The organism is uncultured Sphingobacterium sp. (assembly GCF_964277905.1).
In the GTDB taxonomy this organism is placed as follows: domain Bacteria; phylum Bacteroidota; class Bacteroidia; order Sphingobacteriales; family Sphingobacteriaceae; genus Sphingobacterium; species Sphingobacterium siyangense.
Genome location: NZ_CAXYKD010000003.1, coordinates 288,357 through 337,355 on the forward strand (window position 1 = coordinate 288,357; position 48,999 = coordinate 337,355).

Annotated in this window: 49 protein-coding genes, 1 tRNA gene and 1 riboswitch (1 of these 51 cut by a window edge); of the genes, 23 read left to right on the forward strand and 27 right to left on the reverse strand. The window is 38.3% G+C overall.

Translation table 11 applies throughout. The annotated features are described in order from the left end of the window. From murI to ACHWSC_RS03255, 3 genes are all read left to right on the forward strand, one after another. Positions 1 to 399: the final stretch of a glutamate racemase gene (gene murI / locus ACHWSC_RS03245; protein WP_394675769.1), read on the forward strand. Its footprint begins 426 nt before the window's first position; the window shows 399 of its 825 coding nt (coding positions 427–825); the start codon falls outside the window, past its left edge; the stop codon is at positions 397 to 399. 70 nt (positions 400 to 469) lie between these two features. Next, complete coding sequence (locus ACHWSC_RS03250; RefSeq protein ID WP_075993320.1) at positions 470 to 715, forward strand: hypothetical protein; 246 nt, start codon at positions 470 to 472, stop codon at positions 713 to 715. Between the two features lie 154 nt (positions 716 to 869). Further along, positions 870 to 2,123 carry a PQQ-dependent sugar dehydrogenase gene (locus tag ACHWSC_RS03255; protein ID WP_394675770.1) on the forward strand — a complete coding sequence of 418 codons (1,254 nt, stop codon included), beginning with the start codon at positions 870 to 872 and terminating at the stop codon, positions 2,121 to 2,123. 605 nt (positions 2,124 to 2,728) lie between these two features. On the opposite strand, the gene rlmH is transcribed toward ACHWSC_RS03255, so the two are convergent. Then, positions 2,729 to 3,202 (reverse strand): 23S rRNA (pseudouridine(1915)-N(3))-methyltransferase RlmH, encoded by a 474-nt coding sequence (gene rlmH / locus ACHWSC_RS03260; RefSeq protein WP_120332662.1) that lies wholly within the window; start codon positions 3,200 to 3,202, stop codon positions 2,729 to 2,731. A gap of 465 nt (positions 3,203 to 3,667) precedes the next feature. On the opposite strand from rlmH, the gene ACHWSC_RS03265 reads away from it, so the two are divergent. Then, positions 3,668 to 4,561 carry a DUF3078 domain-containing protein gene (locus ACHWSC_RS03265; RefSeq protein WP_394675771.1) on the forward strand — a complete coding sequence of 298 codons (894 nt, stop codon included), beginning with the start codon at positions 3,668 to 3,670 and terminating at the stop codon, positions 4,559 to 4,561. Positions 4,562 to 4,690: 129 nt separating this feature from the next. Here ACHWSC_RS03265 and dnaB read toward each other — a convergent pair whose 3' ends face one another. Further along, positions 4,691 to 6,301, reverse strand: coding sequence for a replicative DNA helicase (dnaB, locus tag ACHWSC_RS03270; protein ID WP_370445164.1), 1,611 nt, complete (start codon positions 6,299 to 6,301; stop codon positions 4,691 to 4,693). A 385-nt stretch (positions 6,302 to 6,686) separates the two neighbouring features. Here dnaB and ubiE point away from each other — a divergent pair, with 385 nt between their 5' ends. From ubiE to ACHWSC_RS03300, 6 genes are all read left to right on the forward strand, one after another. Further along, positions 6,687 to 7,427, forward strand: coding sequence for a bifunctional demethylmenaquinone methyltransferase/2-methoxy-6-polyprenyl-1,4-benzoquinol methylase UbiE (ubiE, locus tag ACHWSC_RS03275; RefSeq protein ID WP_120332660.1), 741 nt, complete (start codon positions 6,687 to 6,689; stop codon positions 7,425 to 7,427). A 64-nt stretch (positions 7,428 to 7,491) separates the two neighbouring features. Next, positions 7,492 to 8,253, forward strand: a complete 762-nt coding sequence (locus tag ACHWSC_RS03280) for an SDR family NAD(P)-dependent oxidoreductase (RefSeq protein ID WP_394675772.1) — start codon at positions 7,492 to 7,494, stop codon at positions 8,251 to 8,253. Positions 8,254 to 8,263: 10 nt separating this feature from the next. Further along, complete coding sequence (locus ACHWSC_RS03285) at positions 8,264 to 8,713, forward strand: GatB/YqeY domain-containing protein (protein WP_120332659.1); 450 nt, start codon at positions 8,264 to 8,266, stop codon at positions 8,711 to 8,713. An 88-nt stretch (positions 8,714 to 8,801) separates the two neighbouring features. Then, entirely contained in the window at positions 8,802 to 9,254 is a 453-nt protein-coding gene (locus ACHWSC_RS03290; protein ID WP_394675773.1) for a GNAT family N-acetyltransferase, read from the forward strand. An 11-nt stretch (positions 9,255 to 9,265) separates the two neighbouring features. Further along, entirely contained in the window at positions 9,266 to 9,640 is a 375-nt protein-coding gene (locus ACHWSC_RS03295) for a DUF423 domain-containing protein (protein ID WP_394675774.1), read from the forward strand. A gap of 6 nt (positions 9,641 to 9,646) precedes the next feature. Further along, positions 9,647 to 9,709, forward strand: a riboswitch (Fluoride riboswitch). A gap of 36 nt (positions 9,710 to 9,745) precedes the next feature. Beyond that, a complete protein-coding gene (locus tag ACHWSC_RS03300) occupies positions 9,746 to 10,984 on the forward strand; it encodes a voltage-gated chloride channel family protein (RefSeq protein WP_394675775.1) in 1,239 nt (412 codons plus the stop codon). A 238-nt stretch (positions 10,985 to 11,222) separates the two neighbouring features. Here ACHWSC_RS03300 and mgtE read toward each other — a convergent pair whose 3' ends face one another. The 4 genes from mgtE to ACHWSC_RS03320 form a co-directional block, all read right to left on the reverse strand. Then, entirely contained in the window at positions 11,223 to 12,539 is a 1,317-nt protein-coding gene (mgtE, locus tag ACHWSC_RS03305) for a magnesium transporter (RefSeq protein WP_088162181.1), read from the reverse strand. 170 nt (positions 12,540 to 12,709) lie between these two features. After that, positions 12,710 to 13,420 (reverse strand): dipeptidase PepE, encoded by a 711-nt coding sequence (gene pepE / locus ACHWSC_RS03310; RefSeq protein ID WP_394675776.1) that lies wholly within the window; start codon positions 13,418 to 13,420, stop codon positions 12,710 to 12,712. An 89-nt stretch (positions 13,421 to 13,509) separates the two neighbouring features. Further along, positions 13,510 to 13,686 carry an Arc family DNA binding domain-containing protein gene (locus tag ACHWSC_RS03315; RefSeq protein ID WP_394675777.1) on the reverse strand — a complete coding sequence of 59 codons (177 nt, stop codon included), beginning with the start codon at positions 13,684 to 13,686 and terminating at the stop codon, positions 13,510 to 13,512. Between the two features lie 10 nt (positions 13,687 to 13,696). Then, positions 13,697 to 14,560 (reverse strand): SPFH domain-containing protein, encoded by an 864-nt coding sequence (locus ACHWSC_RS03320; protein ID WP_394675778.1) that lies wholly within the window; start codon positions 14,558 to 14,560, stop codon positions 13,697 to 13,699. 97 nt (positions 14,561 to 14,657) lie between these two features. Between ACHWSC_RS03320 and ACHWSC_RS03325 the strand changes: the two genes are divergently transcribed. The 5 genes from ACHWSC_RS03325 (at position 14,658) to ACHWSC_RS03345 (ending at position 20,768) form a co-directional block, all read left to right on the forward strand. Further along, entirely contained in the window at positions 14,658 to 15,140 is a 483-nt protein-coding gene (locus ACHWSC_RS03325; RefSeq protein ID WP_394675779.1) for a DNA-deoxyinosine glycosylase, read from the forward strand. 53 nt (positions 15,141 to 15,193) lie between these two features. After that, a complete protein-coding gene (locus ACHWSC_RS03330; RefSeq protein ID WP_394675780.1) occupies positions 15,194 to 16,372 on the forward strand; it encodes an AIR synthase related protein in 1,179 nt (392 codons plus the stop codon). A gap of 62 nt (positions 16,373 to 16,434) precedes the next feature. Next, entirely contained in the window at positions 16,435 to 16,872 is a 438-nt protein-coding gene (locus ACHWSC_RS03335; protein WP_088163625.1) for a RimK/LysX family protein, read from the forward strand. 58 nt (positions 16,873 to 16,930) lie between these two features. After that, positions 16,931 to 17,866 carry a 30S ribosomal protein S6--L-glutamate ligase gene (rimK, locus tag ACHWSC_RS03340; RefSeq protein WP_088162187.1) on the forward strand — a complete coding sequence of 312 codons (936 nt, stop codon included), beginning with the start codon at positions 16,931 to 16,933 and terminating at the stop codon, positions 17,864 to 17,866. A gap of 160 nt (positions 17,867 to 18,026) precedes the next feature. Then, a complete protein-coding gene (locus ACHWSC_RS03345; protein WP_394675781.1) occupies positions 18,027 to 20,768 on the forward strand; it encodes a DUF3857 domain-containing protein in 2,742 nt (913 codons plus the stop codon). A 70-nt stretch (positions 20,769 to 20,838) separates the two neighbouring features. Here the strand turns inward: ACHWSC_RS03345 and ACHWSC_RS03350 are convergent, their stop codons facing one another. From ACHWSC_RS03350 to thrS, 5 genes are all read right to left on the reverse strand, one after another. Continuing rightward, on the reverse strand, positions 20,839 to 21,288 hold the full coding sequence (locus tag ACHWSC_RS03350; protein ID WP_394675782.1) for a DUF3060 domain-containing protein: 450 nt from the start codon (positions 21,286 to 21,288) through the stop codon (positions 20,839 to 20,841). Positions 21,289 to 21,540: 252 nt separating this feature from the next. Continuing rightward, complete coding sequence (gene rplT / locus ACHWSC_RS03355) at positions 21,541 to 21,885, reverse strand: 50S ribosomal protein L20 (RefSeq protein ID WP_046674462.1); 345 nt, start codon at positions 21,883 to 21,885, stop codon at positions 21,541 to 21,543. Between the two features lie 98 nt (positions 21,886 to 21,983). Beyond that, the gene (gene rpmI / locus ACHWSC_RS03360; protein ID WP_002993964.1) at positions 21,984 to 22,184 is read right to left on the reverse strand and encodes a 50S ribosomal protein L35; all 201 of its coding nucleotides are present in this window, start codon (positions 22,182 to 22,184) and stop codon (positions 21,984 to 21,986) included. 39 nt (positions 22,185 to 22,223) lie between these two features. Continuing rightward, positions 22,224 to 22,784 (reverse strand): translation initiation factor IF-3, encoded by a 561-nt coding sequence (gene infC, locus ACHWSC_RS03365; protein ID WP_075993338.1) that lies wholly within the window; start codon positions 22,782 to 22,784, stop codon positions 22,224 to 22,226. Positions 22,785 to 22,795: 11 nt separating this feature from the next. Beyond that, positions 22,796 to 24,721 (reverse strand): threonine--tRNA ligase, encoded by a 1,926-nt coding sequence (thrS, locus tag ACHWSC_RS03370; RefSeq protein WP_070565657.1) that lies wholly within the window; start codon positions 24,719 to 24,721, stop codon positions 22,796 to 22,798. A gap of 647 nt (positions 24,722 to 25,368) precedes the next feature. On the opposite strand from thrS, the gene ACHWSC_RS03375 reads away from it, so the two are divergent. Beyond that, positions 25,369 to 25,992: a 7-carboxy-7-deazaguanine synthase QueE gene (locus ACHWSC_RS03375; protein WP_075993340.1), complete on the forward strand. Its 624-nt coding sequence runs from the start codon at positions 25,369 to 25,371 to the stop codon at positions 25,990 to 25,992. A gap of 103 nt (positions 25,993 to 26,095) precedes the next feature. On the opposite strand, the gene ACHWSC_RS03380 is transcribed toward ACHWSC_RS03375, so the two are convergent. The 3 genes from ACHWSC_RS03380 to ACHWSC_RS03390 all read right to left on the reverse strand — a co-directional run bounded on the left by ACHWSC_RS03380 (position 26,096) and on the right by ACHWSC_RS03390 (position 29,162). After that, positions 26,096 to 27,343, reverse strand: a complete 1,248-nt coding sequence (locus ACHWSC_RS03380; RefSeq protein WP_394675783.1) for a hypothetical protein — start codon at positions 27,341 to 27,343, stop codon at positions 26,096 to 26,098. Positions 27,344 to 27,478: 135 nt separating this feature from the next. Beyond that, on the reverse strand, positions 27,479 to 28,555 hold the full coding sequence (locus ACHWSC_RS03385; protein ID WP_333625575.1) for a Gfo/Idh/MocA family oxidoreductase: 1,077 nt from the start codon (positions 28,553 to 28,555) through the stop codon (positions 27,479 to 27,481). Positions 28,556 to 28,571: 16 nt separating this feature from the next. Next, entirely contained in the window at positions 28,572 to 29,162 is a 591-nt protein-coding gene (locus tag ACHWSC_RS03390) for a phosphatase PAP2 family protein (protein ID WP_075993343.1), read from the reverse strand. 579 nt (positions 29,163 to 29,741) lie between these two features. On the opposite strand from ACHWSC_RS03390, the gene hisG reads away from it, so the two are divergent. Beyond that, entirely contained in the window at positions 29,742 to 30,593 is an 852-nt protein-coding gene (hisG, locus tag ACHWSC_RS03395; protein WP_120332653.1) for an ATP phosphoribosyltransferase, read from the forward strand. 21 nt (positions 30,594 to 30,614) lie between these two features. Continuing rightward, the gene (gene hisD / locus ACHWSC_RS03400) at positions 30,615 to 31,901 is read left to right on the forward strand and encodes a histidinol dehydrogenase (RefSeq protein WP_394675784.1); all 1,287 of its coding nucleotides are present in this window, start codon (positions 30,615 to 30,617) and stop codon (positions 31,899 to 31,901) included. A 98-nt stretch (positions 31,902 to 31,999) separates the two neighbouring features. Here the strand turns inward: hisD and ACHWSC_RS03405 are convergent, their stop codons facing one another. The 3 genes from ACHWSC_RS03405 to ACHWSC_RS03415 all read right to left on the reverse strand — a co-directional run bounded on the left by ACHWSC_RS03405 (position 32,000) and on the right by ACHWSC_RS03415 (position 34,805). Continuing rightward, a complete protein-coding gene (locus ACHWSC_RS03405) occupies positions 32,000 to 32,914 on the reverse strand; it encodes a YARHG domain-containing protein (protein ID WP_075993346.1) in 915 nt (304 codons plus the stop codon). Continuing rightward, on the reverse strand, positions 32,911 to 33,480 hold the full coding sequence (locus ACHWSC_RS03410) for a DUF2306 domain-containing protein (RefSeq protein WP_236590096.1): 570 nt from the start codon (positions 33,478 to 33,480) through the stop codon (positions 32,911 to 32,913). The genes ACHWSC_RS03405 and ACHWSC_RS03410 overlap by 4 nt, the downstream gene beginning before the upstream one ends. A gap of 80 nt (positions 33,481 to 33,560) precedes the next feature. Continuing rightward, positions 33,561 to 34,805 (reverse strand): ABC transporter permease, encoded by a 1,245-nt coding sequence (locus ACHWSC_RS03415; RefSeq protein WP_172840710.1) that lies wholly within the window; start codon positions 34,803 to 34,805, stop codon positions 33,561 to 33,563. 184 nt (positions 34,806 to 34,989) lie between these two features. Between ACHWSC_RS03415 and queA the strand changes: the two genes are divergently transcribed. Both queA and ACHWSC_RS03425 read left to right on the forward strand, forming a co-directional pair. Continuing rightward, positions 34,990 to 36,039, forward strand: coding sequence for a tRNA preQ1(34) S-adenosylmethionine ribosyltransferase-isomerase QueA (gene queA, locus ACHWSC_RS03420; protein WP_075993349.1), 1,050 nt, complete (start codon positions 34,990 to 34,992; stop codon positions 36,037 to 36,039). Positions 36,040 to 36,126: 87 nt separating this feature from the next. Continuing rightward, positions 36,127 to 36,810: a 2-C-methyl-D-erythritol 4-phosphate cytidylyltransferase gene (locus ACHWSC_RS03425; protein WP_394675785.1), complete on the forward strand. Its 684-nt coding sequence runs from the start codon at positions 36,127 to 36,129 to the stop codon at positions 36,808 to 36,810. 4 nt (positions 36,811 to 36,814) lie between these two features. Here the strand turns inward: ACHWSC_RS03425 and ACHWSC_RS03430 are convergent, their stop codons facing one another. The 8 genes from ACHWSC_RS03430 to ACHWSC_RS03465 all read right to left on the reverse strand — a co-directional run bounded on the left by ACHWSC_RS03430 (position 36,815) and on the right by ACHWSC_RS03465 (position 43,697). Next, positions 36,815 to 36,970 (reverse strand): lmo0937 family membrane protein, encoded by a 156-nt coding sequence (locus ACHWSC_RS03430; RefSeq protein ID WP_104382583.1) that lies wholly within the window; start codon positions 36,968 to 36,970, stop codon positions 36,815 to 36,817. A gap of 79 nt (positions 36,971 to 37,049) precedes the next feature. Then, entirely contained in the window at positions 37,050 to 37,817 is a 768-nt protein-coding gene (locus ACHWSC_RS03435; protein WP_394675786.1) for an MBL fold metallo-hydrolase, read from the reverse strand. 356 nt (positions 37,818 to 38,173) lie between these two features. Further along, positions 38,174 to 39,301 (reverse strand): glycosyltransferase, encoded by a 1,128-nt coding sequence (locus ACHWSC_RS03440; protein WP_394675787.1) that lies wholly within the window; start codon positions 39,299 to 39,301, stop codon positions 38,174 to 38,176. Between the two features lie 6 nt (positions 39,302 to 39,307). Then, complete coding sequence (locus ACHWSC_RS03445) at positions 39,308 to 40,258, reverse strand: glycosyltransferase family 2 protein (protein ID WP_075993353.1); 951 nt, start codon at positions 40,256 to 40,258, stop codon at positions 39,308 to 39,310. Between the two features lie 98 nt (positions 40,259 to 40,356). Next, a complete protein-coding gene (locus tag ACHWSC_RS03450; RefSeq protein WP_075993354.1) occupies positions 40,357 to 40,959 on the reverse strand; it encodes a DUF4199 domain-containing protein in 603 nt (200 codons plus the stop codon). Between the two features lie 4 nt (positions 40,960 to 40,963). Next, positions 40,964 to 41,638 (reverse strand): hypothetical protein, encoded by a 675-nt coding sequence (locus ACHWSC_RS03455; RefSeq protein ID WP_075993355.1) that lies wholly within the window; start codon positions 41,636 to 41,638, stop codon positions 40,964 to 40,966. A 5-nt stretch (positions 41,639 to 41,643) separates the two neighbouring features. Further along, on the reverse strand, positions 41,644 to 42,912 hold the full coding sequence (locus ACHWSC_RS03460; RefSeq protein ID WP_394675788.1) for a dihydroorotase family protein: 1,269 nt from the start codon (positions 42,910 to 42,912) through the stop codon (positions 41,644 to 41,646). 215 nt (positions 42,913 to 43,127) lie between these two features. Then, positions 43,128 to 43,697 carry a UbiX family flavin prenyltransferase gene (locus ACHWSC_RS03465; protein WP_394675789.1) on the reverse strand — a complete coding sequence of 190 codons (570 nt, stop codon included), beginning with the start codon at positions 43,695 to 43,697 and terminating at the stop codon, positions 43,128 to 43,130. 349 nt (positions 43,698 to 44,046) lie between these two features. Between ACHWSC_RS03465 and ACHWSC_RS03470 the strand changes: the two genes are divergently transcribed. Then, on the forward strand, positions 44,047 to 44,697 hold the full coding sequence (locus ACHWSC_RS03470; protein WP_075993358.1) for an ankyrin repeat domain-containing protein: 651 nt from the start codon (positions 44,047 to 44,049) through the stop codon (positions 44,695 to 44,697). On the opposite strand, the gene ACHWSC_RS03475 is transcribed toward ACHWSC_RS03470, so the two are convergent. Beyond that, positions 44,694 to 45,977, reverse strand: a complete 1,284-nt coding sequence (locus ACHWSC_RS03475; protein ID WP_394675790.1) for a DUF2851 family protein — start codon at positions 45,975 to 45,977, stop codon at positions 44,694 to 44,696. The two genes, ACHWSC_RS03470 and ACHWSC_RS03475, sit on opposite strands and share 4 nt — an antisense overlap. A gap of 66 nt (positions 45,978 to 46,043) precedes the next feature. Then, positions 46,044 to 47,090 carry a bifunctional diaminohydroxyphosphoribosylaminopyrimidine deaminase/5-amino-6-(5-phosphoribosylamino)uracil reductase RibD gene (gene ribD, locus ACHWSC_RS03480; RefSeq protein ID WP_394675791.1) on the reverse strand — a complete coding sequence of 349 codons (1,047 nt, stop codon included), beginning with the start codon at positions 47,088 to 47,090 and terminating at the stop codon, positions 46,044 to 46,046. 34 nt (positions 47,091 to 47,124) lie between these two features. Between ribD and prmC the strand changes: the two genes are divergently transcribed. Both prmC and ACHWSC_RS03490 read left to right on the forward strand, forming a co-directional pair. Then, positions 47,125 to 47,985, forward strand: coding sequence for a peptide chain release factor N(5)-glutamine methyltransferase (prmC, locus tag ACHWSC_RS03485; protein ID WP_394675792.1), 861 nt, complete (start codon positions 47,125 to 47,127; stop codon positions 47,983 to 47,985). Between the two features lie 115 nt (positions 47,986 to 48,100). Then, a tRNA-Lys gene (locus ACHWSC_RS03490) sits at positions 48,101 to 48,173 on the forward strand. Positions 48,174 to 48,999: the final 826 nt, after the last annotated feature.

The window sequence follows — 48,999 nt, forward strand, 5'->3', positions numbered from 1 at the left end:
GAAATTGAGGTTTTTCAGCACGACTGCCCTTTTTGGGTTCCTTTAGTAGAAAACAATGAAATCAATACAGAAGGCGCACATTACTTTGTAGAAAAAGATTTACGGGAACTTTTACAGCAATCCGATCAAATCGATACCATTGTACTTGCCTGCACCCATTATCCTTTATTGCTACCCGTAATCCAAAAATATACACCAAGTAATATAAAGATCATCTCTCAGGGACCTATTGTTGCCAATAGCTTAAAAGAATATCTTGATAGACACCGGGAAATTGAAACAATTTGTTCTCAAAATGGCCAACTGGCCTTTTATACAACAGATGATCCAAGGGACTTTGAAAACAAAGCAAAAATATTTTTTGGACAGCCGATAGCCGCAAGCCATATCAGTGTTTAGAAAATAAAAGGCAATAATTTTTAAAACTTTTACTTCCCAATTTTCGTTATTCTGATAAAAGGCGAGTAAAATGAAAAAGAACTTTATAACCATTGCTTATAATCAGGATACACAACATTGCGAATCCAAAGAGTTTTCAAACATACAGGAAAGTGCAGATTATTTTAAGACTTTCGAGACCTCTGCACAACCCAACTACGTTCCCGTGTGTATTTACAATTTAAATACAAACACCATTCTAGATATAAGTGATTATTATATAAACAACGATATTGAACTCCACCGAATCGTAAGAAACTGCCTGGCGGGAAAATAACTCCTTTAATACTTAAAAACAAATTAGCTGGCTAGCATTCCCCTTTCTTATTAGCATGAGTTATATATTTATATTATTACATTCTGGAAAATAATATTTCATTAATTTTTAATATCTTCAAGCAGATAATCAGACCAAAAACAAGTCACAGATAATGAAAACCAAACTGACAATAAGCCTCTTAACAGTATCTTTAGGATTAACTGCATGTAATTCAAACCATGCGAATTCAAATTCAAGTTCGGATAGCAGTGCAAATTCTGCAACTGATACAACAAGTTATCCTCCCGTAGAAACACAAAAGGCAAACACGAATTATAAACCTGCATTTGCTGGACAAACCAGAATTAAAGGTGCAAAGACGAGCACACCGTTCGAAGGTAAAGTAATTGCCGAGGGATTAAAATCTCCTTGGGGTATCACTGCGCTACCAGATGGCCGACTATTAATCTCAGAAAAAGAAGGTGATTTTCGCATTGTAACGGCGGACGGTAAATTAAGTGAACCAATTAAAGGTTTACCTCAAGTCAATAGCAGTGGACAAGGTGGGCTTTTGGGATTACGTCTTGATCCAAAATTCGAGTCAAACCGTATGATATATTGGGTTTTCTCTGATAATACCGCTGCTGGAACTTTGACGGCTGTTGCGAAAGGAAAACTGTCCGCAGACGAGAAATCGATAGAAGGTGTTAAGGTTATCTACCAAGCTACTCCTGCTCATAAAGGGAACTTACATTATGGTGGACGAATTATCTTTGATAAAGAAGGTAACATTATTTTGAGTACAGGTGAAAGATCTGATTTGGTCACAAGACCATTGGCACAAGATCTGAATGCAGCATTGGGCAAGATCCTACGTATTACCACTGATGGACAGCCTGCCCCTGGGAATCCATTTATAGGCAAGGCAAATGCACGTCCGGAAATTTACAGTTATGGACATCGTAATCCACAGGGACTTGCCTTACATCCTGAAACTGGCGATCTTTGGGAAACTGAATTTGGTCCACGGGGCGGCGACGAGTTGAACAGAATTGAAGCAGGCAGGAATTATGGATGGCCAACGATTACGTATGGTATAGAATATAAAGGAGATAAGGTTGGTGAGGGCATACAACAAAAAGACGGCCTGGAACAACCCGTCTATTATTGGGATCCTGTTCTCTCGCCTAGTGGAATTACATTCTATACCGGACAGAATATTCCAGAATGGAAGAATAATCTCTTTATTTGCGGTTTGAGCAGTATGCACATTGCCAGAATTATACTAAAGGATAACAAGGTGGTTGGAGAAGAACGCCTACTAGGCAGTGAAGGACAACGATTTAGAGATATCACGCAAGGAAAAGATGGCGCGCTGTACGCTATCACAGATATCGGAAAATTATATAAAATTGATAAGAAATAAATACTTCGATTCGACGCAGCCCCTCTCAAATGGGCTGCGTTTTATTTTGACCTAGCTCTAAAAACACCCTTTCAATTATTTTTTATCGACCTTATTTGCTATATTTCTTTTCGAACATGACAACCACTCTAGTTTGGCTCGATTATTGATCATCTATTAACGAATCAATAAATTATTATATGGTAAAAAAAGAAAAAATGAAAAAACTATTAGAAATTAATCCCTTGTCATTCTATATGACCAACTGGGGATTCGTAAACAACACCGCCCCAAAAAGAACGCGCAAAACCTGCCAACCTTCTCCCAAAAATTAAGCGTTCTTGCTTAAACAATTCAATTAAAATTTATTAAAATCATCTGCTGATATCCTCCATACGGATATTAAGTAAGAGATTTATTTCTTTTACTAGATCCGTATGGAAGGGCATTAAGCTATGCGAAAAAATAGGCTAATGCGATTACGATTATAATACAAGCAATCATAATGTATTTATTCAATTGGCTATTTTTTTCTCCTTCGTCACTTTTATAGTGATAATCTCGTTTGTTGGGCAAATTCATAAGCTTGTTTTTATTCATGATGAAGTTACGGACTTTTTTCCATATTATTCGTGATGATAAGGCTCTCCTTTCATGATAGAAAATGCACGATAAAGCTGCTCTGTAAAAAACAAACGAATCATTTGATGCGAAAATGTCATCTTGGACAACGAAATTTTTGAATTTGCTCGATCATAAATTTTTTGGTCAAATCCATAGGGACCACCAATAATAAATACCATATGCTGAACACTTTGCACCATCATTTTTTCCAGATAAGCAGAAAACTCCAAGGAGCGAAACTCTTTTCCATGTTCATCCAGCAGAACGACTAAATCTTGAGGCTGTAATTGTTTTAGAATCAAAAGAGCCTCCTTATCTTTCTGCTGCTCAGCAGAAAGATTTTTGACATTTTTGATGTCTGGTATCACCATGATATTAAAGTTCACATAAAACTTTAACCGTTTAATATACTTATCAATACCCTCTATCAGGTACTTGTCATCTGTCTTACCTATACAAAGTAGCGTTATCTTCATCTAAACATTTTATAAGTTTTTGTTATGAATAGCACAATAGAAGCCGGCTTTCTCGATCCAAAATAATGGCTTTGTTCTTGTTCCCGGGTATTGTCAAAAGCTGCTCATAAACTTTTATCCAAGAGCTGCTACGCTAATAAATAGCGCATACATACAATTGAGCAAAGTTCTGATTTTATTTAAAATAAACACAATCAAAAGGACAAAAAAACATTAACCTCATTTATTCGTTTTGTTATAAAACATTTATTTTCTCGTACACGCTTAAAACATCAGGCTGAAAAGGGATAATAACCTCGTTTTAAGCGCATCGATCAGATCAAATTGTTGTATATAACAATGATATTTCAACAGCTCCAATACGCAGAAATAAAGCTACTGCGTTCATTGTCTAAAAAGTTGTGAAACTGTACGTGCTCATTTGGATTATAATAACATGGAAATGCAAACAAATTAAGTATACACATGAAAATAATAAAATCAATTATTCTTATTGCTTTTGGCTTATTAGCACATAAAACCTACGCTCAGACAACCGCAGTAGACAGTACGAAAACCTGGATTATCAAAGGAGAAAACACCTTTCTGATCAACCAAAGTTCATTTTCTAATTGGGCTGCAGGTGGGGTAAATTCATTCTCCGGCAACCTAACTCTTAATTACGACTTCAATTACAAGAAAGGCAAATGGTCATGGGACAACAAGGTCCTTGCGGCTTATGGGCTAACCTTTCAAAAAGAGTCGGACTGGCGCAAAAATGATGACCGATTAGTTTTAAATAGCTTGTTGGGACATCAGGCCTCTCAATATTGGCTTTATACCTTCTTTCTAAACTTTAACACACAATTTGCCGATGGTTATGATTACACGGCTTCACCCAAAAAAAGGATATCCAGGTTTTTAGCTCCGGCATACCTGAGCTTCGGTCCGGGTTTTGCGTACAAACGATCGGACAACCTCAGATTTAATCTCTCACCTGCGGCTGTGCGCTTTGTATTCGTAAGTGATACACTCCTTTCCACACGATATGGACTAAATCCGAACAGCAAGTCCCGCACTGAATTCGGTGCATCATTTGATGCTTATTATAAAGTAAATTTAATGGAGAACATTTCATTTGAAAATATACTAAAACTCTATTCAAACTATTTAGATAAGCCTCAAAATGTAGATATTGACTATACGGCCAATCTTTTTATGAAGGTAAACAAGTTTATTACAGTAAACGCAGGTGTACAGATGATCTACGATGACAATACAGCTATTCCGATTATTAAAGATAATATTGAAGTTGGAAAGAGAAATTCCGCCCTACAAATTAGGCAAATTGTCGGTGCTGGCGTGACATACAAATTTTAAAGGCAACAAAAATAGCAGGAACAAGCCCACATAAGCAAGATAAACTACGAAGGCGCCGTAAACGAAAAAACCGAATTTAAATCATTCGGTTTTTTCTATTATTTAGGAATACTTATGTAAAATTAATCACTAAAATGGTGCATCATCAGGCATGTCGTTCATTCGGGATGGCATAGTAATCCCCCCACTGAAGCCCCCAGCACTAAAATCATCAGCAAAGTTTGGTGACGGATTCAATGCCGAAGCAGAAAATGTAGCCGGTGCATCACCGAATCCATCTCCACCACCCATACCCGAAAACTCATCTTCTAAATCCACAAACTTCACAAATTTACCCACAAAGCGAAGTGGAACAATTCCGGTCTCACCATTACGGTGTTTTGCAATAATAACTTCACCGACACCGGCAGTAGGACGTCCCTCTTCATCTTCTGTCAAACCATAATATTCGGGTCTATATAAGAAAAGAACCATATCCGCATCCTGCTCAATAGAACCAGACTCCCGTAAATCGGACAACATAGGGCGCTTACTATTTCCTGGCCTTGACTCTACTGCACGACTCAACTGCGACAATGCGAGCACAGGAATATTTAACTCTTTGGCAACAGATTTCAAAGCACGGGAAATACTACCAATCTCTTGTTCACGGTTCCCCCCTCCTTTACCGTCTGCTTTTCCATGCATTAACTGCAAGTAATCGACGATCACCATTTGGATATCGTATTGTGCCTTTAAGCGCCTACATTTAGCTCTAAATTCGAACACGTTCAACGCCGGCGTATCATCAATAATAATAGGCGCATCGGTTAAACGACCAATTCTCGAATGTAATTGTTGCCATTCATGATCAGCAAGATTTCCTTTTTTTAATTTCTCTTGCTCAATTTCTGTTTCACCAGCGATTAGACGATTGACAAGCTGAACGGATGACATCTCCAGCGAGAATACGGCGACCGCTTTACCGTGTTCCACAGCGGCATTACGTGCAACGGAAAGTACGAATGCCGTCTTTCCCATCGCTGGACGTGCTGCAATAATAACAAGATCGGAAGGCTGCCAACCTGAAGTCATACGATCCAAGGCAGTCAAACCCGAAGGCACACCTGTCAAACCATCCGTGCGGTCACGCAGCATCTCAAGATTAGAAATCGCCTCACGCATAATATCGTCCATCTTCCTTGAATCTCTCCGCAAGTTATTCTGCGCGATATCAAACAAGCTTTTTTCGGCATGATCCAACAGATCGAAGATATCTGACGTTTCATCGTATGAGCTATTAATAATTTCAGTAGAAACTTTAATAAGCTCACGCTGAATATATTTCTGTGAAATAATACGTGCATGATACTCAATATTAGCTGCCGAAACCACGCGATCTGTCAATTGCGTAATATAATAGGCACCACCGACCATTTCAAGAGCCCCCATCCGTCTAAGTTCCGAGGTAACGGTTAATATATCAATTGGAGAAGTCTTTTGAAAAAGGCCAAAAATCGCTTCAAAGATTTTTTGATGTGATTCCTTATAGAACGATTCCGGTTTTAAAATATCAATAATTTCACTCAGCGCATTCTTTTCAAGCATCAAAGCTCCCAAAACAGCCTCCTCAAGATCCACTGCCTGCGGCGGAAGTTTACCCAAACCACTCACCAAATTATTTAATTTGGTACGACGTTCGCCATAATTACCCCGTTTGTTATTATCCGTGTTATTCGCCTCAAAATTACTGTCGTTCATCATGATATTATATCAGAAATATAGCTTTGCTATCCTTATAAATTTTAGATAGGATAACAAATGTATAAAAAATAAAATTCACCACCATGCGGAGTTACACACAGAGAAATTCAACGATCACACCCGAAACCCCAAAAAGCTTTGAAGGACACAGATTTACATAGCGAGTTTTCAACACTTACTGTTGAAAAGATGTTGAAAATAAAAAATTGCCACTTAAAATCAACACATTAAAAAATGTTAATAACTTAAGCCATTGTGAATAAGCAAAATGGTAAAAAGCAAATCAATCCTCTCGACTATCATCAAAACAAACTGACTTTAAGATGAAAACAAATCCCTTTTTTAGCACTAAAAAATATTCATATATTGTATCTTTGTAACTATGACGCACGACTCCTCAACATTAAAACCCTATAAAGATACCAACGATGGGAAGAAGAAACAGGTAGCAGATATGTTTGACAACATCTCTCATTCCTACGATTTTTTAAACCATTTCATGTCTTTGGGTATTGACATTATATGGCGCAAAAAAGCCATCAATGCCTTAAAGTCCATAAAACCGCAACTGATGTTGGATGTAGCGACGGGAACTGGTGATTTTGCATTGGAATCAATTAAAATCTTGAATCCAAAAAAGATTATTGGTGTCGATATTTCCCAAGGAATGCTTGAAGTCGCTAAGAAAAAAATTGCAAGTAAGGGTTTAGCAAATCAATTTGAGGTAGCGCTAGGAGACTCAGAGAGGCTTCAATTTGAAGATAATACTTTCGACGCTGTTACCGTAGCATTTGGTGTCCGTAATTTTGAAAACTTGGAGAAAGGCCTATCAGACATATACCGCGTATTGAAACCTGGTGGGAAAGCTGTTATTTTAGAATTTTCGAATCCGAAGAAATTCCCCATTAAACAGCTTTATAATTTTTATTTCAAGTTTATTACACCAACCATTGGAAAATTCTTTTCAAAAGATTCCAGTGCATATGAATACCTACCAGAATCAGTTGCTCAATTTCCGGACGGCCAAAAGTTCGTTGCCATCAACAAAAAAGCAGGTTTTAACGAAACGATTGTTAGACCGCAAACATTTGGTATCTGTACCATCTATATTGCTACAAAATAGTGCCAGCTAAGATCTGGTTTTGAATCAAATCGGATTCATTTTTAATATCAACGAGTTACATTATATGACTAAAACAGTTTTTATTACAGGAGCAAGTTCAGGAATTGGTCAGGCTTGTGCCGAAGTTTTAGCGAAAGAGGGTTACAATCTTTTACTTTGCGCGCGCAGGTTAAACCGTTTAGAGGCATTAAAAGATGCATTGTTAGCGGCCTACCCTACTATTCAGATCCATATTTTTGAGCTTGATGTTCGCGATGCTGAACAAGTTGCGAATCAAATTGAGGGCCTACCTCTGGCATGGAAAAAAATAAATGTTCTCATCAACAATGCTGGTTTGAGCCAAGGATTGGATCCTATTCAAAATGGTGATATCGGAGATTGGGACAGAATGATTGATACCAATATTAAAGGTTTACTGTATGTGAGTAAATCTGTAATACCACTTATGGATACTGAAAACGGCGCCCATATCGTTAATTTGGGATCTATTGCAGGGAAAGAGGTTTATCCGAATGGAAATGTGTACTGTGCTACCAAACATGCTGTTGATGCTTTGACTAAAGCTATGCGCATAGATTTGTTAACTCAGGGCATTAAAGTAACATCTATCGACCCCGGAATGGTGGAGACGGAGTTTTCGGAAGTTCGTTTCCATGGAGATCGGGAAAGAGCTAAAAATGTCTATAATGGTGTGCAGGCCCTGACAGGGAAAGATATTGCCGAAACGATCCTTTTCGTCATTACCAGACCTGCACATGTTAATATAAACGATCTATTAATAATGCCTACAGCGCAAGCGACAGGCACAATTGTCAATCGAAAATAATTTAAATATCATGTCATTAGAAATACAAATAAATCAAGACATTAAGGCCGCAATGATTGCAAAAGACACAGCAAAATTACGTGGCTTACGTGCAATTAAGGCAGCTATCCTCTTAGCAAAGACAGAAAAAGGTCATGCCGAAGACCTTAACCAAGAGGCAGAGATTAAAGTTTTACAAAAACTTGTAAAACAACGTCGCGAATCTGCTGAAATTTACAAGACTCAGAACCGTGAAGATCTTTATGAAATTGAAGTTGAGGAAGAAAAAGTAATTGAAGCTTATTTGCCAAAACAACTAAGCAAAGAAGAAGTTGAAACGATTGTCAAAGCAATTATCGCCGAAACAGGAGCTTCTTCCATTAAAGATATGGGTAAAGTAATGGGAGCCACAAATCAAAAGCTTGCTGGACAAGCAGATGGAAAAACCATCTCTGAAGTTGTTAAAAGTCTTCTTGCATAAAATGCTTAAATCAATAGAGTCAAATTAAATTGGATATGTCTTTCCAGCCATATCGATTACATAATTTGACTCTATTTTTATTTCAATTATGGCTTTTCAGTGGAATCTTAAGAGTTTTAACGAACTCAACACGAAAGAATTATATCGTATTTTAAAGCTTCGAATGGAAGTGTTTGTTTTGGAGCAGGAGTGTTTATATCCTGAATTGGACGATAAAGATTTTGCCTGTCTACATCTGTGGACAGAACAAGATGATCGTATTATAGCATACACGAGATTGGTTCCTCCGGGCCTTTCCTACCCACAAGCTTCGATTGGTCGGGTTATCGTCGCCGAGGAAGCGCGCGGAACCGGTCTGAGTAAACAATTAATGATTCATTCCATCGAATCTCTCTATAAAGAATTTGGTGAAGGCGAGATACAGATAGGTGCGCAATTTCATTTAAAATCCTTTTATGAAAAATTAGGGTTTAAACAAATCTCTGAGCCCTACCCTGATTATGGAATCCTTCATATTGATATGATTAAACCCGCAATTTAGTAAATTTAGGCATGCAAAACGTTGTCATCATCACAGCCGCCCTATTTGGCGGCGTCGCTATTATCCTAGGTGCATTTGGAGCCCATGCATTCAAAAAAATCCTATCAGCTGAAAAACTGGAATCCTTTGAGGTCGGCGTTCGATATCAAATGTATGCTGCGCTAACCCTATTGATTCTAGGATTCAATTTCCACTTTGAGTTTCAGTCTGAACGAGTCGCATTTTATCTGATCACACTAGGAACTCTTTTATTCTCTGTAAGTATATATTTTCTATCGTTTGCTGAATACTGGAAAAAGAATCTAAAGTTTCTTGGCCCAATTACCCCGCTCGGCGGATTACTTATGATCGCAGGCTGGGTTGCTATTATCATTCGTTTTTTGTAGATTTGATATATATATGGCAATGATGTCTGCCCTGAACCGCCTTAATAAGCTGATGACGTCTACTATTTTAGTATAAAACAACAATTTTATATAAAGTGTAGACTTATGGCTATAACACATTCAAATCAAAGCAATCTTCATTTTTTTCTTAAATGGCTTATCTCCTGTAGTGCGATAGGTTTCACCGTAGGTTCTATTTGTGCGTTTTTTCTCTTTTCCCTCAATTGGGTAACGCAGTACCGAGAAGCTCATCCTTGGATAATTTATGGACTTCCCCTAGCGGGATTTGCCATAGCATTGTCCTATAAGTATTGGGGAAATCCATCAAGCAAAGGAAATAACCTGCTGATTGAAGAATACCTTCATCCCCAACGCCGCATTCCACTTATCATGGCGCCTCTTGTCCTATTCGGAACTTTACTTACACATCTGTTTGGGGGTTCTGCAGGTCGTGAAGGAACTGCTGTACAGATAGGTGGAGCAGTTTCCGATCAGCTTAATCGCTGGTTTGACTTCGATAAAACTGAACGTCGCATCTTAATTTCGATCGGCATCACTGCAGGATTTGCCGCTGTGTTTGGCACCCCGCTCGCCGGAACGATATTCGGCCTGGAAGTACTACTGATTGGCAAAAAAAGATATTTCGGTATCCTGCCCTGTTTATTTACCGCCTATTTTTCGAACTTCAGCTGTCAATTATGGAATATTCCACACACCCATTATCCAATTCATGATGTTATTCCAATGCTGTCCTTGACCAATATTGGATTTAGCCTCGCCGCAGGCATTCTATTCGGTATTACAGCATGGCTTTTTACATTTGCCAGCGATTTCTTTAGCCTTCAATTCAAACGAATTAAAGACCCCCTGCTTAGACCAGTGATTGGCGGTATTATTTTAGTACTTATCATTACGTTATTCCATAGCAGTAACTATATTGGACTTGGTATCCCCATGATTCAGAACGCATTTGTCGATCAGTCGAATTATTATGACTTTATCATCAAATTGCTTTTAACGACTTTCACCCTTTCTGCCGGATTTAAAGGCGGAGAAGTCACCCCGCTGTTTTTTATCGGGGCAACCTTGGGGAGTGCATTAAGCACCGTTATTCCACTTCCCATCAGCCTGCTGGCTGCCATGGGCTTTGTAGCCGTATTTTCAGGCGCTACAAACACCCCGCTCGCCTGTATTGTAATGGGTTATGAATTATTTGGGATTCAGCCTATTTTATTTATAGCAATAGCGTGTATAGTCGCTTTTTTATTTTCCGGAAAAAAAGGAATTTATATTGCGCAAAAAGGCGGTTTAAAGGAAAAATTATACCGCAGACTCAATTTATAAGCAGACTCACTTTATAAACAAGACAATGGGCTTTCAACTTCTCAGTCTATCTCCTTGTATCCCATTATGAACTACTTCAAATAAAAACAAGATAGGGAAAAAAACATGCTAAGAAGAGTGCAGACCACAATGAATGGATAGATGACTTTAATAAAGACACGAGAAAAATTTTTTGATAAAAAAAAAAGCCTAAATCATAAGTATGCTTTAGGCTTTTTTTAAAATCTTATCATCCGAACTATAGTAGTTTTCCATGCAGAAAGAATGCTGCAACAGTAAAATAGATAATCAATCCTGAAACATCCACCAACGTAGCTACAAATGGTGCTGATGCCGTCGCCGGATCCAATCCAAACCGACGTAGAATAAATGGAATAAACGATCCTGACAAAGTCCCCCATAAAACAATAAACAATAAGGAAACAGCAACCGTAAAACCAATTGAAATCCAATAAGGACCATAGTCATACAGACCAAGAAAATGCCAAGCCAATATCCGTAGGAATCCGATCGAACCCAATATTCCACCTAAGATTAAACCAGAAGAAATTTCGCGCTTCATTACGTACCACCAATCTTTCAGCTTTAACTCTCCGAGCGCCATGGCACGAATAATTAAAGATGCCGCCTGCGACCCAGAATTACCCCCACTGGATATAATTAAAGGAACAAATAAAGCAAGTACAACCGCCTTTTCCAATTCCCCTTCAAAAAATCCCATTGCCGAAGCTGTAAGCATTTCGCTAAAAAACAAGATGATCAGCCAGCCGGCTCTTTTTTGAATCAATTGCAACAAAGGAGTTTTAGTATAAGCCAGATCCAATTCTTCCATCCCCCCAAATCGCTGAATATCTTCTGTATCCCGATCTTCAATTCGATCCAACACGTCATCAAATGTCACAATTCCGACCAATACCCCTGCTTCTGTAATAATAGGCAAAGCACTTCGGTCATATTTTTGAAAAATCTCGAATGCCTCTTCCATGGGTGTGGAAGCCTTAATCGCGGCAAAATTGTAATCTATTAAGTCGGAAATCTTGGTAGAAGAATCCGATAGCAGTAATTGACCAATTTTCAAGTCATCGATCAACACATTTTTCTCATCAACTACATAAATAAAATTAAGCGTTTCGGCCTTCCTTCCAAACACCTTGATATGCCGAAAAACATCATCCACGGTATAATAAGGACGAACTTGCACATACATTGGCGTCATAAGCCGAGCAATACTATCCTCTTTATATCCGATCAGCTCCAAAGCCATCTGCTTCTCGCGCTCATTCAATAGATTGATCAGATATTTGATCAGATCATCAGGCAATTCCGACAACAATTCATTACGTGTATCCGGCTTCAAATTATTCAGCAATTCGGACAGTTCATGTTCCGTCATGGATTTGATCAACGTATATTGAACATCCATTTCAAAAAAAGAAAAGATCTCCAATCTATCCTCCAAAGGATAGTCCATAAACTGTTGATGTTGTTCTCCCTTACTTAAACGCGATATTTCTTCCGCGATATCGGCTGGGTGTAATGCTGAATTTTGTTCCATTGGAAGAATATTTTAATGGATTTAGCGCAAAAGTAGCTTATTTTGTATGATTTTCAACAATCTGAAAAACTATTTTTTCCAATGGGAATTGCTGCTAGTCTTTCGTAAAATCCTCTACTACATATTGAAGAGTACATTTGACTTGATATGCCCATGAACTTTACAATATCTTAAAAATTAATTAATCCAGGCGCTAGCTCCTCGGGCTCAAAACCAGCTTTAAATAGCCGGGCTGTTAAATTACCTTTCAGTTCTATATTTCCTTCATCTACATGCAACCAGCTCCCTTCACGCAAGCCTATGACTGGCTGAGGATTAAGCTGATGAAATTCCTGGATTCGCGTTTCCCTTGTCTCTCCTTTATGTGTAGAATTTGGATCCGGATCCAAATAATGTGGATTAATATTAAAAGGTAAGAAACCAAGTGCGTCAAAGCTAGGCGGATAAACAATAGGCATATCATTTGTACTTCCTATTGTTAGTCCAGTCAAATTGGACCCCGCAGATGTACCGACATATGGAATCCCCTTTGCTACTTGTACACGCAATTGCTGTACCAAATCCAGCTCATACAACGTTTTTAAGAGTAGAAATGTATTTCCTCCACCAATAAAAATAGCTTTAGCATCCTGAATAGCCTTCTTCATGTTATGAAACTCATGCAGCCCCCGAACCGTTATACCTCTATCGCTCAGTGCGTCCTGCACCTTAGCCGTATAACCATCAAACGAAATTCCTGATGGTCTCGCAAAAGGGACAAATAACAATTCGTCTGACTGAATAAATTCTACAAAATCTTGCTTAATATAAGCTAAAAACTCACTACCATAGATCGTACTTGTACTTACGACCAATAACTTGTACGCTGGATTAACATTCATCTTTTTTTCGCTAAAACATTAAAATAAAAAGTACCCTTGGCTTTGTCGATTGCGAAGCCAAAGGTACAGTTTTCGTTCCTTACTCTATGCTATTTCTTATCGGTAGTCTTTTTTTCAGCACCGAATCTTTTATTTTCCTGCAGCGCTTTATGTAAAAGATATTCGATCTGTCCATTAACACTCCTAAACTCATCTGCAGCCCATTTTTCCAATGCTTTGTACATCTGGTCGTCTAAGCGCAGCATAAAGTTTTTCTTATCCGCCATTTCATTTCGTTTATTGGTACAAAGTACCTGTATTTACAATTGGTGTCGCCGCCTTCTCTCCACAGAGCACCACCATTAAATTGCTGACCATTGCTGCTTTTTTCTCGTTGTCCAACTCTACAATATCTTTCTCAGACAATTTATGCAAGGCCATTTCCACCATCCCAACAGCACCGTCTACGATCTTTGCCCTTGCTGCCACAATTGCTGCCGCCTGTTGTCTTTGAAGCATAGCACCTGCAATTTCGGAAGCATAAGCCAAATGACTGATTCTGGCCTCTTTAATAATAACCCCGGCTGGAGCCAAACGATCAGACAATTCTTGTTCAAGAATATGATTTACGGTATCCCCACCTTCACGCAAAGTGATCTCCGCGCCTTCATCTTCCAGGTTATCATAAGGAAAGCTTCCGGCCAAATGTCTTACTGCTGCTTCACTCTGCGTGCGTACATAAGATGTATAATTACTTACATCGTAAGCAGCTTTATATGTATCACCTACCTTCCATACGATAACCGCTCCAATCTCAATTGGATTTCCCATCTTGTCATTTACTTTCAGTGTCTGTCCCTGTAAGTTATCGGAACGAAGACTCACTTTAATCGTTGAATACAACGGATTGACAAAAAATAATCCATTTTCCTTAACAGTACCTACATATTTTCCGAAGAAATTCAGCACACGTGAATGATTTGGATTAATAATCATCAATCCCTTTAAAATAAAAAAAGTAGCAATCATCAATATCACCCCCAGTACAACATACAGGGAACTTGCTTCGACATTCGCGAAGGAGAATATAGCTGCCACAAAGGAGACAACAGCTATCAATAAGGCTAAATAGCCAGACATTGGTTTAATTAGTTTTTCCATAATTTGTTAATATATATTTGATATCATTTTAATATCATAAATATACTATAATATTTTTCATATTTCAAATGAAAATTTAAAATTACTATTTTTGATTATGCGCAAAAGATCCTTTCTACCTTTAGTAAACTCCACGACAGAAATACTCATCCTTGGCTCTTTGCCTGGAGACAAGTCTTTGGCAGAAAATGAATATTATGCGCACCCACAAAATCGATTCTGGAAAGTAATCACCTCTTTGTTTAATGCGCCGGAACAAACAAATTATACGGAGAAGATAGATCTATTATTCAAAAACAACATCGGTCTTTGGGATGTTTGCGCAGAAGCCTCTCGTTCCGGCAGTATGGATCTAGCCATACAAAATGAAGTTCCGAATCAGCTTGTTGAGCTGCTAGAAGCCCACCCTAAAATCACACAAATTATTTTTAACGGGCAAAAAGCGCACAGTTTATACTTAAAGCATTTCAACAAAAGAGAGGAGATTATTTACAGATGCTTACCTAGCACAAGTCCAGCCAATGCGAAAAGTAATCTCGAAAATCTAATTAAACAATGGTGCGTAATAATAAGTGATTAAATTACACGAATTAGATTCGTTAATTCAGTCCTATTGCTTATTTTTGCCCTAAGATGTCAGATTTAAAATACAATCAACGAGGCGTATCCGCAGGGAAAGAGGATGTGCACAATGCGATAAAAAATATAGATAAGGGTCTGTTTCCCAAAGCATTTTGCAAAATAATTCCAGATATTTTGGGTGGAGACCCAGACTGGTGTAATATTATGCATGCTGATGGTGCTGGCACCAAATCTTCATTGGCGTATGTCTATTGGAAAGAAACTGGTGATATTTCAGTTTGGAAAGGTATCGCACAAGATGCAATTATCATGAATATTGATGACTTGCTTTGTGTAGGCGCTATCGATAACATTCTCTTATCCTCAACGATTGGCAGAAATAAGAATCTTATTCCTGGTGAAGTGATTGCTGAAATCATCAATGGTACAGAAGAGATTCTGGCGGAACTTCGGGAGTTGGGAATTGGCATCTATTCTACAGGAGGTGAAACTGCCGACGTTGGCGACCTTGTTCGTACCATCATTGTTGATAGTACAGTAACCTGTCGGATGAAACGTGAAGATGTTATTTCAAATCATCGCATCAAAGGCGGTAACGTCATCGTTGGCTTAGCATCGAATGGAAAAGCAATGTATGAACAGTCGTACAATGGCGGAATGGGTTCCAATGGACTAACTTCTGCACGTCATGATGTATTTAACAAAAAAGTAGCTGAAAAATATCCTGAAGCGTATGATCCAGCTGTTCCTTACGAACTAGTTTTCGCGGGAAGCCAAGATCTTACAAATGAAATCGAAGTTGAAACCGGAGAAAAAATAACTGCGGGTAAGCTTGTTCTTTCAGCGACGCGTACTTATGCGCCTGTTATCAAGCAAATACTAGACAAATATCGTTCTCAAATTGACGGGATGGTGCATTGCTCTGGTGGAGCGCAAACAAAGGTCTTACACTTTGTGGATAATGTGCACGTCATCAAAGATAATCTTTTCCCGATCCCACCTCTTTTTGAATTAATACAGAAAGAATCCAATACAGACTGGAAAGAAATGTACAAAGTATTCAATATGGGACATCGTATGGAATTATATGTACCTGAATCGATTGCATCGGATATCATTGCTATTTCAGAATCATTTGGCATTCCGGCTCAAATCATAGGCCGCGTGGAAGAATCTACGGCTAAAAAAGTTACTATAACCTCTCCTTACGGAGAATTTATCTACGAATAAAAGATTTTCATCCCTGTCCCCTGCTTATACATGGGACAGGGATATTTTTCAATTTGGTATAAATGAAAGAAAAACTTCTTGTGGGCTGGAAAGAGACCCTTGATTTACCTGAATTGGGAATATATGGTATAGAAGCAAAAGTCGATACCGGCGCTGCTTCATCGGTACTACACTGCAACTCGTACAAGGTAGTTAAGGAAGATGGTCAGGACTGGATTATCTGCGAACTTATCATTAATTTTGAAACCGAAGAGACAAAAACTTTAAAATTAAAGCTCTATAAAACAAAATTGGTTAAAAGCTCTTTTGGTCAAGAAGAGAAGCGATTTTATATCCGTACCACAGCAACATTGTACGACCAAGTGTTTGGCATTAAGATATCCTTTAGAAATCGATCCCAAATGACCTACCCTATGCTTTTGGGGAAAAATTTTTTATATAAAAGGTTTTTGGTTGATGTTTCCAAGGAAAATCTCTCCGTGAAGGCCTTAGCAAAATAAAAACAAATAGCCAAGCTATTTTGTTATCTTAGCACAAAATATACTCAATATACAAATCGTGAAAATTGCCGTATTATCGACAGTAAAGAGTTTATACTCAACTCGTCGTCTCGTAGAAGCCGCACAACAAAGAGGACACGAATGCGTTGTCATCGACCACAGTAAATGTTATGTAGGTATTCAACAAGGTAAACCCAGTATTCATTACAAAGGACAGGATCTGAGTGATATCGATGCCATTATTCCGCGGATAGGAGCATCGGTAACATTTTACGGATCAGCTATTGTTAGACAATTTGAGGTGATGGATGTTATTTCCGCTAATCCCAGCCAGGCAATTACGCGATCTCGGGACAAATTGAGGTGCCTTCAGATTTTATCCGGTGCAGGAATCGGACTCCCAATTACGGGATTTGCACGTACAGCCTCTGACGTAGACGACCTTATCAGCATGGTTGGTGGAGCTCCATTAGTTATCAAATTGTTAGAAGGAACCCAAGGTATTGGGGTAGTCCTTGCAGAGACAAAGAAAGCCGCTTCATCCGTTATCGAAGCATTCTACGGCCTTGGCAATAACATTCTGATTCAAGAGTTCATCAAAGAATCTAAAGGCTCCGATATTCGCGCATTCGTGGTGGACGGCAAAGTTGTAGGTGCAATGAAACGTACGGCAAAGGAAGGCGAATTTAGATCAAACATTCATCGTGGCGGTACCGCGCAAATTATCCGTTTAAGTAAGGCTGAGAAAGACACAGCGATTGCCGCTGCAGCACAGTTAGGGCTTACGGTATGTGGCGTCGATATGATCCCTTCTGATCGTGGCCCTTTAGTACTCGAGGTTAATTCATCTCCTGGTTTGGAAGGTATTGAGAAAGCGACCAAAAAGGATATCGCCTCAGAAATAATACAATACATTGAAAGACAATACGAGTTAAAGCAAGCTCAGATGCCTAAAGTTGTCAAGAAAAAGAAAAAAAGAGAAAGTAAATTATAAGATTACCGAATCAGCAACTAAAAGGGTTGTCCATATATTTGGACAACCCTTTTTATTTCTAAAGACCCTAAACTCAACTAAATCCAGATTTCCAATACTCTTTAAATTCGGTTACCATTACGTCCAATTTTTACTTATCTTAGGCTAAATTAATGAATTAATGAAAAGATTTAGCCATCTTCTATTTGCCTTTGTACTCGTACTAGCTGCATTTTCCTGGTCTTTTAGCCAAACAACTATCCAAAAAACAGCATCACCAAATTGGCTCCGCCCTACTACAAAAAAAACCATAAAGCCAAATTTGGATGATATTAGTGATGGATATTACTATGAGTTAATCGAACATCAAATAAACTTAGCTACCCAAACAAAATATTATAAGGACATAAAAGTTCTATTTGATCAGACTGGAATCGAAAATTTGGGACAAGTCCAGGTAACCTTTGATCCGCATTTTCAAAAACTTCAACTACATGAGTTAAAGGTTATTCGCAACGGCAAAGATATTAACCTATTACCGCAGGCAAAATTTAAGCTTCTTGCCTCCGAAACAGAGCTTTCGAGATCCATTTACAACGGAAGTCAAATGGCCCATTATGTTTTGGAAGATTTACGCAAAGACGACAAGATTGTATTTGCTTATTCAATAATAGGTGTAAATCCGGTATTTGAACAGAAATTTTTCGACAGCTATTACTTACAGGGATATGAACCTACAGGTCTGGTTCATCTCAACTATATTGTACCCAATGGTCGCAAACTGCAGTTTAAAAGTTTCAATGGCGCACCTGAGGCACAGCAACAGTCAACAGGAAATACAACAAATTTTTTCTGGGAGCTGACGGCGGACAAAACGGTTCAGTACGAGGATTATAGTCCGTCGTGGTACAGCCCTTTAAAATATATCCAATGCTCGGAATTCCATACCTGGCAGGAAGTTGATCAATGGAACCGTAAAATTAATCCTATTCCACAAATAGCAACGACAAGTACACTTCAAGCCTTCGTCAATCAACTTTGGAAAGAGTCCAACGGGCAACCCTATACGTACCTGAAAAAGGCCTGCGACTTTGTACAAAATGAGATACGCTATATGGGTATTGAGATGGGAGAATATTCGCACCGAGCAAATGTTCCAGAAAAAGTATTTTCCCAGCGCTACGGCGATTGTAAAGATAAATCAATGCTGCTGGTCACAATGCTCAAAAACATGAATATTGATGCAGGACTCGTATTAGCCAATACCTATAAGAATAGAGGCCTGCAGGAAGAACTTCCCTCACCTTATGCTTTCAACCATATGGTTATTGAAGTTAATATTGGTGGACGGTCCCAATATATTGATCCAACCATAACTAATCAGGGTGGAGATATCAAAAACAGGTATTTCCCAGCTTATGGAAAAGTACTCTCGACTATGGGTAGTGGAAAGCTTACAGACGTACCGCAGCATGTTACCGGTAATATTAAAGTCAAGGAAACCTTGACAATGGAAGGCAAATTTGAGGCTACCCTTGATGTCCACACAACTTATGTTGGAAATGAAGCGGACGATATGCGTACTTATATTCAAAGTAGTGCAAAAAATGACATACAGAAGCAATACTTGGAGTATTATGCCAAGATCTATCCGAAGATCAATAAAATTGGTCAAATACAATACACAGATGATCTGGAGAACAATGTTGTGGAGATCATCGAAAAGTATAAAATAAAAAACATTGGAAAGACAGAAAGCGGATCTACTAAAAAATATATTCCTTTGTTGGGAACAAATATAAATGACAAGCTTCCAGAGATTATGGAGGATCGTATTGCTCCCCTAAGCCTTTCTTTTCCAACAGATCTAACCTACGAAATGTATATCGTCAACAAAGGGAAAAAGGAATTTGGCAATTATAGAGACAATAGTTATTTCGACCGCACTGCGTATGTTTTCGGCAAAACACTGGAAGTAGAACAGGATAGTATTAAGGTTGCATACACGTTAAGTTTCCACGAACCCTTTGTCGAACAAAAAGACCTGAAACAGTATTATACAGATTTTGCAGATCGTGATCATATCTTTTATAATGGTTTCTATCTTGACAATGATGGATATTTAACAGATGGGATACCTCGTTTAGGAGCACCTTCTTCAGTCAATGAGATTAACTGGTTTTCATTAATTCTATTTATTTTATTGCTATCATACTTGCTTTGGTATATCGCAAAAAGGTACAGAAAGAGCAAACCTTTTATCATCAAACCCTATAACGAAATTTATCATGACCAAATTGGGGGCTGGATGATTTTTTTACTTCTTTTAATAGCTACAAGCATATTTACGAAATTCACTTTTCTTTTCTTTAGGGAGTCCTTTTTTAACCTTAATACCTGGCGGGCGATAGACCATATCGATGGTGGTGCACCGACATTCTATAAAATGCTGCTCATATCTGAAATGACAGCTCATCTTTTAATTCTGGTCGGGTTCGTTTATAGTTTCATCCTTATGATCAAAAAAAGGGATATTTTTGCCCAGACATTTTTTCTAGTTACTTTGTTTATGGCTATATTCTATCTCGTCCATGCAATAGGATACCATTATATGTCCAAACAATATATGGGTATCACGGATGATTCATTTTCAAATTATACAGATCACATCAGAGCGATCCTTTTCTTCTGCATTTGGGGAACTTATGTCTATAAATCGGAACGCGTAAAGGGGACCTGTGTTCGCCCATATCAGAACGATGGGATTATTCAGAAGGCTGCGACAGGGCATCCTTTTGATCAAGATTTTCTAAAGCCTTATTCAATGATGAAACAAGGAGAAAACGAAGCCGGAGCGGAATCTCAATCCCAGAGCGATAGAGCCGATCGCAGTCATCCCGAGGACGATCAAGACAAACCGTAGCTACCATTTCCATTAAAAAGGGTTCTGTAAATAATATACACAACCCTTTTTTATGGAAATCCGATTTACATTATTTCATTTTCATCACCATATTATCCGCGCCTTCAGTAGACACTTTTACCTGACCAGATTTGTTCTTCGTAGACTTATAGTGGAGATGGTTTTTGACTCCCTCAATTTGAACAGTCTCTACTGAACCAATATTAACCATATTGTCTGCCCCCTCTATCGTCACCGTTGTGATGTCATTCCCTGTTACAGTATTCCCCTTCCCCTCGATAATCAATTTACTTACATTGCCACGGATTACAACTTTATTGTCAGCACCTTCTATTTGTACAATCTCCCCCCCTTTGGCCTCTATCGTACGATTATTGTTCACCCCTTCAATTGAGATAACTTTTCCCTGCTGATTAACCACATCGTTCGTTAGAGCCTTGGAAACTGGCTCTTTGGCCGCCATCACCAAGCTTCCGATCAAAAGAAGTGAAAATCCAAATGTAATTGTTCTTAGTTTCATAATGTTATGTTTTCTACAGATCAACAAAAATCAAACCTAATTTCAAATCTAAAAGAGATATAAGTTGTAATAAACAGCGTCACTTGCATCAAGAGTATAATTGGGGAGTAAGAACTAAAATGAAACATAGCATTGAATTGGGTTTACCTGGCACATAACGTCCCAAAAAAGATACAGTAACCGTCATAACAAAAAAAGGAGCCTTTTAGGCTCCTTTAATATCTCTAACAAATTGACAGCGGATTAAAAACTCTATTTTACTGCGTCTACAACTGCTTTGAAAGCTTCTGGGTTATTTAAAGCTAAGTCAGCTAAAACCTTACGGTTCAAACCAATGTTTTTAGCATTTAATTTACCGATCAATTGGGAATAAGAAATTCCGTGTTGACGAGCTCCAGCGTTGATACGTTGAATCCATAAAGCTCTAAACTCGCGTTTTTTGGTTTTACGATCGCGGTAAGCGTATTGTAAACCTTTTTCTACTGTATTTTTAGCAATAGTATAAACTTTGCTACGTGATCCAAAGTAACCTTTTGCAAGGCCTAGGATTTTTTTGCGTCTTCTTCTAGAAGCTACTGCGTTAACCGAACGTGGCATATTTTTAAAATTAGTTTGGTAGAAGGTGTCATGTATTTCAATGAACTTACAACCTTATACCCGGTTAAAAAATTTTTATTAATAAAATCGAATAAAACTTATTTACCGATAGCAAGCATACGTTTTACGTTGCCCATATCGCCATCAGATACATAACTTGTTTGTGTTAAGTTACGTTTACGTTTTGTGCTCTTTTTTGTCAAGATGTGGCTTTTGAAAGCGTTTTTTCTTGCAATTTTACCTGTTCCAGTCAATTTGAAACGTTTCTTTGCGCTGGAATTGGTTTTAACTTTTGGCATAATACTTATAAATTTTATATCAATCTGTTAGAATTCTTATTATTTTTTAGGAGCCTTTGGAGCTACTGTTAAAAACATGCGTTTCCCTTCTAATTTCGGTAAAAGCTCTACCTTACCGTAATCCTCTAAAGCCTGAGCAAAGCGTAACAACAAGATTTCACCTTGATCCTTGTGTACAATAGCACGACCTTTGAAGTGTACATAAGCACGAACTTTCTCTCCACTTTCAAGAAACTTAATCGCATGCTTCAATTTGAACTCAAAATCATGCTCACCAGAGTTAGGTCCGAAACGGATTTCTTTAATAACAGTCTGTTTTGCATTAGCTTTGATTTCCTTTTGTTTCTTCTTCTGTTCGTAAACAAACTTACTGTAGTCGATAATCTTACAAACCGGCGGTACAGCATTTGGCGAAATCTCCACTAAATCAAGTTCCAACTCATCAGCCAACTCTAACGCTTTGCGCGTAGGGAAAACTCCTTGCTCCACATTATCTCCTACCAAACGTACCTCAGGTACTTTGATTAACTCATTAATGCGGTGATCTGGTTCTTTCTTTCTCATTGGTGGTCTTGGACCACCGGGTCTTTTTAATGCCAAATGTTTAAAAATTAAACGGTTATTTCCTTAATTAATATATCTCTAAATGCCTCAGCAGTCATAGTTCCTAATTCCACTGAGCCATGTTTACGTACAGAAACTGTGCCATTTTCCACCTCTTTTTCCCCTACAATCAACATATAAGGAAGCTTTTTGACTTCGGCGTCTCTGATTTTTCTGCCCACTTTCTCGTCACGTAAGTCTATCAGTCCGCGAATATCGGAATTATTTAGCGAATTCAAAACATTTTGAGCATATTCTTCATATTTTTCTGACACTGGCAAGACGATAAATTGCTCAGGAGCAAGCCATAATGGGAATTGTCCAGCACAATGTTCGATCAATACAGCCACAAAACGTTCTAAAGATCCGAAGGGCGCACGGTGAATCATCACAGGGCGATGTTTCATGTTATCACTTCCTGTATATTCCAACTCAAAGCGCTCAGGCAAATTGTAATCCACCTGTATAGTACCCAACTGCCATTTACGACCTAAAGCATCCTTCACCATAAAATCCAATTTTGGACCATAGAAAGCCGCCTCACCATACTCTACGACTGTCGGCAAGCCTTTTTCCTCCGCAGCTTCAATAATTGCAGATTCAGCCAAAGCCCAGTTTTCGTCAGTACCAATATACTTCGTACGATTCTCAGGATCACGTAACGACACTTGTGCTGTATAATCATTAAAACCTAAGGCTCCAAAAACATAAAGTACTAAATCGATTACCTTTTTGAATTCATCTTTAACCTGATCTGGACGACAAAATAAATGGGCATCATCCTGAGTAAATCCACGCACCCTTGTCAATCCGTGAAGCTCACCAGACTGTTCGTAACGATATACAGTACCAAACTCTGCAAATCGAACCGGTAAGTCCTTATACGAACGTGGTTTTACTTTATAAATTTCACAGTGATGCGGACAGTTCATTGGTTTTAACAAAAACTCTTCTCCTTCGATCGGAGTTTTTATCGGCTGAAATGAATCCGCGCCATATTTCTCATAGTGTCCAGAAGTCACATATAACTGCTTATGTCCGATATGCGGAGTAACAACAGGCTCATACCCTGAGTTTAACTGTGCTTTCTGTAAGAAGTCTATCAGCTTTTGACGTAATGCAGCACCTTTAGGCAACCAAAGAGGCAAACCTGCACCAACTTTTTCAGAAAAAGCAAAAAGTTCCAACTCTTTCCCTAGTTTACGGTGATCGCGTTTTTTCGCCTCTTCTATAAATTTCAAATATTCTGTAAGCTCCGATGCTTTAGGGAACGTAACACCATAAATACGTGTCAACTGTTTGCGAGACTCATCACCTCTCCAGTAAGCACCGGCAACATTAGTCAATTTAATCGCTTTGATAAACCCAGTATTTGGAATATGAGGCCCACGACATAAATCTGTAAATTCCCCTTGAGTATAGAAAGTAATCTTTCCATCTTCCAAGTCTTTGATTAAATCTAGCTTATACTCATCTCCTTTTTCAGTAAAGTAAGCCAATGCATCCGATTTCGAAACAGCTTTACGTTCAAATGTTTCTTTCCGTTTAGCCAGCTCCAGCATCTTGTCTTCGATCGCTTTAAAGTCATCAGACGAGAATTCACGATCACCAAAATCAACATCGTAGTAAAATCCGGTTTCAATCGCGGGACCAATACCAAATTTAATCCCAGGATACAATGCCTCCAAAGCCTCAGCCAATAAGTGGGCTGAAGAATGCCAAAAAGTGGATTTACCTTTGGTATCATTCCAGGTCAATAACTTGACAGTAGCGTCATTTTCAATAGCACGGGCAGAATCCCACACTTCACCATTGACTTCGGCAGCAAGGACGTTTCTTGCAAGCCCCTCCGAGATTGATAACGCAATCTCTGCAGCAGTGATCCCTTTTTGATACTCTCTTACGGAACCATCCGGTAGTGTAATTTTAATCATTTACAACTATGATCTTTAAATTGTTAAAAAATAGAAAACATAAAACAACATGTACAATTATGTTATTACACTTACGTTTTCAATAAATAAATTGTGACACAAATTTAGTAAAAATTCTGATAAAATAACAGGAGTTTAGCGCTATTCAACGCATTATACAGGTATAATTACTAGCCCCCGCTCCTGTCCTCTGTTCAAACACACCGATTTCATCAGCTTTACATCCTTATCATTGCAGTTTAAAACGAATTGATAATCTGATCTTATTGATCAACAGCTCCTCTCTATTGTCCCGATGTACATCCCAACAATGAATGAAAATCAGGTTATATACTAACAAGGGTATAGCAGGGGGTTAACAGGGGTATAACAGGGGGTTAGCAGGGGTAAATCCCTATTAACCCCTTGTTATCCCCCTGTAAAAAGAGTATTGTTTCGCTGTTAATAGAAAACATTGTATAAACCTGATACCATAGTGTCGGTAAACAATGTGCTTTGCTTAAACATCAACCTAAAAACAAATGGATAAAACAGATTATTACCTGCAACTACATATAAAAAAAATGACAGGACAGCTACTTAAAAGCCACAGGACAAATTGAGCATCTCATTAATATTTGCTACCTTTGCAGACTGAAATTTTAACTATGTCAAATCAAGTACCAGAAGACGGAACACTATTGCCCTTAATGGAAGAATTTTACACTATTCAGGGAGAAGGCTACCACACCGGGACTGCTGCTTATTTCATACGATTGGGTGGTTGCGATGTGGGCTGCCACTGGTGCGATGTAAAGGAAAGTTGGGATGCATCCATCCACCCCCTTACAACCGCAGATTCGATTATCGAAAATGCAAAGAAATATCCGGCAAAAACAGTTGTCATTACGGGTGGCGAACCACTTATTTATAATTTGGATTACCTAACAAAAGGACTTCATGAGGCGGGCATTAAAACGTTTATTGAAACATCAGGTGCATATCCTTTGAGTGGCGAATGGGACTGGATATGTTTATCTCCAAAAAAATTCAAAGCTCCACGGAAAGATGTGTTAGAAGCTGCTGGTGAACTTAAAGTTATCGTTTTCAATAAAAGCGATTTTGCATGGGGAGAAGAATACGCACAACTTGTAGGACAAAACTGTAGATTATACCTTCAACCTGAATGGTCGAAATCTAAAGAGATGACACCTTCTATTATTGACTACGTAAAAGAAAACCCTAAATGGGATATTTCACTACAAACACATAAGTTCTTGAACATTCCTTAATCGTGCAAATGCACGATTAAATTGACACATAAAAAAGGCCTTCGATAGTATCGAAGGCCTTTTTTATAAATAATAAATCTATATTAATGCATGTAATTTAAAATCACTTCACATAGGTCTTTAAAAAAGCTTCCAGGTCTAACGTTTTCGTTTCTTCACCCTCCTTTTCCCGGACCAGAACATTTCCAGCATTATCAGCATCTAAAAATAATAAGTTCGCCTTTAATAAAATCTTCCCATTTTCATCCAACAATCCAACTTTTCCATTTTCAGAGAACATCAAATAATTGTCTAAAAATTTACTGATATTTTCCTTTTTGTCAAGCAGAATTTTCCCTTCCTGTGTGATCAATCCAAAATTACCATCTTTCTGAAAAATAGCCAGTTTTTGATTTGCAGGCGTAAGCCAGTCAAACCCTTCTTTATTCACCTTTCCTCCTTTCTTATCCAACAACCAGAAATAATTATCTTTATCTGAAACAATAGCAGTCTGCTCATTAAAATAGGCTAAAGAGAAAAGAGAGCAAGGCAACACGTCTTCTCCCGCTATGCTTTTTATACCATAATATTCATCATTGGTATCTTTATCCTTGACCATCGTCCATTTAAGTGATTTTTCCAATGGAAAAGTATCTTCAAACAAACTCACATCTTCCCCTTCACTCGTATTCCCTCCCCCTGAGATATCAATCACCTTTGCATTTTTAGGGAGTGCAAAATCTGTCACGGACGATACATTGATCACTTTTGTTGTTTCAAAACCAAGGTCATTGTTTTCCCCCAAAGACAATTTGAGCACACCTCCAGGCAAATCATTGATAAATGAAAATGCTGTCAGATAATAAGTGGGCACTGCTTCCGAATACCATACCGTTGCCACCGCGGAATCGGCATGGTTTTTTATAAATAACTTTGCTTTCTTACAGGTAATTCCCGCTATCGACTCGATCTCGCCCATATCTTGCAGCTGCACATAAGGCCCTTCCGACTCCCCTAACTTCGTACTGACAATCTTATAGGACGGACTGTATGCTTCGGCAGTAACAACATCATCTCCAACCGAATACGAATATGTTTTTGCTAATTTTCGATTTAAAATAGCATGTGCTTTTTGATTCACTACAGTGGAAGAATAATCGGCATCAGCCAAAATCTCCACATTCCGATAAGCCATTTTTCCTTTCAAAAATGGCTCATAAAACTCTTTTGCAAATTCCGGAACTTCATTTTCAAATTTTTCAGGGGAAACTTCACCTTTAAACACCAACTCCATCTGCCATTGCTTATCTTGTGCATAGGTTGTCGAAATTGATAATCCAAATAATAGTGCAACGTTGAGTAAATTATTCATAAGAATGATAAATATGTAGCTAAATAACAAAAGACAGACCAAAAAGCCTATCTTTTACGCTATTTTTTTATTTATTTACTTTTTTCGCTTCATATTTCCATAAAAAGCAAAAAAAAGACCACTAAGCAAAATATACTACAATTTTATCATCTGTCTAGTTTTCACCGCTTCGTCACATGCCAAAGCAATTCGTAGACTATTAACAGCATCTTCCATCGAATCAGAAAGATCCAAATTATCTACAATCGCCTGCTGAAAGAATAACTGCTCCCGGTTACATAATTCCTGATGATCGGGCTCATCAGATAAGTTGACCCACTCATCAACCTTCGTAAATTCATTTGCCGCATCTAAATCGGCGTAATGTACACGAAGGCTTTCTGTTTGTGTATGGGATGCTACCGAATCCGATTTACCTTCATTGCTTGCTTTATTTGCGACAATGGAAACTGCACCTTTAGGTCCAAAAACATCCTTTACAAAAAAAGCATTCTGACTAACCATTGGTCCCCATCCGGCTTCATACCATCCTACGGATCCATCTTCAAAATGCAGCTGCAATTGTCCGTAGTTGTAGTTCCAAGCAGGAATCTCATCGGTTAACCGCGCGCCGATTGCAGATACATACAATGGTTTCGCACCCACCATTTGACACATGACATCAATATAATGAACTCCACAGTCAACAATGGGACTTAAACTAGCCATTAGATTTTTATGCACATCCCACATATACCCATGGCTCTGTTGATTCAGATTCATACGCATAACAAGTGGTTTTCCCATCGTTTTAGCTATTTCAATAAATTTGACCCATGAGGGATGATATCTCAAAATATATCCAACAACCAATTTTTTATCATATTTCACCGCTGCATCGACGACCTCCTGCGCGGAAATCACATCTTCAGCTAAAGGCTTTTCAATAAAAACATGAGCACCAGCCTGAAAGGCTTTTATAGCATACGCTTTGTGTGTATCCGGATAGGTCGCTATACAAACGGCATCCGGTTTCGTTTCCTGAAGTGCATCCTCATAAGATTCAAACAATTTATAGTTGCCGCCCAATTGTTCATTCAGTTTACTTTTGCTCTCCCCACGAGCTACTAGCCCCACAATTTGAAAGCCATCTAAATCGTGATATGCCTTCGCATGAGATGCGCCCATATTTCCACATCCAACAACCAATATTTTAATAACCTGTTGCATCATTTTTTCTATTTCTATATTATTTCTTTAGTCCATCTAAAGCAAAGGCTGCTCCTGTTCCCAATACAGCACCTGCTAACACATCGGAGGGAAAATGTACGCCCAGATACATCCTTGAATACCCCACGCTACTCGCCCATAACAGCGATGGTGCGACGACGTACCACTTTGAGTAAGCCCGAGACAAAGCAGAAGCAGTAGCAAAAGCAGATGACGTATGACCAGACGGAAAGGAATACCCACCGGCCGTACGAACCGATATGAAATTAGGATATTTTTTAAATGGCCTGCTTCGCTTAAAAATATGTTTTAACCCAACATTCACGAGCGCTGTTACAGCCGTACTACTCGCAACATACAAGGCATTCTGACGCATTGCCTTATCATCGTTGACCGCACCTGCAACCAGTAAACCTACAGGAACGGCTATCTGAACATAGTTATTGATATCAGAAAGCACTTTAAATGTTTGTGTTTGTGGCGCTGTCCGAGTCTCGGCTATGGACTCCAATATACGGATATCTAACGTAGATGCTGGCTTTTCCTGTCCAAGGACAGGACCGTATAGACAGTTAATCCAACAAATAAAAATAAAAGCTAATCTTTTCATCAAACAAATAATCTATCTAATTTATAATCCCTTTGAAACATGTACCACTAAACACATTCCTCCTATTTATTAAACAACAACTTATACTCCCTACTACTGCAACTCTTATTCGCTACTAACTTAGTATGTCACCCCAATTCCTAAAAATAAGAAAATTTATGTGAGTTGTCAGCCTATAAAAAGCGTTTCGATAGAACAAGATTTCACAACTTGCTATTGGCGTAATTCAAACAGCCTACTATAAGGATAGGAAATCAGCATTACCTTTTGTCTAAATTATGGTATATTCCCCCAATCAACAGCATTGTTTTCACATTTTTTTCAAGAAAATTGAATTCATTTCAACAACAAGTCGATTGGGATAAGAATTTTAAAATGATAGTCTTGCATTTCCCATTAATTTACTATACATTTGCTTGCAGTTATTAATACAAACATGGTTTATACTTACGTACATCATTTTCATTTGCATCATCGCCATTGTGGCGATATGTTAATTTAATGTGTTCTTACGTAGAATACCTTCCCTCTTGTTTGATTTCTTATTATTAATAATTTACTGCTAACATTTATAAAGCGTTGAAAAATCTTAAAATTGCTATCCAAAAATCGGGTAGGTTAAACGAAAAATCTGTTCAATTACTGAAAAATTGTGGTTTAGACTTCGAGAACTACAAAAGTTCTTTAATCACAACTGTTGGGAATTTCCCACTGGAAATATTATTTCTGAGAGACGATGATATTCCGGGATATGTGGAACAAGGCATAGCCGACCTGGGCATCGTCGGTGAAAACATCATCGATGAGACTGAATCCAAAGTAGAATACATCAAACGGCTTGGTTTTGGAAAATGTACATTGAAACTGGCTATTCCCAAAGATAGCACCATCCAAGACATTAAAGACCTTAACGGCAAAGCAATCGCAACCTCTTATCCAAATATCCTAAAGAATTTTCTAGACGATTATAAGATTAATGCAGACATCCGTTTGATATCCGGCTCAGTTGAGATTTCACCGGGCTTGGGTCTTAGTGATGCGATCTGCGATATCGTATCTACCGGAGGAACACTAAAAAGCAACGGTTTGAAACCTTTTGCTGATGTCAAAAATTCAGAAGCCATTTTGGTTGGAAGAAAGGGATTAGAAGGCAATGAAGTTTTGGCCGAATTAGTACAACGTATCGAATCTGTTCTTTTAGCAAAAGAAACTAAATATGTGGTATTGAATGTCGAAAAGAAAAATTTGCCAGCCATCACTTCTTTATTGCATGGTGTTAAGAGCCCTACGGTTGTTCCATTGGCAGAAGAAGGTTGGGTAGCCGTACACACCGTTATCACTGAAGATGACTTTTGGGATAAGATCAATAAGTTAAAAGCTGAAGGTGCCCAAGGTATCGTTGTGATGCCCATTGAAAAAATCATTCTTTAAACTTGATGCACTTATACAACCATGTTAAAAAAATATGATTACAAAACGTTAGGAAAAACCGAAATCCAGCAACTGGTCGCTAGGAATACGGATCCAAACAATGCAATACAAGAGGTTGTCCAGGAAATTATTCAACAAGTACGCCACCAAGGTGATATCGTATTACGCGAATATGCGGCCAAATTTGATAAAGTTGAACTTGACAGATTATATTTAGACGAGGAAGATATCGACGCACTGGCATCTACCATTGACCGCGATCAACAAAGAGCATTGGAAATCGCGTTTCAAAATATACATAAATTCCATAGTACACAATTAAAAAGGGAGCGAACTGTCGAAACAATGCCCGGCGTAAAATGCTGGCGCGAGGTTCGTCCCATTGAAAAAGTTGGCCTTTATATCCCAGGGGGATCAGCAGTTTTACCTAGCACACTTTTAATGCTCGGTATTCCTGCGAGAATAGCTGGATGTAAAGAGATTGTCGTTTGTTCTCCTCCACAATCCAATGGAAAAATAAATGGCTTTGTTGCTTTTTGTTTAAAATTACTTAAGATAAATAGAATATACCTCGTTGGAGGCGCTCAAGCTGTTGCTGCTATGGGGTTTGGAACAGAGACTATACCAAAAGTCGATAAGATATTTGGCCCAGGAAATCAGTTTGTCACAAAAGCAAAATCCATCATACAGGGCCTTGCAAATGTTAGCATTGACATGCCTGCGGGACCATCCGAAGTACTGGTCATCGCTGACGAGTCGGCTAATCCAGCATTTGTCGCCGCAGATCTTTTGGCACAGGCCGAACACGGAGCCGACAGTCAAGCTGTGCTGGTTGCAACTTCCGCGGCTATAGTTGATGCCATCAACACAGCATTGGTAGCCCAATTAGCGGTTTTGCCTCGCAAGGAACTTGCTGCAAAAGCGATTGAAAATTCCTATGCAATAACTGTCGAGAATCTTCAGGAGGCCATTCAGTTTTCAAATGACTATGCGCCAGAACACCTTATTTTGGAGACGGACCAATGGGAGTCCTTAACACGCTATATCAGTAACGCTGGTTCGGTTTTCTTAGGTCACTTAACCCCTGAAAGCGCAGGAGATTATGCCTCAGGTACAAATCACACGCTGCCTACATCAGGCTATGCACGCTCCTACTCCGGCGTATCTGTAGATTCTTTTGTGAAAAAAGTTACTTTTCAGCATATAAACGAAACTGGACTTCAACAAATCGGGTCGGTAGTTGAAATACTCGCTGAACTCGAAGGCCTGCAAGCGCATAAAAATGCGATCTCTATTCGGAAGAAATAATAAAACATACACTCTTGATATTACAAAAAAGGCTTTACGATGTAAAGCCTTTTTTGTAATACTGATCTTTCGAATATTCATGACTAATGTTGACTGCATTACCTTCCGAAGGTGTCATAATTATCCGTTGCATATTTTTCAAATCTAGTCAGCAAAGCTATATTATCTTTTTCTAAGGGACTTAAGTCTGCAGACACATCTTTTGAAATAGGCACATACCAATCTACAGGTTCAAAAAACTGGCGAATGCTAGGTTTGGTAAACGCATAGCCATGTCGGGCAAAAATCGTATTCCGAATAATCTCCAGATCTAATTTCTTGAGGTTTTTAAGGTCTTTCTCCGTCAACTTTTGTTTAGATGCATTTACAGTAAAGACCGCAGGGGATGCCGATCGATAGTATTGAATAATGTAAGTATAAGTTGAATCTCCATCCACATCAGTCTCCTCCTTTCTTTTTTCGTTAATCCAGTCGACCAAAGTTCCGTCTTCTCCATCCTGATTTTTTAGCATCAGATTTGGATTATAGGCGAACTGCTTTTTCAACAATTTAAAGCTTCGCTTTTTAATCTTTACCCCTTGGTCATATGCGGTCCAATTGCCTATTAAGGTGTCGTGATTAAGCTTAATTTCAAATCGCCCGTCGGACTTTTTGTCGCCGGGCTCATCCAATAATAACCGAATATCGGCACCATTTTCCTCCAATTTCCCCACAAAAGAGCGCAGATTTCCTTTGACAACATTCTGCCCGAAGATATTACCCTTATCCGTAATTTTTTTTATGGTCAAATTTATCTTCGGAGAATAATCTGTCGTGGGCAGCCCTTCTCCTTCTTCAAGAGTACTTTCATCCACAACAAATTCGCCCACCCAGTTTCCATAAAGTTCCTGATGTGCCTCAGCTTCGGCCACAACAGTATCTTTTGTTTCGGTGGCTTCATTCTTTTTGCTTTTCCCGTCCTTACAACCAAGGATTGCTCCAAGCATTAACATTAAACAAAGGTTCTTCCTCATAATTTATGATTTTTTTGATAAATAATAAATTCCGCCAACAACAAATTAGGGATCCACCCCAACCAGGCAATAATTTGATAGAGATCCATCGGATTTGGCTGAAACAAGTACACTAAAGCAAGCTTCCAAAAACGTAGGGTAAGTGCTGAACAGGTTAAGGCAAAACTACGGATCATAAAATCACGGTGTTTATCAAATTTTCGCTGACTCGCCAAACGAACTGCCATCCAGGTGAAATAAAACCATCCAAGCCCCAATAATTCAAAGGCAATAATAGAGGTTAATCCGCCATTTGCCACGGATCCAATAAGCAAACCTGAAGGAGCGGCAAAAACCAAAATGGCGAATACATACAAATACCCGATACTTCGATGGACTCGCGGATATTTATTCAATAGATAAGTATTAAACTGCGTAAAGCCGGCAGGCAAGGCAAAGATAGCTGTGCAGACATGGACATAAAACACGTAGCGATACCACCAAAGTTCTTCAATTTCCGTTTGTTTAATCATCAGGAAATTAGCATCGAGTGAGAAACCACGATAGCGAAGTGTGATTTCTGCCATCAGCATACAGCTATAGGCAAAAATTAAAAGCCAAAATCCTTGTAATATCGAAAATTGAGCTTTTTTAAACATATCGCTTTCTATTTACTCCGGATCGCTTCTACCGGATCCAATCGAGAAGCCATTAGGGCCGGAACAATACCTGATATGAGACCAATAAACGTCGAAAGCGAAACTGTAAGCATAACCATTTTCAAACTTACGACAATAGCAACGCCAGTTGCAGCTTGCACTAGAAACGCTAAAAAATAAACAACAACGAGACCTATCCCTCCCCCCAACAAACATAGTACGATAGACTCAACTAAAAATTGTGAAAGAATAAAGAAATTTTTAGCCCCTAGCGCTTTCTGTATTCCGATGATATGTGTACGCTCTTTGACACTGACAAACATGATATTGGCAATACCGAAGCCACCAACCAAAATCGAAAAAATACCGATTGAAAAACCCGCAAGATTAATTATCCCAAAAAGCTGATCCAGCGCACCTGTAATCATTGTTGTCTGGTTAATGGAAAAGTTTTCCTCCCGTTGTGGCGATATACGACGAATCGAACGCATGAGTGTCTTCGCTTCGCTCTCCGCCTCACCAAGCGTGTAGTTCGATTTAATAACCATCGCTATACTCGGTGAGAAATTATCATAGTTGACCAAATTTCTCGCAAGCTCAAACGGAATAAAGGCGGTATCATCGGGGGAGGTATTAATCAATACACCATTTCCTTCTTTCTTTAATACACCGATAACCTGAATTTTTCGGCCTAACATATTAATATATTTGCCAACAGGCTCCTCATTAGGAAAAAGCCCTTCCGCAATATTTGCTCCCAATACAGTTACAAGAGCTCCACCCCTCGACTCGCTTTCAGCAAAGTAACGACCATCCACAATATTTAAATTTTGAATGTACAGGTTCTCATAGGTCGCTGCGTTGACCGATGAGCCTTGGGCCGAATTATTTTTATATTTTATAGTCGTATTACCGATATTGATCATATACGCCATATACTCGGCTGTCGTCATACGACTTTTCAAATCCAGGTAATTATTGTATGTAGGTTCGGGTCTATTCAAGTATTTCCACCAAGGGAAATTTGGACCTCCATCCCAGGGCCATTTCTCAATATAAAGTGTTTTGCTACCGATCTTCTTTACTGATTCCTCTATATTATTCCGTAAGGTATCTACTGCAGAAAATACACCAATAATCGTAAAAATACCGATGGTCACACCCAACAGCGATAGTAAGGTGCGGGTACGATTGTCTTTCAATGCCGAAAAAGCAAACTGACAACTCTCCAATATCAATCTAAAAAATAGCATAATTGTATTCTAAAATACAACATAGTTTTGATTTAATGTCAAAATCGTCAAAAATATATACATAAATTAGAAATAAGCCCTTTCTATACCCGAAAAAGTTATAACTTTGTATGCTTTTTGCAACCTAGTATTTGGTGCACTGTAATGCACTGAAAGGCAGACATTAAAATATATATCATTAAAGATGAAGTTATCTCAATTTAAATTCAACTTACCAGAATCATTACTTGCTTCTGAACCTTCTGAAAATCGTGACGAATCACGCTTGATGGTCCTACATAGAGATACTGGTAAAATTGAACACAAAATTTTCAAAGATGTATTGGATTATTTCGATGACAAAGATGTCATGATATTAAACAATACTAAAGTTTTTCCAGCCCGCCTTTACGGTAATAAAGAGAAAACTGGAGCTACGATTGAAGTTTTCTTGTTGCGTGAATTGAACAATGAACTTCGTCTTTGGGATGTGTTGGTAGATCCTGCGCGTAAAATCCGTGTAGGCAACAAATTATATTTCGGTGATGATGACTTATTGGTTGCCGAAGTAGTTGACAATACAACTTCTCGTGGCCGTACAATTAGATTTTTATTTGATGGTACCGATGAAGAGTTCCGTCGTAATATTGAAATCTTAGGTGAAACTCCGCTTCCTAAATACATCAAACGTAAAGCTACGCCGGAAGATAAATTCCGTTACCAAACGATCTACGCAAAAAATGAAGGTGCTGTTGCTGCTCCTACAGCTGGACTTCACTTCTCAAGAGAGTTAATGAAACGTCTGGAACTAAAAGGTGTTGATTTTGCAGAGGTTACTCTTCACGTTGGTCTTGGAACTTTCCGTACCGTTGAAGTCGAAGATTTAACCAAACATAAAATGGATTCGGAACAGTTCATCATCACTGATGAAGCTGCACGCGTTGTCAATAGAGCAATCGACAACAAACGTCGCGTATGTGCTGTCGGAACGACTTCTATGCGTGCAATAGAATCTTCTGTTTCTGCAGATCACCATTTAAAAGCGGCGTCTGACTGGACGAGTAAGTTCATCTATCCTCCTTACGATTTCAGTATCGCAAACTCGATGATTACAAACTTCCATACACCAGAATCCACACTTTTAGTGATGATTGCTGCGTTTGCAGGCTACGAAAATGTAATGAATGCCTATGAAGTTGCTGTAAAAGAAAAGTATAGATTCTACAGCTATGGCGACGCTATGTTAATCGTTTAACGCTGTGTCTTAAAAGATAAAATAAAAAAAACGTGGATAGCCTTAAACTATCCACGTTTTTTTAAATAATAACCTTTCAATAACAACATGAACTTTGTAATTATCGTTGCTGCCGGAACCGGAAACAGAATGAATAGCGATCTTCCAAAGCAGTTTCTTGAATTAAATGGACTGCCGATTGTTATGCATACAATTAATCGATTTTGCCAGTCAGAAATTATTTCGGAAGTTATTTTGGTCATCAGCGAGCCAATGGAAAGTTTTTGGACCGAACTGTGTTTGAAGCATCAGTTTGATCGCCCTATACATATCGCTTTTGGCGGACAAACCCGCTTCGAAAGTGTAAGGAACGGAATAGATTACATTCAGCAAAATTTTGATATCGGTCCAAAAGACTATGTTGCGGTGCACGACGGAGCTCGGCCTATCATCACTGAAGCTCTTATTAAAAAAGCCTTCCAGGGGGCGTATGATCATCAGGCAATTGTCTTAGCACAAAAGAGCATTGAATCAGTTCGGATGGGAGACACCACATCCAACTCCGCTGTTGATAGAAATCATACCTGGTTAGTACAAACTCCACAGGTTTTTCATGGAGAATTGCTTCTAAAGTCCTATCAGCAAGGCGAAGATCCCCTTTTTACAGATGATGCGTCGGTGGTAGAGAAAATGGGCAAGCGTATCGCTATCATTGAAGGTGACTCCAGAAATATAAAAATCACCTACCCTCAAGACTTACAAATTGCCCAGTTCTATCTGAATTTGATTTAAAGGATTAAGCATTGCCACGAATAACGCGCAATAAAACCACAATAATAGCAATGACCAAAAGGATGTGGATAATGTTATTGCCAGCCGCATAACCTCCAAAAAAACTTATCGCCCAAATGATAACTAAGATAACGGCGATGATATACAGTAAATTTCCCATTTCTTTATAATTTAATACCTAAATCTATTTTTTATAGGTATAACAACGAAAAAAGAACTATAGTTTTATTTTAAATGGATTAGCTAATTTCAAGCTGTAATCTATCGTAGGCTAGAAACATGTTTTCGGGCAATTCTCTGGAAACAGCTTCATGCAGTCCCATTCGATGCCCTATATGTGTAAAATAGGTTTTATCGGCATGAATATCATAGGCAAATTCAATCGCCTCATCCAATGTTAAATGTGAAATATGAGATTCCTTTTGCAAAGCATTTACCACAAGAACCTTTACTCCTTCCAATAATTTCCGTGATTCTGCGCTGATAAATTTCGCATCAGTAATGTAGGCGAAATCTCCGATCCTAAAACCCAAGACTGGCATTTTATAATGGAGAACCTCAATAGGCATAATTTCTTTTCCAAATAAAGACAAGGGTACCCCGGCCTTTATCTCTTCCAAATCCAACCTCGGAGCTCCGGGATATTTAACTTCAGTAAACGCATAATAAAATTCTCGTCTGAGCGCTTCATGGAGAGCTGCTGTACCGTAAATAGCAATTGAGCTATGCTGCTGATAATTAAATGCCCTTACGTCATCTAAACCAGCAATATGGTCTTTATGTGAGTGTGTCATTAACACCGCATCCAAATGCATAACTTTCTCGCGCAACATCTGATACCTAAAGTCTGGGCCAGTATCCACAACCAATGTATGTTGATTGTATTCAATAAGAATAGAAGAACGTAACCTCTTATCACGTCTGTCTTCAGATTGACAGACCTGACATTGGCATGCTATTACAGGCACCCCTTGTGATGTTCCGGTTCCTAAAAATGTTATTCTCAAGCTACAATTTTTGATTTCAATACGTCTTCATAAATCGGAAGAAGTTTTTCAGAAATGGCCTCCGAATCAATTTCAATATCCAATAATATGTTCCACAATGACTGGATTTTTATTTCAAGATTCGAAAACTTATTGACTACTACAACTTTTGTCGTCTGCAACATACAAGCACCTGTACGGAATGAACCTTTCTCGTATCTAACTTTATACCCTTGCTCCTTAAAAAACTCTTCTAACTTAGTTAAACTACTTTGTGTAAACGGCAACAAAATCTCTCCTTCCTTTTAAATTTCTACCTCAGTCTTCCAAACTTAGATAAATTTGATTTTATATACAAATAAAATCATTGCTACTCATCAACGCGTCAACTTAAGAAGTTCATTGCCAAAAGTATCCCAGCTGTATTTCCTTTTTTCATCGATAATATTCGTTCTAAATTGCTCTTCTTTGTTGTAATGGTAAAATGAAAAAATACCGTCGGCTATTTGACGGGCATCAGGTTCCACGACATAACCAACGTAGCCATCTTGAACCAATTCCGGCAATCCCCCAACATTACTCACAATCATGGGAAGATCAAAATGATAAGCAACTTGGGTGATTCCACTCTGCGTAGCGCTACGATAAGGCAATACAACGCAATCCGCAGCTGAAAAATAACGTCCCACCTCCTGATTTGGAATAAAATCGGTATGCATAAAAATAAACTCTTCGAGTTTATACTTTTTTATAAGCTCCAGATAGGGAGCAGGATCACCATAAAATTCTCCGGCAAGCAATAATTTAACACCGAGATCGCGAACCTTGGAATGAGCTAATGCTTCCAGCAAGATATCTAAACCCTTGTATTGACGAATAAAACCAAAAAACAATACGACTTTATCCTCTTCGGCAATCTTAAGTAATCGACGTGCCTCCTTTTTACTTTGATGCGCACCATAGTTATCGTAGAGGGGATGCGGCGTATATACCGCTGGCATTTTGGGGCTTAACATTTTCAGATCTGCCAGTACACTTTTACTCATAGTGAGACAAGCATCAACAGATTTCAAAAAGTAGCGGATCAACATCTTATCCCCTATGCGTTGTTCATGAGGGATTATATTATCAGCGATACATACAATTTTAGTATGTTTATTTTTTCGAACCTGTCGCTGTATTGTTCCCAAACAAGGCCCAAAAAACGGCATCCAAAATCGCACGATAAGCAAATCGTAGTTCGCCTTCCTAAGCTCCCTACCAACCTTTATCCAATTAAGTGGATTAATAGAATTCACTATTGTTTTAATATGAAGACCGATTGGTGCAGGCTCATCTGAATATTGCGACTTCCCAGGGAAAAGAAAATTGGGATACTGTAGACTAAAGGAATAGATATCCACTTCATGACCTAACTCCTGAAAATGGGATGCCAATCGTTCATTAAAAGACGCTATCCCCCCTCCCCTCAATGGATAGGCGGATCCTAAAATCACAATTCGCATAATTATTTAGATGACTTTCTCAATTTGATAATCATTCCGATCGGAGCTGCTTCTAGAGACTAATTCTGCCAAGAAACCTGTCAGAAATAATTGTGTTCCCAAAATAATCGCTGTTAGCGCAAAGAAAAATAATGGTTGATCTGTTATATCTCTAAATGGTGTACCGCTAGCTATACTCATGAGTTTGTGGCAAATCAGATAAATGGAGATAAATAAACCTGCAAGAAAACTAATCACCCCCATAACACCAAAAAAGTGCATCGGTCTTTTCGCAAATTTGCCGACAAAAAATATGGATAATAAATCCAAGAAGCCTTTCACAAAACGGCCCGGCCCAAATTTGGTTGTACCGTATTTACGTGGGTAATGCTGTACAACCTGTTCCTGTATATTGGTAAATCCAGCCCATTTCGCAATAACGGGTATATAACGATGCATCTCGCCATAAACCTCAATGTTTTTAACAACATCTTTTTTATAAGCTTTAAGGCCACAGTTAAAATCATGCAGGTTATGAATTCCAGACATAGATCTTGTTACCCCATTAAACAATTTGGTTGGGATTGTTTTGGTCAATGGATCATAGCGCTTTTGCTTCCAACCCGATACTAAATCCGCCCCCTTGTTCACGATCCGATCATACAGTTCAGGAATCTCATCTGGACTATCCTGTAAATCAGCATCCATTGTAATAACAACATCGCCCTGTGCAGCAGCAAAGCCTACATTTAAAGCCGCAGATTTTCCATAGTTGCGTCGGAACTTTATCGCAGAAATATTCGTGTTCTTTAACTTCAACTCTTCAATAACTTTCCAAGAATTATCTTTACTCCCATCATCAACTAAAATAATTTCATAGGAAAAATGATTGGCCGCCATAACGCGGTCGATCCAAGCTGTCAATTCGGGTAAGGATTCTTCTTCATTAAATAAAGGAACAACAACAGAAATATCCATGTGAATGTTAATCATGCTAAAAATGTAGTATTATAATACCAACAAAGGTATTACTTTTTCAGTAATACCTTATAGGGTCAATTTTATTTTATTAAACACTAATTGGTCTCTTGCTTAATCACCAATTTTTCTCGTTTTGTCAAGGCTGATAATAGTAATGCAAAAACAAATTGAAACATCAATGTGATTGCCAATCCTTTGAACACCTGCCCTAAGGTTATCTTTCCTATAGCATCAACTTGTTTTTCAAGTTCTGCGATTTTTGAATCTATAACCTCATCTGGCACATTGTTTTTCTCCATGTACTCAATGGTAACGTTAATTGTATGCGTCACCACCTTTTCTTGTAAAGTTGGATTAATGAAATTAACATAGAGTTGCGTACCAATAGTGGAAATAATCGTAGAAATAGCAAGCATCATAAAGATCGATTTCAATGCTATAGAAAAATTCCAGTATCCACCATTTGCTTTCCTAAGAGAGAAGGCGAATAGCGCAGAGATAACAACAAAAATCCCCGTATTAACAATAAATGACATCGACATTACCCCCCAAAAGGAATTTAAGTCTTTGACAACAAACAAAACAACTAATCCTAGAATAAAAGAAATTATTCCTAAAATAACACCATAGATAATACTTTTCTTTTTGTCGATTACCGCATCAAATCCTACATTACTTTGGTTGAATGATTCTGCCATAAAATTATTTGTTATAGTAAGTACTAATTATTTGGTAAAGGGCGATATCAAAAGCCTTATTGGAAGAAGCGTCAGCATACTCTTCAAATTGTTTTTCAGATGGTTTCAACTCGCTAAAGAAACTCATAATAGGATAGAAAAGTTCATAAACTTCGCTTCTCGGATTTATTCCTTTTCCTACTTTTGCAATTTCGGCATACGGGCTATCTACTACAATCTGATTAGCAATGATATCTTCATAAATTTCATGCTCGTCTTGGAATTCATCTTCGTCAACCAGCAAAAATTCTTTTAGGAAATCATCCAATTCAGGTTCAATCTCATCATCCTTACATTCCCCTAAATAAAGAAAAATATTCAACAATTCTGTTCCACGATCTATTGTTTCATCTTCGATCGCTTCCCATTCTTCAGAATCCAAATAATCATCTTCCAATTTTAATACGTCATTGGAGAAAAAGTTCATCAATAAAAGATCGACATATACTTCACGAAGTTCGTCAAACAACGGATAGTCATCAAAAGACTGATCCAACAGTTCTAATTTCTCTAGATAGCTGGCCTCCGTATTGAATACGCCAATAATCTTTTCAAGAAACTCCGGGGCTGTCGAGATTCCATCAACCTTGCCATAATTTAATATACCTGCCTCAACGGCTGCTTTAACATTTGCTTCCATGGTTTTTAATCGTTTTTAATGATTTGACTATTATTGATGACCAATTCGACAGCGCCTTTTAAGATCTGTCCGAACAATGGAGAATTTTTTGATTTGGATTTATTGGTTTTCTCATCGAAGCTCCAAGTCTTCGCTGAGTCAAATACGACAAGGTTGGCTACTGCCCCTTCTTCAATAAGAGGAACTTCAAGTCCTAGAATCTGTCGGGGTCTAACTGAAAGACTATTGACAATTTGTTCTTCGTTTAATCCAGCACGAACCATGAGTGGCAATACGGTCTGTAGTCCAATAATTCCATTTTTTGCAATATGAAATTCTACATTCTTAAATTCTATTTCATGCGGTGTATGTTGCGAAACAACAGCGTCAATAGTACCATCCTTAATTCCTTTGAGTAATACCTTAAGATCTGCCTTTGTGCGTAACGGCGGACTCACCTTATAATTACTATCAAAACCGACAATATCTTCGTCAGTAAAGACCAATTGATGTGCAGCAACATCACATGTCACTGGAAGACCTTTTGCTTTAGCTTTTTTTATCAGGTCAACGGCTTCTGGTGTGCTAATGGATGCAAAATGAATTGGAGCTCCGGTATATTCCGCCAAATACAGATCACGAGAAACCATTAACGATTCGGCAAGATTGGGAATACCCTTCATCCCCAAATAAGTACTCATCGCACCTTCATTCATTTTGTTTCCACCTGCCATAGATTCATCTTCAGCATGTGAAAAAATCAACCCATCGAATCCCTTCGCATATAACAACGCTCTGCTCATTAATCCTGCCTGCTGTACACTCCTATTTCCATCACTGAAAGCGACAGCACCCGTTTGCTTCATATCAAATAGCTCGGCTAGTTCCTTTCCTTCTCGCTTTTTACTGATAGCTCCAATTGGATGTACATCAACAAGATTCCCTTTCGCTGTATTGACAATAAGTGCAACTTCAGAACGGCTTTGAATCGCCGGTTCGGTATTTGGCATTACAGCAACTCCAGTAAATCCTCCCGCTGCTGCTGCTGCGGTTCCACTTACAATGTCTTCCTTGGTTTCTAATCCAGGTTCTCCAAAATTGGCATGTAAGTCGAAAAAACCTGGCGCTAAAATTTTTCCTGCGCCATCGATGGTCTCTATGTTTTTATCAGCTACTTTGACAGATTTTCCAATCTGCGCAATCTTTCCCTTTTCGATAAATACATCAACTTGCTGCTGATGAAATTCATTACCAGGTAAAATTACTTTAACAGAAGTAATCAATAAGCTTTTCATATATGAATGTGATTGAAATTAAAAGGATACAACTTATTTATCGAAGCATATAGCGTGCGCAGTGTTAACAGACAAAGGGTGGCTTTATCACTATAAATCATATAGCTGCAAATAACTTTTTCGCGTGATGCCTGTGATTGCTTCATTTCGAGAAACAAAGTTACAAAATACAAATTTATTAAAGAACATTAAAAATAGATTTCAACGAGGAATAACTAGGCATTTTCTCCCCACTGATAATGTTTAAATTCAAACCCTGCAAGACTCAAAATCCGATCAACCACAGTTTCTGCAACATCCTCCAAAGTCTTCGGCAAACTATAGAATGAAGGTGATGCAGGGCAAATGATACCTCCGGCCTCTGTCACCAATTTCATGTTTTGAATATGTATAATACTTAGCGGTGTCTCACGGGTAACCAAAATCAATCTTCGTCGTTCTTTTAGCATTACATCTGCCGCGCGAGTTGTCAGATCAGAAGAAATTCCTTGGGCGATCCTTGATAATGTCCCCATTGAACACGGACAGACAATCATCGTATCATAGCGAGCCGATCCTGATGCAAAAGGAGCAAAGAAATCACCCTTATCATAAAATTTGAACGGTACATCCTGATAACTCTCATCGCCTAACTCCGCACGCCATACATCCTTCGCATTATTCGACATTACAATCCCAACTTCTGCGATTTGTGTTTTTAATACCAATAGTTTTTTAAGTAAAACTTTAGCATAGATTGAGCCGCTAGCTCCAGTAATGGCAATAACAATTTTTCTCTTAGACATCTCTTTTAAAATAATAAAAACAAAGCTATAAAAAAAGGGTCGTAGTGAGAAACACCCGACCCTACATCTACCTATGAAAAACATGCCCTTGGGAGGGGCTTAACAAAAGTACATCTACTTTTTAATTTACAAAAACATTATGCGCATTACTACACATTTGTGTATATAAAATACCCCAAAAATAACTTTTTCCCGGATTTTAAGATCCAATTCACCCCGTAAAAACACCCTTCTTCTAAATTTCAGTTCAATCCCAGGCAAAATTAAATACAAATATTTTCGCAAATCAAACATTTATTCTCATCAATAAAGTCTATTTTAGTGACAACGTTAGACAATTTGTTAAGACATGAACCTTTCCGTTTTAGAACAATATATTGAAGAAGGCAGAAGCCATGATATCGACTTATTATTGATTGGAAATCCCGAACTTTTACAAGAAACAACGAGTCATGGAATTTCTCCCCTCCTATTGGCTTGCTATTATAACAAACCCCAGATCATTCGGACACTTTTACAACACACCAAATCCATGACTATCCATGAGGCCTGTGCGGCTGGGTTAACCTCATACCTGGAGGCTATTATTTTGCAAGCTCCATCTGTTGTCAACGAATGGTCATCACAGGGTTTTACGCCATTGACCTTAGCAACATATTTCAACAAAGCAGACATTGTCCGTCTTTTACTATCCAAAAAAGTCAATCCGAATGTCGTAACCAAAAATGAACAACTCACCACTGCGCTACATATTGCTGCGGCAAACAACAATGAAGAGATCGGTAAGTTGCTTATCGATGCTAATGCAAATGTCAATGCCATTCAAGCCACTGGCGAAACTCCACTTCATTTCGCTGCTCAATTTGGTAATATCGACTTTATTGTTGCCTTACTCGAAAATGGAGCCGACACCAGAGTCATCAATATCTCAGGATTAGCTCCAATGGATATGGCATATGAAAAAGGCCATAAGGAGATTGCTGAGATTTTAAAGAATTAATTTCTTTTTAAAATTTCGGATCCTATACTGCAATGAAGACAGCGCTTCCTATCACAGTAAAATCTCTTTAACTGCAAAATTCCTTGACTTTGCAATGCGCTTTGAACAGGCCAATCATATTGAGTAAATTGTCTCACAACAACATTTTTTTCCGCAGGAAGCTGCTCCAAAAGATCTAGCGCTTTATCAATATATGACTGAATACTAAAATATTTACCGTATGAAAAAAGAAATACGATAATCACATTAATAACAAGCGTGTCAATAGTTTCTTTACCCAGCCGAACGGATGTTTTTACCTTCGTTTTTGTACCGAAAGAAAAATATCCCCCAAAATAATCACCCGGCGACTCTATCTTAAATAATTTTCGAGCAGCCTCCAAATCATCCACAGCCAAAATCTTAGCAACGCCCAACTCGTTCTTACTAAACAAAAGAGCTAATTGCGTGATTCGCCGTTCAGGAAAATTATAAGGTCTCATTCTCATCCTTTTCCAAACCCCATAAATAGCCTCTATACCATGAATACGTTTTTGATACTCAAATTCACCAGCTAGCCGCTCCATGTACTCGCTTTCTTGCCCTTGAATAAACAGCCTGCTGATCCCAAAGAAAAGAGCCTCTATTTTAAATAGGTTGGAACGATATTTTTGTAAAATGTTCCAAGGTAATTTTTCCCCAAGCTCCTGAAATGTATCTGCATTAACTTTTAATCCAATACATCTGCAGATCCATACCCATAAAGTTTTTTCCCAATCCGTATTAAATTGTTTTAAGATCACCGACATTTGTTGAACCTTCATTTCTAGACGTTCAATAGCTAAACTACTCAGCCACATGGATTTTTTAAAAAGATCGATAGAACCAAGCTGAAATTCACAAGGTATCGAACTTTTTGTATTCATCATCACTGAATACCGCTCCAAGAGATGCTGTTCCACATATTCCGAAAGCACCAATGTCGGTATAGATGTCCCATCATTTCGGTAAATAACTTTATCATTTTTCCACACCACATGTAAGATGACATTATTATAAACGGCATCTTCCTGATGACAATGTCGATCCCAATCCGAAGATTGGATATGCATCTCGACATGACCAAACCAATCATTATCTTTACACCTAATATGTGACATGAGAAAATCGGGGCCGGAATCTGTATTATATTGCCCCACATGAACAACGACCAAGGGTTCTCCATCAGTAGAATTCAACCCATTTGCACGGAATAGCCGAAGTTTCCAGATAAACTGCATTAAGTTTTCTGTAACTAACATAATTGTAATTTTAGAATTAAATCAACCGGCTATGGCTTATAATTCCTTAAATATACAATTTAATAATTACTGTTTCTTATAGATCTTTAAAAGATCATTGGAAACCAATTTACTTTCTAGCAATTGCCCTTTAAATTGAGGAGCCTCAATCCCATTCAATAATCTTGTTTCAGACTCAAATACCCTTGCTTCATCCCAGAGATCCGCATCTATAAACATTTGCAGAGTAGCACGCCCTCCTTCTATGATTATTGACTGCACATCCATTAAATAAAGTTGATAAAGAATATTCTGCGGCAGATACAACCCATAATTTTCAAGCTCAATATACTTCACATTTGCTGTCCATTCTGTCTTTTTAGCATTGAACACAATTGTATCAGCTTGATCATTGAGAATATTAGCATCTAGCGGGATAGCAAGATCTCTATCTAAAAGAATACGCAATGGGTTTTTACCCTGCCATTCTCTTACGGTCAGACTGGGATTATCTACGACTGCAGTATTTGTACCAACCAAAATAGCATCTTCCTCCGCTCTCCAACGGTGAACCAACTGTTGGCTTGCAGCATTACTTATCCAAACCTGCTTACCCTCTTGTCCTATAAAACCATCCTTGGTTTGTGCCCATTTTAAAATAACATAGGGACGAAATTGACCGATACGTGTAAAAAACCGACGGTTGAGCCATACGGCCTCTTTTTCCAGTAAACCAATTTCAACCTCAATACCAGCTTCCCGTAGTATTTCCACTCCTTTGCCATTGACCTTTGCGAAAGGATCCAAACAGGCTATAAAAACTTTCAAAGGTTTCAGCTCCGCAATCATATTAGCACAGGGTGGCGTCTTTCCATAATGCGCGCAAGGTTCAAGGCTGACATAAAAAGTACTTTCCGCGATAAGCCGCTTTGCCTTTTCCCCATACTTTTGCATAACCTGTTGTACAGCATTGACCTCAGCATGTGGTCCACCATACGGAGAAGTATACCCTTCACCGATAATTTTACCGTCCAAAACAATGACAGCCCCAACCATTGGATTGGGACTCACTGAACCCGCACCCATTTGGGCCAGTTCCAAACAACGATGCATATATTGCTTGTGCATATCCATAGATACAAATCTATGAAAATCGTACCTTTGACACATGAAAATACTTCAAGATTTCGAATTATTATTTCAACATGAGCTTCAGGAGTTATATGATGAGGATGAAATAAAAGCTATATTCTTAGTGGTTGTTGCCGAAAAGTTTGGGTTAAATAGAATCAATTATCAATTGAGAAAAACAGATATCGTCAATGAGAAGGATAAGGCTGAAGTACTTAGCATCCTTCAGGATCTAAAAAAGCACAGACCTATACAGTACATACTCAATAGGGCAGATTTTTATGGTGAAGTTTTCCAGGTCAATGAATCGGTCCTCATTCCACGCCAGGAAACTGAAGAACTTGTCGATCTGATCATCAAAAACCATAAATCTTCTCAAAACCTAAAAATTATAGATATCGGAACTGGCTCTGGCTGCATCCCTATTACCTTATCAAAGCATCTTAATAATGCCCTGGTAACCACGATAGACATCTCAAAAGAGGCGATAAAAACAGCACAAGAAAATGCTAAGAATTTAAAAACTCAGATTCAATTTATCAATGCGGATATATTTGAATGGGAATACATTTTCTCCGACCAACACTATAATATCATTGTATCCAATCCGCCCTATATAACCCCGGGAGAAAAGCAGCATATGAACCAAAACGTATTGGCTTATGAACCTGAGCTCGCATTATTCATTGAAGAAAGTGCTCCACTGATTTTTTATGATGTTATTTCATCCTTTGCATTGAAACATTTAGCCCCAAATGGAGATCTATATTTTGAAATCAATCAATATCTCGGTGCAGAAATGAAAGAACTTATGGTCAAAAAAGGATTTGAACAGGTCAAACTTATAAAAGACATCAATGGAGCAGACCGAATAATCCATGCAAAAAAAGCGCGATAAAAAATAATCCGTTTATTTATTAAGCAGTTAAGGCCTTTTCATCAAAATTTGCACGCAATAATTTGGCATATATCAAAAGAAATTCTACCTTTGCATCACTTTCAAAAACAGAAAGGATTCCGTAGCTCAGCTGGTAGAGCAATACACTTTTAATGTATGGGTCCTGGGTTCGAATCCCAGCGGGATCACAGAAAAAAGCTAATCGCAAGATTAGCTTTTCTTGTTTATATGCTAATTCATAGCTTTTTTACACTTCTTTCAAAGACGAGACAGTTAAATATTACTGTTAATTACTCTCTAGTCAAAGATACTGAAAATCCATTAAGAAAATCTCATTTTTCATCTCATGTAATGAGACATCATTTTCTGTTTTATATACCCCTTAATTATTTTCATGTCTCCCCCCTCTTCTATCTTATCTTTTATAGAGTATTTTAAAGACATCTAAAACTCTCAAACAATTTTAGGATAGTTGAACATCAAAATCCCTTTCCGAGCTATATAGTCTATGAATTCAAGTAATCTCTGAGACACGAAAACTTTCAGGGGGTATATAAAGTAATTTTCCGTGTCTCACCCAGTTCTAAAAAATTTATTTAATCGCTCGCCGTCCTGCGAGTTGAACGAAGGTCGTTGAAGAAAAGTGCGAAGCGCGATTCAACGATATCTATGAAATAGACGAAGCTTCTTGGCGATATTTTTGAAAAAGGGGGGGGTGACTTGGGCTTATCAAAAATAGTGACAAGAGCGAAGCCTGAGTGAACAGCAGGCGAGCCAAACTCTAAAAGCTTGAAGATTTTTAATAGGTGCCTAGCACTTATTAAAAAGATTTAGATGCTTTTATGAAGTGAAGGGATTTATAAAACATTAAGTATGACAAACAGCGAAGCTATAAATATGAAATTTTATGAAATAAGGTTTCATATTTATAAAGTTTGGCGTATCTTAATGGCATAAATTCCGAAACGGAATGCCATATAACCTCCATGTGGATTTGATCCATAAGTCTTATTT

Bases quoted from the DNA above. Each gene is read 5' to 3' on its own strand.
- ACHWSC_RS03455 (WP_075993355.1), bottom strand. From the start codon at position 41,638: ATGGAAGCAAATGTTAAAGCAGCCGTTGAGGCAGGTATATTAAATTAT.
- ACHWSC_RS03265 (WP_394675771.1), top strand. From the start codon at position 3,668: ATGAAAATAATAAAATCAATTATTCTTATTGCTTTTGGCTTATTAGCA.
- ACHWSC_RS03280 (WP_394675772.1), top strand. From the start codon at position 7,492: ATGACTAAAACAGTTTTTATTACAGGAGCAAGTTCAGGAATTGGTCAG.
- mgtE (WP_088162181.1), bottom strand. From the start codon at position 12,539: ATGGAACAAAATTCAGCATTACACCCAGCCGATATCGCGGAAGAAATA.
- pepE (WP_394675776.1), bottom strand. From the start codon at position 13,420: ATGAATGTTAATCCAGCGTACAAGTTATTGGTCGTAAGTACAAGTACG.
- ubiE (WP_120332660.1), top strand. From the start codon at position 6,687: ATGACGCACGACTCCTCAACATTAAAACCCTATAAAGATACCAACGAT.
- rpmI (WP_002993964.1), bottom strand. From the start codon at position 22,184: ATGCCAAAAGTTAAAACCAATTCCAGCGCAAAGAAACGTTTCAAATTG.
- ACHWSC_RS03330 (WP_394675780.1), top strand. From the start codon at position 15,194: ATGTCAGATTTAAAATACAATCAACGAGGCGTATCCGCAGGGAAAGAG.
- rplT (WP_046674462.1), bottom strand. From the start codon at position 21,885: ATGCCACGTTCGGTTAACGCAGTAGCTTCTAGAAGAAGACGCAAAAAA.
- ACHWSC_RS03335 (WP_088163625.1), top strand. From the start codon at position 16,435: ATGAAAGAAAAACTTCTTGTGGGCTGGAAAGAGACCCTTGATTTACCT.
- ACHWSC_RS03445 (WP_075993353.1), bottom strand. From the start codon at position 40,258: ATGGATATTTCTGTTGTTGTTCCTTTATTTAATGAAGAAGAATCCTTA.
- ACHWSC_RS03415 (WP_172840710.1), bottom strand. From the start codon at position 34,805: ATGCTATTTTTTAGATTGATATTGGAGAGTTGTCAGTTTGCTTTTTCG.
- ACHWSC_RS03465 (WP_394675789.1), bottom strand. From the start codon at position 43,697: ATGTCTAAGAGAAAAATTGTTATTGCCATTACTGGAGCTAGCGGCTCA.
- ACHWSC_RS03390 (WP_075993343.1), bottom strand. From the start codon at position 29,162: ATGAAAAGATTAGCTTTTATTTTTATTTGTTGGATTAACTGTCTATAC.
- ACHWSC_RS03300 (WP_394675775.1), top strand. From the start codon at position 9,746: ATGGCTATAACACATTCAAATCAAAGCAATCTTCATTTTTTTCTTAAA.
- ribD (WP_394675791.1), bottom strand. From the start codon at position 47,090: ATGGATATGCACAAGCAATATATGCATCGTTGTTTGGAACTGGCCCAA.
- rlmH (WP_120332662.1), bottom strand. From the start codon at position 3,202: ATGAAGATAACGCTACTTTGTATAGGTAAGACAGATGACAAGTACCTG.
- ACHWSC_RS03255 (WP_394675770.1), top strand. From the start codon at position 870: ATGAAAACCAAACTGACAATAAGCCTCTTAACAGTATCTTTAGGATTA.
- prmC (WP_394675792.1), top strand. From the start codon at position 47,125: ATGAAAATACTTCAAGATTTCGAATTATTATTTCAACATGAGCTTCAG.
- ACHWSC_RS03475 (WP_394675790.1), bottom strand. From the start codon at position 45,977: ATGTTAGTTACAGAAAACTTAATGCAGTTTATCTGGAAACTTCGGCTA.
- ACHWSC_RS03325 (WP_394675779.1), top strand. From the start codon at position 14,658: ATGCGCAAAAGATCCTTTCTACCTTTAGTAAACTCCACGACAGAAATA.
- ACHWSC_RS03285 (WP_120332659.1), top strand. From the start codon at position 8,264: ATGTCATTAGAAATACAAATAAATCAAGACATTAAGGCCGCAATGATT.
- ACHWSC_RS03410 (WP_236590096.1), bottom strand. From the start codon at position 33,480: ATGGCAGAAATCACACTTCGCTATCGTGGTTTCTCACTCGATGCTAAT.
- ACHWSC_RS03315 (WP_394675777.1), bottom strand. From the start codon at position 13,686: ATGGCGGATAAGAAAAACTTTATGCTGCGCTTAGACGACCAGATGTAC.
- dnaB (WP_370445164.1), bottom strand. From the start codon at position 6,301: ATGAACGACAGTAATTTTGAGGCGAATAACACGGATAATAACAAACGG.
- ACHWSC_RS03425 (WP_394675785.1), top strand. From the start codon at position 36,127: ATGAACTTTGTAATTATCGTTGCTGCCGGAACCGGAAACAGAATGAAT.
- ACHWSC_RS03290 (WP_394675773.1), top strand. From the start codon at position 8,802: ATGGCTTTTCAGTGGAATCTTAAGAGTTTTAACGAACTCAACACGAAA.
- ACHWSC_RS03250 (WP_075993320.1), top strand. From the start codon at position 470: ATGAAAAAGAACTTTATAACCATTGCTTATAATCAGGATACACAACAT.
- ACHWSC_RS03450 (WP_075993354.1), bottom strand. From the start codon at position 40,959: ATGGCAGAATCATTCAACCAAAGTAATGTAGGATTTGATGCGGTAATC.
- queA (WP_075993349.1), top strand. From the start codon at position 34,990: ATGAAGTTATCTCAATTTAAATTCAACTTACCAGAATCATTACTTGCT.
- thrS (WP_070565657.1), bottom strand. From the start codon at position 24,721: ATGATTAAAATTACACTACCGGATGGTTCCGTAAGAGAGTATCAAAAA.
- ACHWSC_RS03470 (WP_075993358.1), top strand. From the start codon at position 44,047: ATGAACCTTTCCGTTTTAGAACAATATATTGAAGAAGGCAGAAGCCAT.
- ACHWSC_RS03320 (WP_394675778.1), bottom strand. From the start codon at position 14,560: ATGGAAAAACTAATTAAACCAATGTCTGGCTATTTAGCCTTATTGATA.
- ACHWSC_RS03440 (WP_394675787.1), bottom strand. From the start codon at position 39,301: ATGCGAATTGTGATTTTAGGATCCGCCTATCCATTGAGGGGAGGGGGG.
- ACHWSC_RS03385 (WP_333625575.1), bottom strand. From the start codon at position 28,555: ATGATGCAACAGGTTATTAAAATATTGGTTGTTGGATGTGGAAATATG.
- ACHWSC_RS03430 (WP_104382583.1), bottom strand. From the start codon at position 36,970: ATGGGAAATTTACTGTATATCATCGCCGTTATCTTAGTTATCATTTGG.
- ACHWSC_RS03345 (WP_394675781.1), top strand. From the start codon at position 18,027: ATGAAAAGATTTAGCCATCTTCTATTTGCCTTTGTACTCGTACTAGCT.
- ACHWSC_RS03295 (WP_394675774.1), top strand. From the start codon at position 9,266: ATGCAAAACGTTGTCATCATCACAGCCGCCCTATTTGGCGGCGTCGCT.
- ACHWSC_RS03460 (WP_394675788.1), bottom strand. From the start codon at position 42,912: ATGAAAAGCTTATTGATTACTTCTGTTAAAGTAATTTTACCTGGTAAT.
- hisD (WP_394675784.1), top strand. From the start codon at position 30,615: ATGTTAAAAAAATATGATTACAAAACGTTAGGAAAAACCGAAATCCAG.
- ACHWSC_RS03350 (WP_394675782.1), bottom strand. From the start codon at position 21,288: ATGAAACTAAGAACAATTACATTTGGATTTTCACTTCTTTTGATCGGA.
- ACHWSC_RS03405 (WP_075993346.1), bottom strand. From the start codon at position 32,914: ATGAGGAAGAACCTTTGTTTAATGTTAATGCTTGGAGCAATCCTTGGT.
- ACHWSC_RS03380 (WP_394675783.1), bottom strand. From the start codon at position 27,343: ATGAATAATTTACTCAACGTTGCACTATTATTTGGATTATCAATTTCG.
- ACHWSC_RS03375 (WP_075993340.1), top strand. From the start codon at position 25,369: ATGTCAAATCAAGTACCAGAAGACGGAACACTATTGCCCTTAATGGAA.